Origin of the sequence: Cupriavidus sp. UBA2010 (assembly GCF_002335265.1) — a bacterium.
Taxonomy (GTDB): domain Bacteria; phylum Pseudomonadota; class Gammaproteobacteria; order Burkholderiales; family Burkholderiaceae; genus Cupriavidus; species Cupriavidus metallidurans.
On record NZ_DDCI01000032.1, the window covers coordinates 228,541 to 285,236 of the forward strand.

At 65.3% G+C, this 56,696-nt stretch carries 50 protein-coding genes and 3 pseudogenes (2 of these 53 only partly in view); 21 read left to right on the plus strand and 32 right to left on the minus strand.

Annotated features, from left to right (window positions below):
• The 3 genes from B2246_RS23470 to B2246_RS23480 all read left to right on the plus strand — a co-directional run.
• Nucleotides 1-473 carry the 3' portion of a polyphosphate kinase 2 family protein gene (locus B2246_RS23470; protein ID WP_008644210.1) on the plus strand. Its footprint begins 442 nt before the window's first position, so 473 of the gene's 915 nt are visible here — the last part of the coding sequence; its start codon lies off the left edge, out of view; the stop codon is at nt 471-473.
• Between the two features lie 91 nt (nt 474-564).
• Complete coding sequence (locus B2246_RS23475; RefSeq protein WP_286881128.1) at nt 565-3,327, plus strand: cation-translocating P-type ATPase; 2,763 nt, start codon at nt 565-567, stop codon at nt 3,325-3,327.
• Nucleotides 3,328-3,363: 36 nt separating this feature from the next.
• Nucleotides 3,364-4,971 (plus strand): alpha/beta hydrolase, encoded by a 1,608-nt coding sequence (locus B2246_RS23480; RefSeq protein WP_286881127.1) that lies wholly within the window; start codon nt 3,364-3,366, stop codon nt 4,969-4,971.
• A gap of 20 nt (nt 4,972-4,991) precedes the next feature.
• Here B2246_RS23480 and B2246_RS23485 read toward each other — a convergent pair whose 3' ends face one another.
• From B2246_RS23485 to B2246_RS23495, 3 genes are all read right to left on the minus strand, one after another.
• A complete protein-coding gene (locus B2246_RS23485; protein WP_051705278.1) occupies nt 4,992-5,567 on the minus strand; it encodes a DUF2478 domain-containing protein in 576 nt (191 codons plus the stop codon).
• Between the two features lie 226 nt (nt 5,568-5,793).
• Nucleotides 5,794-7,146 carry a sensor histidine kinase gene (locus B2246_RS23490; RefSeq protein ID WP_286881126.1) on the minus strand — a complete coding sequence of 451 codons (1,353 nt, stop codon included), beginning with the start codon at nt 7,144-7,146 and terminating at the stop codon, nt 5,794-5,796.
• Between the two features lie 2 nt (nt 7,147-7,148).
• Entirely contained in the window at nt 7,149-7,808 is a 660-nt protein-coding gene (locus B2246_RS23495; protein ID WP_286881124.1) for a response regulator, read from the minus strand.
• Nucleotides 7,809-7,957: 149 nt separating this feature from the next.
• On the opposite strand from B2246_RS23495, the gene B2246_RS23500 reads away from it, so the two are divergent.
• The 4 genes from B2246_RS23500 to B2246_RS23515 all read left to right on the plus strand — a co-directional run bounded on the left by B2246_RS23500 (nt 7,958) and on the right by B2246_RS23515 (nt 12,181).
• Complete coding sequence (locus B2246_RS23500; RefSeq protein WP_008644221.1) at nt 7,958-8,383, plus strand: PepSY domain-containing protein; 426 nt, start codon at nt 7,958-7,960, stop codon at nt 8,381-8,383.
• 113 nt (nt 8,384-8,496) lie between these two features.
• Nucleotides 8,497-8,964, plus strand: a complete 468-nt coding sequence (locus tag B2246_RS23505) for a DUF2271 domain-containing protein (RefSeq protein ID WP_008644222.1) — start codon at nt 8,497-8,499, stop codon at nt 8,962-8,964.
• A 48-nt stretch (nt 8,965-9,012) separates the two neighbouring features.
• On the plus strand, nt 9,013-11,211 hold the full coding sequence (locus B2246_RS23510) for a PepSY domain-containing protein (RefSeq protein ID WP_286881122.1): 2,199 nt from the start codon (nt 9,013-9,015) through the stop codon (nt 11,209-11,211).
• Nucleotides 11,192-12,181, plus strand: coding sequence for an FAD:protein FMN transferase (locus tag B2246_RS23515; RefSeq protein WP_035880960.1), 990 nt, complete (start codon nt 11,192-11,194; stop codon nt 12,179-12,181). Before B2246_RS23510 ends, B2246_RS23515 begins: the two co-directional genes overlap by 20 nt.
• 7 nt (nt 12,182-12,188) lie before the next feature.
• On the opposite strand, the gene B2246_RS23520 is transcribed toward B2246_RS23515, so the two are convergent.
• Nucleotides 12,189-13,520 (minus strand): HdeD family acid-resistance protein, encoded by a 1,332-nt coding sequence (locus B2246_RS23520; protein WP_286881121.1) that lies wholly within the window; start codon nt 13,518-13,520, stop codon nt 12,189-12,191.
• A 193-nt stretch (nt 13,521-13,713) separates the two neighbouring features.
• On the opposite strand from B2246_RS23520, the gene B2246_RS23525 reads away from it, so the two are divergent.
• The gene (locus B2246_RS23525) at nt 13,714-14,268 is read left to right on the plus strand and encodes a hypothetical protein (protein WP_035880967.1); all 555 of its coding nucleotides are present in this window, start codon (nt 13,714-13,716) and stop codon (nt 14,266-14,268) included.
• Between the two features lie 58 nt (nt 14,269-14,326).
• Here B2246_RS23525 and B2246_RS23530 read toward each other — a convergent pair whose 3' ends face one another.
• From B2246_RS23530 to B2246_RS23540, 3 genes are all read right to left on the minus strand, one after another.
• Nucleotides 14,327-14,896 carry an AAA family ATPase gene (locus B2246_RS23530; RefSeq protein ID WP_186426791.1) on the minus strand — a complete coding sequence of 190 codons (570 nt, stop codon included), beginning with the start codon at nt 14,894-14,896 and terminating at the stop codon, nt 14,327-14,329.
• Nucleotides 14,893-15,093, minus strand: coding sequence for a DUF2905 domain-containing protein (locus tag B2246_RS23535; RefSeq protein ID WP_186426792.1), 201 nt, complete (start codon nt 15,091-15,093; stop codon nt 14,893-14,895). Before B2246_RS23535 ends, B2246_RS23530 begins: the two co-directional genes overlap by 4 nt.
• Before the next feature lie 200 nt (nt 15,094-15,293).
• Nucleotides 15,294-16,100, minus strand: a complete 807-nt coding sequence (locus B2246_RS23540) for an IclR family transcriptional regulator (RefSeq protein ID WP_008648315.1) — start codon at nt 16,098-16,100, stop codon at nt 15,294-15,296.
• 124 nt (nt 16,101-16,224) lie between these two features.
• Here B2246_RS23540 and B2246_RS23545 point away from each other — a divergent pair, with 124 nt between their 5' ends.
• The 4 genes from B2246_RS23545 to B2246_RS23560 are packed head-to-tail and all read left to right on the plus strand — an operon-like array spanning nt 16,225 to nt 20,360.
• On the plus strand, nt 16,225-17,220 hold the full coding sequence (locus tag B2246_RS23545) for a Bug family tripartite tricarboxylate transporter substrate binding protein (RefSeq protein ID WP_008648316.1): 996 nt from the start codon (nt 16,225-16,227) through the stop codon (nt 17,218-17,220).
• A 19-nt stretch (nt 17,221-17,239) separates the two neighbouring features.
• Entirely contained in the window at nt 17,240-18,763 is a 1,524-nt protein-coding gene (locus B2246_RS23550) for a class I adenylate-forming enzyme family protein (RefSeq protein WP_008648317.1), read from the plus strand.
• A complete protein-coding gene (locus tag B2246_RS23555; RefSeq protein ID WP_008648318.1) occupies nt 18,760-19,554 on the plus strand; it encodes a citryl-CoA lyase in 795 nt (264 codons plus the stop codon). Before B2246_RS23550 ends, B2246_RS23555 begins: the two co-directional genes overlap by 4 nt.
• Nucleotides 19,551-20,360 carry an SDR family NAD(P)-dependent oxidoreductase gene (locus B2246_RS23560; RefSeq protein ID WP_286881117.1) on the plus strand — a complete coding sequence of 270 codons (810 nt, stop codon included), beginning with the start codon at nt 19,551-19,553 and terminating at the stop codon, nt 20,358-20,360. The genes B2246_RS23555 and B2246_RS23560 overlap by 4 nt, the downstream gene beginning before the upstream one ends.
• A gap of 48 nt (nt 20,361-20,408) precedes the next feature.
• Here B2246_RS23560 and B2246_RS23565 read toward each other — a convergent pair whose 3' ends face one another.
• From B2246_RS23565 to B2246_RS23595, 7 genes are all read right to left on the minus strand, one after another.
• Complete coding sequence (locus tag B2246_RS23565; RefSeq protein ID WP_008648320.1) at nt 20,409-21,194, minus strand: heme ABC transporter ATP-binding protein; 786 nt, start codon at nt 21,192-21,194, stop codon at nt 20,409-20,411.
• Nucleotides 21,195-21,222: 28 nt separating this feature from the next.
• Nucleotides 21,223-22,191, minus strand: a complete 969-nt coding sequence (locus tag B2246_RS23570; RefSeq protein WP_035880982.1) for a FecCD family ABC transporter permease — start codon at nt 22,189-22,191, stop codon at nt 21,223-21,225.
• A gap of 29 nt (nt 22,192-22,220) precedes the next feature.
• Nucleotides 22,221-23,072 carry a heme/hemin ABC transporter substrate-binding protein gene (locus tag B2246_RS23575; RefSeq protein WP_035880984.1) on the minus strand — a complete coding sequence of 284 codons (852 nt, stop codon included), beginning with the start codon at nt 23,070-23,072 and terminating at the stop codon, nt 22,221-22,223.
• 18 nt (nt 23,073-23,090) lie between these two features.
• Nucleotides 23,091-24,125 carry a hemin-degrading factor gene (locus tag B2246_RS23580; protein ID WP_035880986.1) on the minus strand — a complete coding sequence of 345 codons (1,035 nt, stop codon included), beginning with the start codon at nt 24,123-24,125 and terminating at the stop codon, nt 23,091-23,093.
• A 23-nt stretch (nt 24,126-24,148) separates the two neighbouring features.
• Nucleotides 24,149-25,495: an HmuY family protein gene (locus tag B2246_RS23585; RefSeq protein ID WP_035880988.1), complete on the minus strand. Its 1,347-nt coding sequence runs from the start codon at nt 25,493-25,495 to the stop codon at nt 24,149-24,151.
• Between the two features lie 36 nt (nt 25,496-25,531).
• The gene (locus B2246_RS23590) at nt 25,532-27,412 is read right to left on the minus strand and encodes a TonB-dependent receptor plug domain-containing protein (protein ID WP_234819133.1); all 1,881 of its coding nucleotides are present in this window, start codon (nt 27,410-27,412) and stop codon (nt 25,532-25,534) included.
• Nucleotides 27,413-27,887: 475 nt separating this feature from the next.
• The gene (locus tag B2246_RS23595) at nt 27,888-28,325 is read right to left on the minus strand and encodes an aminoacyl-tRNA deacylase (protein ID WP_008652122.1); all 438 of its coding nucleotides are present in this window, start codon (nt 28,323-28,325) and stop codon (nt 27,888-27,890) included.
• 271 nt (nt 28,326-28,596) lie between these two features.
• Here B2246_RS23595 and katG point away from each other — a divergent pair, with 271 nt between their 5' ends.
• The gene (gene katG / locus B2246_RS23600; RefSeq protein ID WP_286881114.1) at nt 28,597-30,777 is read left to right on the plus strand and encodes a catalase/peroxidase HPI; all 2,181 of its coding nucleotides are present in this window, start codon (nt 28,597-28,599) and stop codon (nt 30,775-30,777) included.
• Between the two features lie 141 nt (nt 30,778-30,918).
• A pseudogene (locus B2246_RS23605) lies at nt 30,919-31,103 on the plus strand (transposase); the annotation flags it as partial.
• 4 nt (nt 31,104-31,107) lie between these two features.
• On the opposite strand, the gene B2246_RS23610 reads toward B2246_RS23605, so the two are convergent.
• Nucleotides 31,108-31,545, minus strand: a complete 438-nt coding sequence (locus B2246_RS23610) for a PaaI family thioesterase (protein WP_286881113.1) — start codon at nt 31,543-31,545, stop codon at nt 31,108-31,110.
• 167 nt (nt 31,546-31,712) lie between these two features.
• Between B2246_RS23610 and B2246_RS23615 the strand changes: the two genes are divergently transcribed.
• Nucleotides 31,713-32,576 carry a helix-turn-helix transcriptional regulator gene (locus B2246_RS23615; RefSeq protein WP_286881257.1) on the plus strand — a complete coding sequence of 288 codons (864 nt, stop codon included), beginning with the start codon at nt 31,713-31,715 and terminating at the stop codon, nt 32,574-32,576.
• Here B2246_RS23615 and B2246_RS23620 read toward each other — a convergent pair.
• The 3 genes and pseudogenes from B2246_RS23620 to B2246_RS23630 all read right to left on the minus strand — a co-directional run.
• A pseudogene (locus B2246_RS23620) lies at nt 32,551-32,670 on the minus strand (IS5/IS1182 family transposase); the annotation flags it as partial. The gene B2246_RS23615 and the pseudogene B2246_RS23620 overlap by 26 nt on opposite strands.
• A gap of 164 nt (nt 32,671-32,834) precedes the next feature.
• Nucleotides 32,835-33,803 (minus strand): Bug family tripartite tricarboxylate transporter substrate binding protein, encoded by a 969-nt coding sequence (locus B2246_RS23625; RefSeq protein WP_286881112.1) that lies wholly within the window; start codon nt 33,801-33,803, stop codon nt 32,835-32,837.
• Between the two features lie 174 nt (nt 33,804-33,977).
• A complete protein-coding gene (locus tag B2246_RS23630; protein WP_008652125.1) occupies nt 33,978-34,889 on the minus strand; it encodes a LysR family transcriptional regulator in 912 nt (303 codons plus the stop codon).
• A 174-nt stretch (nt 34,890-35,063) separates the two neighbouring features.
• Between B2246_RS23630 and B2246_RS23635 the strand changes: the two genes are divergently transcribed.
• Together B2246_RS23635 and B2246_RS23640 are read left to right on the plus strand one after the other, a co-directional pair.
• A complete protein-coding gene (locus tag B2246_RS23635; protein ID WP_286881111.1) occupies nt 35,064-36,419 on the plus strand; it encodes an MmgE/PrpD family protein in 1,356 nt (451 codons plus the stop codon).
• Between the two features lie 36 nt (nt 36,420-36,455).
• Nucleotides 36,456-38,603, plus strand: a complete 2,148-nt coding sequence (locus tag B2246_RS23640; RefSeq protein WP_286881110.1) for an acetate--CoA ligase family protein — start codon at nt 36,456-36,458, stop codon at nt 38,601-38,603.
• A gap of 50 nt (nt 38,604-38,653) precedes the next feature.
• Here B2246_RS23640 and B2246_RS23645 read toward each other — a convergent pair whose 3' ends face one another.
• From B2246_RS23645 to B2246_RS23655, 3 genes are all read right to left on the minus strand, one after another.
• On the minus strand, nt 38,654-39,820 hold the full coding sequence (locus tag B2246_RS23645; RefSeq protein WP_286881109.1) for an MFS transporter: 1,167 nt from the start codon (nt 39,818-39,820) through the stop codon (nt 38,654-38,656).
• Nucleotides 39,817-40,011, minus strand: a complete 195-nt coding sequence (locus B2246_RS23650; protein ID WP_286881108.1) for a hypothetical protein — start codon at nt 40,009-40,011, stop codon at nt 39,817-39,819. Before B2246_RS23650 ends, B2246_RS23645 begins: the two co-directional genes overlap by 4 nt.
• A gap of 134 nt (nt 40,012-40,145) precedes the next feature.
• A complete protein-coding gene (locus tag B2246_RS23655) occupies nt 40,146-41,048 on the minus strand; it encodes a LysR family transcriptional regulator (RefSeq protein ID WP_008652132.1) in 903 nt (300 codons plus the stop codon).
• A 109-nt stretch (nt 41,049-41,157) separates the two neighbouring features.
• On the opposite strand from B2246_RS23655, the gene dkgB reads away from it, so the two are divergent.
• Together dkgB and B2246_RS23665 are read left to right on the plus strand one after the other, a co-directional pair.
• Nucleotides 41,158-41,961: a 2,5-didehydrogluconate reductase DkgB gene (gene dkgB, locus B2246_RS23660; RefSeq protein WP_286881107.1), complete on the plus strand. Its 804-nt coding sequence runs from the start codon at nt 41,158-41,160 to the stop codon at nt 41,959-41,961.
• A 7-nt stretch (nt 41,962-41,968) separates the two neighbouring features.
• On the plus strand, nt 41,969-43,090 hold the full coding sequence (locus B2246_RS23665; protein ID WP_286881105.1) for an alkene reductase: 1,122 nt from the start codon (nt 41,969-41,971) through the stop codon (nt 43,088-43,090).
• A gap of 106 nt (nt 43,091-43,196) precedes the next feature.
• Here B2246_RS23665 and B2246_RS23670 read toward each other — a convergent pair whose 3' ends face one another.
• Nucleotides 43,197-44,408 carry a CaiB/BaiF CoA transferase family protein gene (locus B2246_RS23670; protein ID WP_008652112.1) on the minus strand — a complete coding sequence of 404 codons (1,212 nt, stop codon included), beginning with the start codon at nt 44,406-44,408 and terminating at the stop codon, nt 43,197-43,199.
• A gap of 6 nt (nt 44,409-44,414) precedes the next feature.
• Nucleotides 44,415-45,248, minus strand: a complete 834-nt coding sequence (locus tag B2246_RS23675; protein ID WP_286881104.1) for an enoyl-CoA hydratase/isomerase family protein — start codon at nt 45,246-45,248, stop codon at nt 44,415-44,417.
• Nucleotides 45,249-45,351: 103 nt separating this feature from the next.
• On the opposite strand from B2246_RS23675, the gene B2246_RS23680 reads away from it, so the two are divergent.
• Nucleotides 45,352-46,347, plus strand: a complete 996-nt coding sequence (locus tag B2246_RS23680; protein WP_215242825.1) for a LysR family transcriptional regulator — start codon at nt 45,352-45,354, stop codon at nt 46,345-46,347.
• 65 nt (nt 46,348-46,412) lie between these two features.
• Here the strand turns inward: B2246_RS23680 and B2246_RS23685 are convergent, their stop codons facing one another.
• Genes B2246_RS23685 through B2246_RS23695 form a run of 3 tightly spaced genes read right to left on the minus strand, consistent with a single transcriptional unit; the run spans nt 46,413 to nt 49,569 of the window.
• The gene (locus B2246_RS23685) at nt 46,413-47,384 is read right to left on the minus strand and encodes a Bug family tripartite tricarboxylate transporter substrate binding protein (protein ID WP_286881102.1); all 972 of its coding nucleotides are present in this window, start codon (nt 47,382-47,384) and stop codon (nt 46,413-46,415) included.
• Entirely contained in the window at nt 47,381-48,421 is a 1,041-nt protein-coding gene (locus B2246_RS23690; protein WP_286881101.1) for an acyl-CoA dehydrogenase family protein, read from the minus strand. Before B2246_RS23690 ends, B2246_RS23685 begins: the two co-directional genes overlap by 4 nt.
• Nucleotides 48,418-49,569 (minus strand): acyl-CoA dehydrogenase family protein, encoded by a 1,152-nt coding sequence (locus B2246_RS23695; RefSeq protein WP_017511456.1) that lies wholly within the window; start codon nt 49,567-49,569, stop codon nt 48,418-48,420. Before B2246_RS23695 ends, B2246_RS23690 begins: the two co-directional genes overlap by 4 nt.
• A gap of 250 nt (nt 49,570-49,819) precedes the next feature.
• Between B2246_RS23695 and B2246_RS23700 the strand changes: the two genes are divergently transcribed.
• Nucleotides 49,820-50,785: a Bug family tripartite tricarboxylate transporter substrate binding protein gene (locus tag B2246_RS23700; RefSeq protein WP_286881099.1), complete on the plus strand. Its 966-nt coding sequence runs from the start codon at nt 49,820-49,822 to the stop codon at nt 50,783-50,785.
• 41 nt (nt 50,786-50,826) lie between these two features.
• Here the strand turns inward: B2246_RS23700 and B2246_RS23705 are convergent, their stop codons facing one another.
• The 6 genes and pseudogenes from B2246_RS23705 to B2246_RS23730 all read right to left on the minus strand — a co-directional run.
• Entirely contained in the window at nt 50,827-51,732 is a 906-nt protein-coding gene (locus B2246_RS23705) for a DUF2950 domain-containing protein (protein WP_286881098.1), read from the minus strand.
• 12 nt (nt 51,733-51,744) lie between these two features.
• A complete protein-coding gene (locus B2246_RS23710) occupies nt 51,745-53,076 on the minus strand; it encodes a DUF3300 domain-containing protein (protein WP_414646348.1) in 1,332 nt (443 codons plus the stop codon).
• 262 nt (nt 53,077-53,338) lie between these two features.
• Complete coding sequence (locus tag B2246_RS23715; protein WP_286881096.1) at nt 53,339-53,992, minus strand: HugZ family protein; 654 nt, start codon at nt 53,990-53,992, stop codon at nt 53,339-53,341.
• 293 nt (nt 53,993-54,285) lie between these two features.
• Nucleotides 54,286-54,579, minus strand: a complete 294-nt coding sequence (locus B2246_RS23720; protein ID WP_008646551.1) for a hypothetical protein — start codon at nt 54,577-54,579, stop codon at nt 54,286-54,288.
• A gap of 156 nt (nt 54,580-54,735) precedes the next feature.
• A complete protein-coding gene (locus B2246_RS23725) occupies nt 54,736-55,950 on the minus strand; it encodes an MFS transporter (protein ID WP_286881094.1) in 1,215 nt (404 codons plus the stop codon).
• 69 nt (nt 55,951-56,019) lie between these two features.
• Nucleotides 56,020-56,696, minus strand: a pseudogene (locus B2246_RS23730) (NAD(P)/FAD-dependent oxidoreductase); its annotated part runs 565 nt beyond the window's last position; the annotation flags it as partial.

Below are 56,696 nucleotides of genomic sequence, written 5' to 3' on the forward strand. Positions count from 1 at the left end.
GGCACCTGCTGGAGGCGCAGAAGATCCCGCCGGCACTCATTACCGACAAGATCTGGGACGAACGGCTTGCTGACATCGCCCGCTTCGAGGACTACCTCACGCGGCAGGGCGTGATCATTCTCAAGTTCTATCTGAACCTGTCGTACGAGGAACAGAAACGGCGATTCCTGAAGCGCCTTGATAAACCTAACAAGAGTTGGAAGTTCTCACCCTCCGACGTGCGCGAGCGCCGGCACTGGGACGAGTACATGCAGGCCTACGAGGCGGCGATCCGCGCGACTTCCACCGAGGCGGCCCCGTGGTATGTCGTGCCCGCCGACAAGAAATGGTTCACGCGGCTTGTCGTCGCGGCGGCCGTTGTCGAGGCCGTGGAGAAGTTGAACCTCCAGTACCCCGAGATATCGTCTGACCAGGCGAAGGCGCTGGCGAAGGCGCGTGAGGAACTCGAAGGGGAAAAGAAGGCGGCGAAGTAGGCAAGGAAGCGAAAGCAGGCGGGACATCAGGTAAAGCAGTGCGACGGCGAATGGCGCCGCATGACGGGCGCCGCAACCTGGAGGATGCAAGATGAGTGAAGCGGATACCGTGGTATCAGGCGTGGAGGAAACACCCTGGCACGCCATGACCGCCGATGAGGTCGAGCGGCGTTTCAGTGTCGATCCCTCGCAGGGCCTGGAGGCCGACGATGCCGCCGCGCGGCTGGGTACCTACGGACCCAACCGGCTGCCCCAGGGCAAGAAGCGCGGCGCCATCGCGCGCTTTGTCTCCCAGTTCAACAACATCCTGATCTATGTGCTGATCGCGTCGGCCTTCACCAAGCTGATGCTGAGCCTGTGGCTCGACGCATCGATCATCTTCGCCGTCGTCATCCTCAACTCGTTGCTGGGCTTCCTGCAGGAGGGAAAGGCCGAAGAGGCGCTGGATTCGATCCGCAACATGCTGTCCACCGAGGCACGCGTGTTGCGCGGCGGCGCGGCGCGCCTGCTTGATGCCGAGGAACTGGTGCCGGGCGATGTCGTGCTGCTGGAGTCGGGTGACAAGGTCCCCGCCGATCTGCGCCTGGTGGAAGCCAGGAACCTGCGCACAGAGGAAGCGGCGCTCACCGGCGAGTCCGTGCCCGCCGACAAGACGACGGTACCGATGCCCGCCAAGTCCACCGTGGGAGACCGCGAGAACATGGCGTTCTCCGGCACGATGGTGGTCTCCGGCCGGGCCACCGGCGTGGTTGTGGCAACGGGAAGTCAGACGGAACTCGGCCGCATCAACGAGATGCTTGGGCAGGTCAATCCGCTGGAGACGCCGCTGCTGCGGCAGATCACGAAGTTCGGTTACGTCATCACGGCGGCCATCGGTGTTCTCAGTGTCGTGCTGTTTTCCTGGGGGCACTGGCTCGGCAAGATGACTTTCGTGGAGCTGTTCCAGGCGATCGTTGGCATTGCGGTGTCGATCATCCCGGAAGGCCTGCCCGCGCTGATCACCATCACGCTCGCGATTGGCGTGAAGCGGATGGCCCAGCGCAATGCCATCATCCGTCGTTTGCCGGCGGTGGAGACGCTGGGCTCCGTCTCGCGCATCTGCTCGGACAAGACGGGCACGCTGACGATGATGGAGATGATGGTGACATCGGTCGTGACGGCCGATGCATCGTATGCAGTGACGGGCCACGGCTACGCACCGGAAGGCGCGCTCAGCACGGAGGGCAAGCCGCTGGACGCCGTGCCGTTGCCGCTGGCGCTGATCGGTCGCGTGTCGATGCTGTGCAACGACGCCGAACTCTTCGAGGACGACGGTCGATGGAAAGTGGAGGGCGACCCCACCGAAGGCGCGCTCTATCCGCTCGCCACCAAGCTCGGCATGGACCGCACCGCCGAGGGGGTGGCCGCGCCACGGATCGACGCCATTCCATTCGAGTCCGAGCACAAGTTCATGGCGACGCTGAACCGCTCGGCCGACGGCGAGATGCTGCTGGTAAAGGGGGCGCCGGAGGTGATTCTCGAACATTGCGATCACCAGCAAACCGCGAATGGCGCGGTGCCGCTCGACCGCGCGTACTTCGCGAGGGAGGGAGATCGCATGGCCGCGCAGGGCGAGCGGGTGCTGGGACTTGCCTGGCTGCCAGATCCGGGCCTGCCCCAGGGCGGCCTCGAACCGAAGGACTTGCCGAACACGCTCGTGTTCCTCGGCCTCGTCGGCCTGATGGACCCGCCGCGCAAGGAGGCGATCGACGCCGTGCGGGAATGCCATGAAGGTGGCATCCGGGTGACGATGATTACCGGCGACCACAAGGTCACGGCGGCCGCCGTGGCGGGAATGCTCGGGATCGGCGATGGCCGCACGGCCGTGGCGGGTACCGAGATCGAGGCGATGAACGATGCGGCCCTGCGCGAATGCGTGCGAGAGGTCGATGTCTTCGCCCGCGCCAGCCCCGAGCACAAGCTCAGACTCGTGAAGGCGATGCAGGCCAACCGGCAGGTGGTGGCAATGACCGGCGACGGCGTCAACGATGCACCCGCGCTCAAGAAGGCCGATATCGGCGTCGCGATGGGCATCAAGGGCACAGAGGTGACGAAGGAGGCCGCAGGGATGATCCTCGTCGACGACAACTTCGCGTCGATCTCGGCGGCCGTGAAGGAAGGTCGCACGGTCTACAACAACATCGAGAAGGCGATGCTGTTCATGCTGCCGACGAACATCGCGCAAGGCGCCGTGATCGCCATCGCGATCCTGATCGGGTTCACGCTGCCAATCACCGCGCCGCAGATCCTGTGGGTGAACACGGTTTCCTCCGTCGCGCTGGGCCTGGCCATGTCGTTCGAGCCCCACGAAGCGGACGTCATGGGCCGGCCACCACGCTCGATCGACCGGTCGATCGTTACCGGTTTCGGGGTATGGCGAATTTGCTTCGTTGGCGTGGCGCTCGTCATCTACACACTCGCGGCGTTCTTCGTGATGAAGGCGCATGGCGCGACGGATGAAATGGCGCGAACGGCGGCCGTCAACGCCATCTCGCTAGGCCAGATCTTCTACCTGATCAACAGCCGGCATCTGCTTGAATCCTCGCTATCCGTGCGCGCCCACTCGAGCAATCCGTATCTCTGGTATGGCATCGGTGGCGTTGTGGTGCTGCAGTTGTTGTTCACGTACTGGTACCCGTTCCAGCTGATCTTCGATACCCAGGCACTGACTGTGGAGCACTGGCTATGGCTGATCGCCGGAGGCGTGGTGCTGTTCTTCGTGGTGGAGTTCGAGAAGCTCGTCATTCGATCCTCCCCGCCACTCACCGCATTGGTGACATCGCAGCGGGCCGGCGCGGCCAGGCGCAAGGCCTGAACGCATGTCGCAATCAGCATGGGCCCTGTTCCACAGATGAAAGCGCGATCCCGTCTGACCAGCAAGGTGCGCATCGCCGCGATCGTGCTGGTCGTGCTTGGCGTGGCGCTACTGGCGCTGCGCGCCTATGACGCGACACGGGGGCCGGAGCTGCAGCTCTGGCACACCTATGTGCCCGACGAACTCGGTGCCGAGCAGATCGACCGGTCCGACTGGAGCCGCTATCTGAGGCAGGAAGACGCCCTGTTCGAGCAGGTCAGACGGCACGTCAGTGACCGTCTGCCGCCCGCGGCGCGAATCCCTTCGAACCGCTATTTCGAGGGCAGCCCGATTTACCCGGGGCGCTTCGAGCACGACTGGAACCGTTCGTACGAGATGCGTCCGGCCGGAAAGCCCGTGGGCGCGGTCGTCCTGCTGCATGGCCTGACCGATTCGCCGTACAGCCTGCGGCATATCGCCCAACGGTATGTGGAGGACGGCTTCGTTGCGATCGGCATTCGCCTTCCCGGCCATGGCACGGTACCGGCCGGGCTCTCTGATGTTGAATGGGAGCGCTGGATGGCGGCGACGCGGCTTGCCGTGCGCGAGGCGCGGCTTCAGGCCGGTGCGGATCGTCCGATCCATCTGGTTGGCTTCTCCAATGGCGGCGCGCTGGCGATGAAGTACGCGCTCGATAGCCTTGAAGACCCCAGGCTGGAGCGACCGGCCCGGATTATCCTGATCTCGCCGATGATCGGCGTGACCCGCTATGCGCGGTTCGCCGGGCTGGCCGCGCTGCCAGCATTGCTGCCGCCCTTCGAGAAGGCTGCGTGGCTCGGAATCGTGCCCGAGTTCAATCCATTCAAGTACAACTCGTTTCCCGTCAATGGGGCGCGGCAATCCCATCGGCTGACCGTCGCGTTGCAAGACCAGATTGCGCGCGTCGCGCGCGAGCGCGGGCTGCAGGACCTGCCTCCCGTGCTGACTTTTCAGTCGGTGATCGACTTCACGGTGAGCACCCCGGCAATCGTCCGACGGCTCTACGCGAGCCTGCCGGACAACGGCAGTGAACTGGTGCTGTTCGACGTCAACCGGCGTGCCAAGCTTGGGCCTCTGATTGATCCGGCGTCAACGCAGGCGCTTGCCCGGCTCTTGCCCGCGCTGCCGGTGAGCTACAGGCTGACGATGATCGGCAATGAAGCGGAGGGGGCGGACGGCGTGACAGCGCGCGTGGTGGACGCAGGCGCCACGGAGGAGACGAAGCGGCCGGTCGCGATGACTTACCCGGCGCAGGTATTTTCGCTGTCGCACGTAGCGATCCCGTTCCCGATGGACGACGAGCTATACGGGATACAACCGATGGATGCAGGCAATCCGCGCTTCGGCGTTTCGCTCGGCGCGATCGCACCGCGTGGTGAGCGCGGCGCGTTGATGGTCAGCCTCGATTCGATGTTCCGGATCTCTTCCAATCCGTTCTTCCCGTACCTGCTTGCGCGCATCGACGAGGTGATCGCCGAACCCGCCCGCGCGTCGGGTGCCCGGCCCGCTGGTGCTCGCCGCGCGGGGCCTGCGGCGCAAGCGAGTTTTCCGGATACCGACCCCGAATTCGATGAGATGCTGCGCAAGGCGCAGGACGTGGAGCTCGATTCGGTGGTGATGCCGTAGCGACGGGCCGATCGCCTGCTTCATGCACGTGCGTGGCGTGCGCGGAGGCCAGCGAACCACAGGTACATGGCCTCGATCGACGGCTGCAGCTCTGTGCCCGAATCGCCCGTGAAGGCGCGCCAGGCCCGAAGATAGTCGTTCGAGACGATGGTCAGCAGCGGAATGCCGGCGGCGGCCACATTCAGCATCTCGGCAGCGAGTCCACCGCCCTGAGCTTCGAGCCCACCGAAACGGTTGGCCACGCAAAGGTCAGGTCGCGCCTCGACGGCGCGGCGCATGGCGACGCTCGCCGCGGCAATGCTGCCTGCATCGACGCAACACGATGTCGAGCCCGAGCCGAGGTTCTGGAACAGGGGGTAGCGTTGGCCACTGTGCTGGTCCACAAGCATCGTGGATGTCTTCTCGGCATTCTCCGCGCGTTCCTGCACTAGCCCGTGAATCCGCAGTCCGGCATGGCGCAGGCCGTCGACGAATCTGGCGAGCAGGCGGTCCGTGCCGGCGTGGTCCGCATGAACGATTGCAGCAATCGGCAAGACGTGTGCCGCGCTATCGCCAGCGTGTCCTGGCTTGGATCCGCTATGGGAATCTTGTGACATTTGTCGTTTCCTATGGCGTTCAGAACGGATAGCGAAAATGGTCGTTGCGGCCGGTCGGGGGAGTGAATCCCGCCACGCAACGGACGCGCTTTGTCAATCGCAATATAGTGAGCTATATGACGCTATCATGCAGAAGCTGGCGAGCAGTTGATAGTGGTTAAACGGAATGAGATTCGCCGGCTGCGGATCTGCTGCCAGACGCCACGGATTCCCGTGGTTGGAGGGATCACCGAGGCGTCATCGAGGCAAGCGGCAAGCCGTCGATCGTGATCCATAAACCATCCGGCCACCCCGGTGCCGGTGAACGCGCGGTAAGCGTGGCGCCAGCCCCGCGAGCAATTGCCTCGACGATGGCCAGCCCGAGACCGCTGCCCCTGGCTGTTGTCGCGCCACGCTCGAATGGCTTCATCAGGCGTGCCAGGTCGTTCTCGGCCAACACAGGCCCGCGATTTGCCACGGTGAATGCCCCCGCCTCCGACAGCGACACCCGCACGGGTTCTCCACGTGCGCCGTGCTTCTGCGCGTTGTCGACCAGATTGCGCACCACGATCGCGAAGGCGTCGGGATCGATCCAGGATTCGACCGGCTTATCGGGCAGGTCGAGCGTGATCGGGTTTGGCGTATGCGCGATGCGCCGGAAGTCCTCGATCACGAGTTCAATCACCGGACGCAAATCCTGCGGCGCGTCACCGAGCACACGCCCGTTCTCGGCCTTCGCGAGCTGCATCAGGCTTTCGCTGAGCCGCGCCAGCGTGCGCAATGACTGTTCGACGTTCTGCACGCGCTCCCGCATGTCGTCGGTCGGCATGTCGGCCTTGAGACGCTGCGTCTGCGCGAGCGCCGCCGCAATCGGCGTGCGCAGTTCGTGCGCGCTATTTGCGGTGAAGCTGCGCTCGGCAGCCAGCGCGCGATCGAGGCGCGCCATCAGGCCGTTGACCGCATCAGCCACCGGCGCGATCTCCGTGGGCAGTCCGCTCTTTTCAAGCGATGTCAGATCGCTCTGGCCGCGCGCGGCGATGCTGCCGCAGAACCGGCGGATGGGCTGAAGTCCCGTCCGGACGATCAGCCAGATGCCGATCAGGCCGACGGGAAGAAACAGGATCAGAACCCTGACGACCGAGAGTGCGGCCGCGACTTTTGCCTGCCGCCGCGCGGCAAGTGGTTCGGCGATCGTCAGGGCAACCGTTCCCTGCAATCCGGGTTCGGTGTAGATCCGATGTGAAAGGGTGGACGAGAATCCCGGCTTCAGGCCGGCCGGAAAGACACTGAGATCGGCGTCATGCGACTGCAGCAGCAGACTGCCCTTGTCGTCGCGGACCACGTAGGTCAGCAATTCGTCGTGGGGCCGCACGGCGGTGACGCGGCTGCTGTCGTCCTCATCGTCATCGGCCTCGCGACGCATGATGTCGGTGAGCGCCAGTGGCAGCAGGCGCTGCGCGGCTTCCTGCAACGCGCTGTCCGACATACGATCGACTTCCTGGCGCAGCACGTGGATCGATGCTGCCGCCGCCGCGCACGCCAGCACGACCAGCCCCGCCACCAGCGCCGCCGAGAGTCTGCCCTGCAGGCTGCGCAGCATCGTCAGTCCCGCCTGAGTCGATAGCCGAGCCCGCGCAAGGTCTCGATGACATCCGCGCCAAGTTTCTTGCGCAGCCGGCTCATATGGACCTCGATGGTGTTGCTGCCGACTTCCTCGTTGAAGGAGTAAAGCCGTTCCTCGAGCCTTGCCCGCGACACGATCATGCCCGGATGCTGGATCAGTGCCTCAAGCAGCGCCCATTCGCTGGCCGTCAGGCCGACGCGGGTTTCGCCGCGCATCACGCTATGCCCGGCCGTGTCGATGCGCAGGTCGCCAAGATTCACCAATGGATTCGGATTACCCGCGTACCGACGCGCCACCGCGCTGACGCGCGCGGACAGTTCGGACAGATCGAAGGGCTTGACCAGGTAGTCATCCGCGCCGGCATTCAGACCGGCAATGCGATTCGACACTTGATCGAGCGCGGTCAGGATGATGACGGGCACGTTCGATCCGCTCGCGCGCAGTTCACGCAGGAAATCAAGGCCGCGGCCATCGGGCAGCAGCAGGTCTAGCAGGATCAGGTCGTAGGTTGCGGCCGAAAGATGTCGGCGCGCATCGGCGAGATTGGCCACGAAGTCGGTCGGATGCCCGTCCTTTTCGATCTGGTCGCGGACGGCCTGCCCAAGCCACGGTTCATCCTCGATGAGAAGAACTCTCATTACGGCTTCCCTGAAGCATGTATCACATGATATTGCCACGCGAACCTGTCGCGAACATGAAGAAAATTCTCTGCCATCGCAAGGTTCGCTTCAGGTTCGCGGCGCATTGTGGCGTCCAAGGAAGCCACACGTAACAAGGAGATGCCGCAATGAAACGCCTTCGGATTGGTATGGGAAAGACCGTCGTGCTCGCGATGCTTGCGCTCGGTGGTGCCACGGTGGGTATTCACACGGTGCAGGCGCACGACCGCGATGACTGCGAGGCGCCGATCAACGACTGGAAGCCGCGCGATGCGGTCCGGGCCATGGCGCAACAGAAAGGCTGGCAGGTCGACAAGCTCAAGATCGACGACGGTTGCTATGAAATCAAGGGCCGCGATAAGGACGGTCAGCGCTTCAAGGCCAAGATTGATCCCGTCACGCTCGACGTCGTGCGCATGAAGCGGGAAGGGGATCACGGCGATCGCGGCGCGGGCAGGACACCGGCGAATGCAGTGGTGAATACAGCGCCCGCGAATGCGGCCACCGACAGTTCGTCGACGCCGGCTACCAAGCCCCAGGTCGAGATCCGCTGAAGCCAACTGCGGATCCACACCGCGTACTCCTCGCCAGCGGCACCGCTCACGCAGCGTGTGTGCCGACTGGCCAGGAACGACGACCCCGCTTTGCACAAATCAGGAGCATTCAGATGAAAGCCGCACTTCCTGTCGCCATGCTTGTGGGCGCGCTCGCCGTGCCGTCACTCGCTTCCGCGCGTCAGGTCTCGTTCGAGACGCAGATGTCCAACTATGGCGGAGACGGTGCCTACGTCGCTCTCTATTTGACCGATAACGCCGGACGCTATCAGCGCACGTTGTGGGTGGCCGGGCCCAAGGCCAAGTATCACAAGAACCTGCGCGACTGGTATCGCGCCGCAGGGGGCGCCGCGAAAGTGGATGGCATCTCCGGCGCCAGTGTTGGCGCCGGGAAGACGTTGCGCGTGACGCTGGATCTGGCGGACACGCTGATCGATGCCGGATATCAGGTGCATATCGATACCGCTGTGGAGGATATGAAGGCGTACCCGTCTGAGGTCGTCGTGCCGCTGACCACATCCGGCGCGAACAAGCCGGTGAACGGCAATGGCTACGTGAAGTCGTTCCGCTATGCCTTGTAAGCAGGGCAGCCACAACAACACGCGATAAAGAAAAAAGGAGGTCCACCGATGCTACGCAAGCTCCATCTGGTTCCAGGACTCGTCGCCGCGTTGCTGATGACGATCCTCGCACTATCGGGCGCGGTGTTGTCGGTGAATCCGGCGTTTGAACGTGTGGATGCCGTTCGCGCGGGCCAGGCTTCGGTTAGCGTGGCCACGCTCGCGAGCCGCGTACAGACGGAAATCCCGGGCGTCGAAGCGCTTGCGCGGCGGCCGTCAGGGACGTTCATCGCGTATCACGAGGTCGACGGTCAGCAGCGCGCCTCGATCATCGACCCTGCCAGCGGCAAGGCGACGGGAGACTATGTCACCTCGCTGGTTTGGCGATGGATGAAGAACCTGCATCGCAAGCTGTTTCTCGGCGACGCAGGCCGGATCGCGGCCGGCGTGACGGCCGCATTCATGCTCCTCGTCACGATTTCCGGGCTGGCGTTGCTCGCGCGGCGCATGGGCGGGTGGAAGCACCTGCTCGGCCCGATCCGCGGCAACGGACTCCAGCGCGTGCACAACGAGACCGCGCGCGTGGCGCTGCTAGGGCTGACGCTGTCGGCGGTGACCGGGCTTGTCATGTCGATGACGACATTCGGGCTGATACCGGAAGGCGGCGGCCAGGACCCTGTGCTCAGTGTGCATGCGGCGGCGGCCCCGGCAATGCCGCTGGAGCGGATGCCCGCGCTGGGTATCGACAGCGCAGACCTGCACCAACTGACATTCGCCCATGCCGATGCCCAGGGCGACGTCATCGAACTGGATACGACCGACGGCGGCGGGTATATCGATCCGGTGACGGGGAAGATGCTCGCCTTCCAGCCCACCGACGGCTGGCAGCGCGCGCAGGCGGCTGTCCGCATGTTGCATACGGGCCAGGGGATGTGGTGGCTCGGGTTGATGCTTGGTGCGTCGTCGCTGTCGGTGCCGGTGCTGGCAGTGACGGGCCTGCTGCTCTGGCTGCGTCGCCGGGGAACCGTGCCGACCTTGGCCGGCAATGTGCCGGCACGCGACGCGGATACGGTGCTGCTGGTGGGCTCCGAGGGCAACACCACATGGGGCTTTGCTTCCGCGCTGCATGCCGCGTTGACCGAGGCAGGCCTGCGCGTGCATACCGCGCCGATGAATGAGCTGGCGGACAGCTATCGTGGGAAAAAGCGGCTGCTGGTCCTGACCGCCACGTATGGCGATGGCGATGCACCCGCGAGCGCAAGTCATTTCCTGTCGAAGCTCAATCGCCTGACGGTCCCAGCCGATACCGACTTTGCGGTGCTGGGATTCGGTGATCGCCAGTTCCCGGCGTTCTGCGGCTATGCGAGCGCGGTGCACGATGCGCTGCTGGGCAAGGGACTGCGGGCCCTTGCCGATCCGGGCACGGTGGACCGGCAGTCGGAGCCGGAATTCCGGCAATGGTGCGACTGCCTGGCCACGACGCTCGGGGTGTCGCTTGATACTCGCTACACGCCGATGCTGCCACCCAGCGTGCCGCTCAAGCTTCTCTCGCGTGAGGACTACGGCGTCGGCGCTGAGGCGATGACCTCGGTCCTGCGCTTCGTCCCGGAGCAGCGTGCCACGCTGTTCCGGCCAGGGCTGCCCACGTTCGAGACCGGGGATCTGCTCGGCATCGTGCCGCCCGGCGCTACGTCGCCCCGGTACTACTCGCTTGCGAGTGGCGCGGCGGATGGTGTGGTGGAGATCTGTGTGCGGCGGCTGCCTGAAGGCGTGTGTTCGACGTACCTCACGGACCTGCGCCCCGGCGACACCATCGACGCATTTATCCGGCCGCACACGCGCTTCCGGCCCGAACCAGGGAATACACCCGTGATCATGATCGGGGCCGGCACCGGGATCGGCCCGTTGATTGGCTTTATCCGGCACAACGCGGCACGCCGGCCCATGCACCTGTACTTCGGGGCGCGCAATGCCGAGGACAGCTACCTGTATCGCGACGAGCTGAAGGGCCTGGTGGCCGACCTGCGGCTGCACGCGCTCACGACCGCGTTCTCACGTTCGGGCAACCGGACCTATGTGCAGGAAAGACTGGTCGCCGATGCGCAGAGCCTGCGCGGGCTGATGGCCCACGGTGCGCAGATCATGGTGTGCGGCGGTCGCAAGATGGCCGAGGGTGTGGCACAGGCGTGGGAGCGAATCCTGACGGACACCGGCTTGACCGTCGCGCAACTCAAAGCGGAGGGACGCTATGTCGAGGACGTCTACTAATCGGTCAGACACGGCGCTCGAGCTCTGTCGCGTCAGCGGCGCGACCATGGGCACCCGCTACACGGCGGCATACTACGCGCCGCCGGGCATGGATGAAGCGGTGCTGGCGGAACGACTCGCCGTGGCGGTTGGCGCCGTGGATGCGCAGATGTCGAACTGGAAGGCAGACTCGGATCTGTCCCGACTGAACCGTGCTGCGCGGGGCGGTTGGGTGCCGGTCTCCAGGAACCTCGCGACCCTGCTTGCGCGGGCGCTGAAGATCGGCAGTGATACGCACAACGCGTTCAACATCGGCGTCGGCGATCTGGTCGACCGTTGGGGGTTCGGACCGTCCGGGATGCCACACGCTTCGCACCCGGATCTCGGTGAGGCGGCCGGCGCAAGTCCCCGCCAGCCAGCAGGAGAACTGCTCGAGGTGGATGTGCGGCTGTGCCGCGTGCGCAAGCTCGGCCCGGTCGCGCTCGATCTGTGTGGCATCGCCAAGGGGTTTGGCGTCGATGAACTCGGGCGTGTGCTGAGCGAGCACGGCATCGAATCCTGGCTGGTCGGCATCGACGGCGAGATGCGCGCGCGTGGGAACAAGCCAGAAGGCACGCCGTGGGCGATCGCCCTCGAGGCCCCGGACTATGAGCGCCGCGCGGCGATGGGCGTGATCGAACTGGCAGATGCCGCCATTGCCACGTCCGGCGATTACCGGCGCTGGGCCGATGTCGACGGCGCGCGCATTTCGCACACGATGGACCCACGTACCGGTGCGCCGCTGGCGGGTGGGATGGCATCGGTCACGGTGGTGGCGAAGACCTGCGCGGATGCCGATGCCTATGCGACGGCGCTGATGGTGCTCGGCGCGCAGGCCGGGCCGGACTACGCGCGGCGGCGCGGCCTCGACGCCCTCTTTATCGTGCGCGATGGCGGGGCGCTGCGCCCGATCGGAACTGGATGCTTTTCCGACGAGGCGCCGTCAAGCTGACGTAGCACTAGCGCGATTCGCGCCCCGAGCGCCCCGAGCGCCGCGCCGCCAGCCCGCTCCACACGGTCGCCCACGCAAAGGGGCGCGGGTCGGCCAACATGCTCATGGCACGCGCGTAGTCGAGCGTCAGGCCCGGCGTCCACGCCATGGTGGCGGCACGCTTGCGCAGATGGGCGGCTACCCACAGCTCCGGTGTCAGCAATAGCCGGAACAGTGGCCACCAGCCGCCGAGCCGCGTCCAGGCGCGTGTGGCGGCGCCCTCCAGCGCGGCATCGAGCGCGCGTGCCACCGTGCTCGAACAGTTCCGGTGCGTCAGGTTGTAAGTCGTGTTCTGCCGATAGTCGTGCCAGAAGTTCCGCAGGCGCTCGGCATCGTAGTTGCGAATGCGAACCTGAACGGTCGACGGGCACCATGCCTTGGATTCTGTCGGGTAGTCAGGCTGGAACCGTCCAGGTACGTTGTTCTCCTGCGTGGCCCGCAGCAGCCGCGTGAAATCGTCTGGCGAACGGTCGATCTCGACGGCCGGGTAGAGGCTGATGTAGATGCCTTCGGGGGATTCCAGCGCGGCGTGCCCCGTCGAGATGACGCCGTCGCGGTCGACGGCGGCGATGTAGCGGTCGATGATCGGCTGATGCTGTGCCTTGGACTTCGCGGAACCTACGGGCGTCCAGACGTGGACGGTCAACGCGCGTTCGTCCGACGCGGGCGGTCCGCTCCACGTCGTCAGGCGCCGCTTGTTCGATTCGGCGCTGGCGGACTCCGGATCCTTGCGCAGGCCGGGGTTGCCGGCAAGCCGGCGCGCGCGCGATGCCAGCAGCAACATGTTCCAGCCGCCGAAGATCAACCCGAGCGCCACGCAGTACGGCACGGTGCCGACATAGTGCGTCGGGTAGGGCTGGATGAAGAAGATGGCCAGGGCGATCTCGATCACGCCCCCCGCCATTGCCAGCCGCCACGTGCGAAAGCGCACCACATGCGCGGAGGCCACCTGCAGCAGGCCATCGGCCAGAAACAGCGCGCCGAAGATGACCGACAGGATCATGTGGCCATGGTGGCGCTCGGCCAGCACGAGGATGGCAGCCACGCTGAAGGCGATGCCCTTGGCGTAGCGCAGCGTACGCTGGCCACCAATGCCGGTCGAGGCCACGGCCAGCGTGGCCAGCCCTTCGAGAAGCAGCAGCCAGGCGAACGGCTGGATCGGGAAATCAAGCTTGCCGTCGAGCGCATCGATGAACAGCACGGCACCGACCGCGATGCTGAGGGCGCCGGCCCAGGCCAGCGCTTTCCAGCGTGTACGCAGGTAATCCACTCCCAACAGCAGCATCAGCAGGCGAACCATTGGCGTCTCCGGCGCGGTGGTACGAATTGTTCGCGGATTCTACCGTCTCTTTCAATGCCCGAACCAGCGTGACGGCAGGGTGGCCGGCGCTGTCACCCCCCCCAAGGTGGGATTTGGTTCTTGCGGAATTCTTCCGTAGTCCGTTGAGGGCACGGATATCAGCAGAGCCCATACAACCCACTGGAAGAGAATCATGAAGCAAAGCAAGTTTGCCCTCGTTGCCGCCATCTGCGCGGCGGGCGTTCTTTTGACCGGATGCGAGACCACGAACTCGATCCCGTACAAGGCATCCGCCTCGAACGTTATCGCCATCCAGCAGAGCCTGCAGTCGAATAAAGTCAGCGTCAGCGATGTCGGCATGGCGCAGGGCGTCGACGAGAGCCCGCTGTGCCGTCTGATGGGTCCGGTCAAGGTGGCGCCGGGCAAGACGCTGTCGCAGTACATCAAGGACGCCTTCCAGGAAGAACTCCTGATGGCGCAAGCCTACGATGTGAAGGGTGCCCCGATTCAGGGCCGTATCGAGGAACTGAGCTTCAGCTCGGTGTCCCCGGCGTACTGGCAGATCACGATGGCCGTGCAATCGCCGGCGGACAAGGGCTACAAGGTCTCGGTCAAGTACCCGTTCGACACGAGCTTCACGGCCATGGGCGCGTGCAAGAACGTGGCGGATGCCTTCGGCCCGGCCGTGCAGGAACTGCTCAAGCAAGTCGTGACGAACCCGCAGTTCCCGAAGCTGTCCGGCAAGTAAGCCATCGAAGCAAGCCGTCCGGGGCACGCTCCCTTCCGCTCCTCACGGAGGGTGGCGTCTAGCCCTGGAGGGTATTCAGGACGAAATCGGCACGCTCGGCAATGCTGGCCCTGGGGATGATGCGAACGTCATACCCGAGCGCTGGATAGGCTTCGAGCAGCCGCGTGTACTCCGCGGTGGCGGCGTCGAGGTCATGGCGGCGCTCGGCGTCCTGAACGTAGATTTCCGGCCAGGGTGGCGTCAGGAATACGACCCGATGGTACGGCCGGATCTGATGCACGAGCGGCGCGAGTTGTGGCTTGCCACTGACGTGCTGAAGCGCGACGAACGCGTCGACCAGCCCCCGATCGAAGAAGATCCATTTCCCTGGCTCACCCGGCTCACTGAGCCCAACCCGGCCAGCCGACTGTTCCAGCGCGAGCAGGTCGGCACGCGCCATGGCGAACACGCGGCGCAGAAAGGCAGGCATGTCGACCCATGGCAGCGCGTTGCCATGGCGGGCCGTTTCTTCCATGACGACGCGCCGCCCTGGTTCTTCCACCACGGGATAGCCACGCGCTCCGAGTTCGCTCAGCAGCGACGATTTCCCGCCACCCGAGCAACCTGAGATCACGACGCACTGGCTCATCGCCGTAGCAGCCAGAGCACCAGCGACAGCAGCAGCGAGATCAGGATGCAGGTGGTGATGGGGAAGTAGAAACTGAAACCGTCGCGGACGATCCGGATGTCACCGGGCAGCCGCCCGAGCGGCAGCCGCGACAGCCAGGGCCACGCGATTGCTGCGACGAGGAACAGGCAGCCAAGAATCAGAAGCAGACGTTGCATGACGGAGACGGTTGGGCGCAGGGCCGAAAGCGGTGGGGAAGGGAATGCGGCCTGGCGGGATTGCCGGCGGGCGGCGCTTCCCTGGTTCGACCGGCTGTGTGGAAGAGGATTCCCGAATGGAACGGGCAGGCCAATGATCATGCCCGTAAAGCGGCGGAGTGTCGACCTGGCGTTCCGCCAGGTGAGTTGCTACGGCCCGGCTACAGGCCACGCGGCAGCAACGCCGCCACCGCTTCGCGCATCACCCGGGCCAGCAACTGCTGCCGCTCGCGCGGCATTCGCGCTAGCGTGGTGGCCACGCTGATGCCAGCCACGGGCTCGCCATCGCGATCGTGCACGGCCATGCCCACGGCCAGTGCGCCGCGCGTGGCGTGATTGCCGATCACCGAGTAGCCGCGTTCGCGCGTGGCGCGGATCAGGATGCGCATCCGGTCGGGCGTCATGCCGCCGTACTGGTCCAGCACACCAGCATTGGCGGCGATCACCTCGTCGACGGTGGCATCGGGCAGCGCTGCCAGCAACGCCAGCCCTGCGGCGCCAACGCCCAGCGGTTGCCGGGTGCCCACCTGGATGACCAGCACCTGCACGGGATGGGTGCCCACGTGCCGCGCGATGCAGCGCGACAACGCGCCATCGCGAACCACGCCGAAGGCGGCATCGCCGCACGCCTGGCTCACCCGCGTGAGCACCGGGCCCAGCTTTCCAGAAAGGTCCGTCGATTCCCCACGCTGCGGCATTGCCGCCAGACGCGGACCGCGCACATAGCGAAATCGTCCGTGCTGGACCACATATCCGCAGTCGATCAGCGTCGCCAGCAAGCGGTAGACCGTGGGCCGCTCCAGGCCGGCCGCGCGGCACATGTCGATCACCCGGAGACCATCCTTGCCGGCTGCCAGGATGGCGTCGAGCAGCGTCAGGCCGCGTCGTAAGGCACGGGTGCCTTCCTCGGAGGTCGAAGATGAAACGTCCGCCTGCCGGACGTTTCGATTCGCAGTGCGAGATGTCATGGGAAAGAATTTGCGGGCCGGAAAGCAGTCCGCAGTATGCCGCAGCCGCGCCGCAAGGTGCGGTGGGCAAATCGAGCAGACGGGCGCGTTCCGGGCACGACCATCCAACAAGGAGACAGCACTCATGACTTTCTGGAACGCGGCGCGCAGGCGCCTGTTGAGCCACGCCCTGATCAGTGCCGCGCTTGCGTGCGGCGTTCCCGCCGCCCAGGCGGCCGATTCCAGCTTTCCCACGCGCCCCGTGCGGCTCGTGGTGGGCTATGCCGCCGGAGGCGCCACCGACGTGCTGGCCCGCCTGGTAGCGCAGAAGATGGGCGAGGCGCTGGGCCAGCCGATCGTGGTGGAAAACCGCGCCGGCGCCAATAGCAACGTGGGCGCCGAAGTCGTGGCCAAGGCGACGCCGGACGGCTACACGCTCTACGTCTTCACGATCGCGAACACGATCAATGCCACGCTCTACGACAAGCTCGGCTACGACCCCGTACGCGACTTCGAGCCCGTCGGCATGATTGCCAAGATCCCGAACGTGCTGGTGGTCAACCCGAAGTTGCCGGTCAAGACCGTTGCCGACTATGTGCGGTTGGCCAAGGAGTCGCCCGACGGTATGACGTTCGCGTCGTCGGGCAGCGGATCGTCCATTCACCTGTCCGGAGAGATGTTCCGCAGCCGCAGTGGCGCCAACATGCTGCACGTGCCTTACAAGGGGAGCGCGCCGGCCGTTACCGATCTGCTGGGCGGGCAGGTGCAGTCGATGTTCGACAACGCGCCGTCCGCGCTGCCGCACGTGAAGTCCGGCAAGTTGCGCGCCATCGCGGTCACCAGCGCCCAGCGCATGCCGCAACTGCCTGACGTGCCCACGGTGGCGGAATCCGGACTCCCGGGCTTCGATGTGCAGTCCTGGTTCGCCATCGCCGCGCCGACGGGGACGCCCAAGCCGGTGATCGACAAGCTCAACACGGCACTGAACAAGGCGCTCAACGCATCCGAGGTACGCGAGCGTATGCGCGACCTGGCAGCCACGCCCGAGCCGGGTACCCCCGAGCAACTCCGTACCTTCACGATGTCCGAGATCAAGCGCTGGCACGACGTGGTCAAGCAATCAGGCGCGCGTGTCAACTGAGGATTCCCAAGGACCCCCCATGCTTCCGATCGAACTGTTCTGGCGGGCCGCCGACCGCTGGCCCGACAACGTCGCCATTGACGCCCCCGGCGGCAGCCTGCGCTATCGCGAACTGGCCGGCCAGGTGGCGGCGCTGGCCACGCATTTCATGACGCTCGATCCCGCGCCGCAGAGTCGCGTGGGTATCTGCGCCGGCAACTCGGCCGAGCACATCGTGGCGCTGCTGGCGGTGCTGGCCAGCGGCAAGATCTGGGTACCGCTGAACCCGAAGAGCACCCAGCCCGAGTTGCGCCGCATCATCGACGCCACGACGCCGAGCATCGTGGTACTCGATGCCGCCTGCGAAGCGCTGCTGGGCGACGCACCGGGCACGCGGCTCTACACGGGTCATGCGTCAGATAGCGCAGACGTGCTGAGCGCCGTTGTTCTCCGGTATCCCGATGCCACGCGCCCGGCGCTCGACCTGAACCGGGACGCCACGCAGGCCATCAAGTTCACAGGCGGGACCACGGGCGCGCCCAAGGGCGTCATGCAGCCGTATCGCGCCTGGATGACCAATATCGTCAACCAGATCCACGCCTGGGGTTTCACCGAGGCGGATCGCTATGTGATGGCCGCGCCGATCACGCACGGCACGTCCACCTACGTCATGCCGATCCTGGCGCAGGGCGGTTGTCACGTGATCATGGAAGGCAGCGGGGCAGAAGCGGTGCGCGCCACGTTCCGTGACCGCGCCGGCACGGTCTGCTTTATGCCGCCCACGCTGATCTACATGCTGATGGCGCTGCCCGGCACATCGCGCGTCGACTACCCGGCACTGCGTCGCCTGATTTACGGCGGCGCGCCGATGCCGCCGCAGAAGATCCAGCAGGCGCGCGAATTCTTCGGGTCGGTGGTGGCCACCACATATGGCCAGACCGAGGCGCCGCAACTGCTGACGGTGATCGGCCCCGACGATCTGGCTGACGAGCGCCGCATGGCATCGGTGGGGCGCGCCACGTGGTTCAGCGAGGTGGCGATCATGTCCCCGGACGGGCGTCTGCTGCCCCGTGGCGAGGTGGGCGAAGTGGTGGCACGCGGCGACCTGGTCATGACCGGCTACTGGAACCGTCCGGACCTGACCGCCGCGACCATTGTCGACGGCTGGTTGCATACCGGGGATCGCGGCATGTTGGACGCGCAGGGTTTCCTGTACCTGAAGGACCGCCTGCGCGAAGTGGTGATCACTGGCGGCTTCAACGTCTACCCGATCGACGTGGAGAACGCGCTGGGCCAGCACCCGGCCGTGCATGAATGCGCGGTGTTCGGCGTGCCCGACGACAAATGGGGCGAAGCGGTCCATGCGGCCGTGCAATTGCGCGAAGGATGCGCGGTGCAGGCCATCGAGCTGATCGCGTTCGTGCGCGAGCGGCTCGGTCCGGTGCAGACGCCAAAGCAGATTCATTTCCACACCAGCCTGCCGCGCTCCACCGTCGGCAAGGTACTCAAGAACACCGTGCGCGACCAGGCGCTGACGGCATTGCAAACCGGAGACCAAGCATGAGCCAACAAGACAAGCCGGTGACCCGGCTGTGCACCCACACGCTGACCAGCCTGCACTATCGCGACGCGAATCTCGTGGACGACCTGCTGGGAAAGAAGACCTTCACCGAAGTCATGCTGATGCAGATCCTCGGCCGCACCCCGCGCCCGGTGGACATGCGTATCGCCGACATGGTGCTGGTGGTGCTGATGGAGCACGGCCTGACGCCAAGCGCCATCGCCACGCGCCTGATCTACATGAGCGCGCCGGAGAACCTGCAAGGCGCCGTGTCGGCGGGCCTGCTGGCGGTTGGCAGTTCGTTCGTCGGCACGATGGAGAACTGCTCGACGTTGCTGGACCGCATTCTGGCGGCGCGGGACCCCGATGCCGAAGCACTGGCCATCGCCCGCCACTACAAGGAAATGCGGGCGGCCGTGCCGGGCTTCGGCCATCACCTTCACAAGCCGGTGGACCCGCGCGCGTACAAGCTGCTGGAACTCGGCGATGCGGAGCCGGATCTGGCCGGCGCGCATATCGGTGCCCTGAGGCGCCTGTCGGCGGCGGTTGATGAAGTGGCGGGGCGCCCGATCACGATCAATGCCACGGGGTCGGTGGCCGCGTTGCTCGGCGAGATTGGCGTGCCGACGGCGGTGATGCGGGGGTTCGCGGTGATCTCTCGCGCGGCTGGGCTCGTGGCCCATATCGTCGAGGAGCAGCAGAGCCCGTCGGGACGCTATATCTGGGACGTGGTCGAGGAGGCCATCCCCTACGTCGGCAATGTCGGCAACGCGCCGCACGGAGACCACGCATGAACGCGCTGCCGCTCAGTCTGGCGGATTGCACCGTGTTTGTGGCGGGCGGTGGATCGGCGGGCCCCGGCTGGAGCATCGGGCGCGCCGCCAGCGTGACCTATGCCCGGCTTGGCGCCCGCGTCTGCGTGGTGGACCGCGACGCCGCCTCGGCCGCGGAGACGACGGCGCTGATTCGGGCCGAGGGTGGCGCGGCGGAGACTTTCGTCGGCGACGTGGCGGAAGAGGCGGAGATCGCGCGCCTGTTCGCGGAGGCGCGCGAACACTTCGGCCCCATCGATGTGCTGCATCACAACGTTGGTATTGGCAAGACCGGCGGGCTTCTGGATACCGATGTGCGGGATTTCGATGCGGCCCACAACGTGAACGTGCGAAGCCTGCTGCTGGCGTCGCAGCAGGTGCTGCCGTCGATGGTCGAGCGGGGCCGGGGTGCCGTCGTCACGGTTTCCTCGGTGGCGGGGTTGCGCTATATCGGCTATCCGCACCTGTCGTATAGCGTCAGCAAGGCCGCGCTGATCCAGTTCACGCGGATGATCGCGCAGCAGTACGCGGGCAGCGGCATCCGTGCGAATTGCGTGGTGCCGGGTTTGATCGACACGCCGCGCATCGCCCATACCGTGGCGAAGCAGTTCTCGGCGGACAGTCTCGACGACGCCCGCGCGGCGCGTGCAAGACAGGTGCCGATGCAGCGGATGGGCACCGCGTGGGACGTGGCACACGCCTGTGCGTTCCTGGCATCGGATGCGGCGGCCTACATTACCGGCACCGAGCTGGTGGTCGATGGAGGGATAACCGGGAAGTACGCATAGGTGCCTCCCCCATGGGCGCCGCTCAGCCGCTCAGCCGAATCAGTCGAATCAGCCAAACACCACCATCGGCACGCCCCGGTGAACTGGCGATTCCATGACGGTGGCCGGAATGCCGTACACCGTGGCGAGGTTCGGCGGGGTCAGCACGTCGGCGGGGGTGCCGCTGGCCACGGTACGGCCGTCGGCCAGCAGCACGAGCCTGTCGCACCAGCGGGCGGCCAGATTGACGTCGTGGAGCACGACCAGCACCGCCAGGGCGTCGGTACGGCACAGGTTGCGCGCCGTGCCGAGCAGCAGCAACTGGTGCCGGGGGTCGAGACTCGAAATCGGTTCATCGAGCAGTAGCGCGCGGTAGCTGTCGGCCGTGCGGCAGGCCAGCACCTGCACCAGCGCGCGGGCGAACTGCACGCGCTGCTGTTCGCCGCCGGATAGGCTCTGGTACGAACGCGTGGCCAGATGCCCGACATCGGCCAGCGTCAGCGCGCGGTCCAGCAGGGTATCGAGCGCGTGCTTGCCCATCTCTGGAAACGGATAGCCGCCCATCGCCACCACCTCCGTCACGCCCAGGTCGAAGCCCAGACCGGGCGATTGCGGCAGCACCGCACGGCTACGGGCCAGTTCGTCCACAGGCCAGTCCGTCAATGCCCGGTTGCCGAGCGACACCGCCGCGTCGTCGCCGGGCAGTTCACCTGCCAGCGTGCCGAGCAGCGTGCTCTTGCCGGCGCCGTTGGCCCCGAGCACGCCGACCATCTCGCCGGCCGGCAGGTTCAGGTCGATACCGGACAGGATCTGCCGCCGTCCGCGGCTGCATGAAAGATTGCGGGCAATCAGCATGTCAGGTTCGTCAGGTTCATTAAGCTCGTCAGGTTCTTTTGCGTGTCAGCATCCAGAGCAGGAAAGGCCCGCCCACCAGGCTCGTGACGATGCCGATCGGCAGTTCCGCCGGAACCACCACCGTGCGTGCCATCCAGTCACCCAGCGTCAAGGCGATGGCGCCGCCCGCCAGTGTGTTCGGCAGCAGCCAGCGATGGTCGGCGCCCAATGCCAGACGGATCAGATGCGGCACGACCAGTCCCACGAAGGAAATCGTCCCCGTGACGGCCACGATGGGCCCTACCAGCAGCGCGGTAAGCACGATCAGCCGGCGGCGGAGCTGCTTCAGGTCGAAACCGATGTGCTGGGCTTCCCGTTCGCCGAGCAGCAGCGCGTTCATCGCGCGCCAGTCACGCATGAGCAGCGCGCAGAGCACGGCTACCAGCGGCACCAGCCACGCCAGGATTGACCACGTCGCGCCAGCAAGGCTGCCCATGTTCCAGAACGTCAGGTTGCGCAGTTGCACGTCGCTGGCCTGATAGGTGAAGAACCCAACGACGGCCGCGCAGATCGCATTGATGGCCACGCCGGCGAGCAGCAGGTTGGCCGCGCCCGGGCGCCGTGTGCCAAGCACGTAGGCGAAGGCGGTGGCAATCAGGCTGCCTGCGAATGCGGCGGGCGCGACGCTGCCGAGCCCTTCGGCGCCCAGCACGATCGCGGCCACGGCACCCGCGGCACCGCCCAGCGAGATCCCGATCAGTCCTGGCTCGGCCAGCGGATTGCGGAAGAGCGCCTGCATCACCGCGCCGGACAGCGCCAGCGCCGCGCCGGCGGTGATGGCCAGCACGATGCGCGGCAGCCGCACCTCGATCAGCACATTGCGCCAGATGGCATCGTCTCCTTCGGCGGCAGGTGACCAGAGCAAGGGCACGAGCTTGCCGTGCGGAATCGACAATGCCCCGCTGGCGGCTGCCCAGAGCGCGGTGATCACGAGCATGACGCACAGGGCGGCCAACATGCCCGGCCTTCGGCCACATTGGCCACGCATCATCGTGCCGCCACCTGCCGACTGGCAAGACCGTTGCGCAGCAGGCGCAGCGCCTCGGGAAGGCGCGGACCGATACTGAGCATCAGCAGATCGTCCATCACGACGATGCGCTTGTCGCGGGCCGCTGGCGTGGCACTCAGGCCCGGCTGCGCCAGGAACGCGTCGACGCTGCCGACAGCGTCGATCGACATCGATGTCGTGACGATAACGTCCGGCCTGAGCGCCGCCGCCGCCTCCGCCGAGAACGGCTTGAAGCCACGCTGGCCGGCCAGCACGTTGGTCGCGCCCAGGAGCTTCAGCATGGCGTCGCCGGCGGTGTTCTCACCCACGGCCTGCATCCGGCCAGTGTGGCTGCTGACCATCAGCACCCGCAGCCCTTCCGCAGACGGCTTGATGTCACGGAGTTCGGTGTGCAGTTTGTCGACCAGCGCCTGACCTTGCTTGGGTACATCGAGCGCCGCCGCCACGCCGAGGATGCGCTGGTCCAGCGCGGCCAGCGTCGGCTCGGACGGCACCACCACTACCTTGCTGCCCAGCTTGCGCAATTGCTCCAGCGCCTGCGGTGGGCCGGCATGGTCCAGCGCCAGCACCAGATCCGGCTTCAGGCTGACCACGCCTTCCACAGAGAACGCGCGATAGTAGCCAACCTTCGGCAGCTTCTGCGCGGCGGGTGGATAGATGCTTGAGGAATCGACGCCGACCATGCTCTTGCCGCCATCGAGCGCATAGACGATCTCGGTGGCCGGGCCGCCGAGCCCGACCACGCGGGCCGGCGGCCCGGCGTTGGCAATGCCGGCTGCGCATAGCAGCGGTATAAGCGCAGTAATGAGTGCGGACTGCAGGATTTTCATGCCAAGCCTCCTGGACAATCAGGCCGCGAGTGCCTGCGGGCACAGCGACTCGAGCAGATGGCGCCATTCCGGCAGTTCAGGCTGCCCGGGTTTGCGCTCGCCGAAGAACTGGACAATCATCCCGCCATCCTCACCGTACAGTTCGAGCGACGTCACCCAGCCGTCCACCGTGGGTTTGTTGACCACCCAGCTCGACGCCACTGCCTCGGTGTTCAGGTGCAGGTTGAAGGTGTCATCGAGCACGTTGAACCATGGCCCCGTCCGCAGCAGCTTCTTCACGGCGCCGGTGTGGATCTGCACGATGCCGCGATTGGCGACGAAGCACATGATCGACAGGCCCGTGGCGGCGGAATGTTCCAGAACGGTCTCCACGGCACGCTTGTCCACCGGTTGTGCCAGATCCGGGCCGACCGCGCGCAGCGCGCCCAGCCGCGATACCTTGAACTGGCGAAGCATCGCAAAGAAGTCGTGCGTGTCCTTGAGCGCGCACCAGTGCGCGCGCAGGGCCTCGCCGTCGGCGGGAGCGTCCGCTTCGTCGATCCGGTCAAAGCCCTCGACCCGCACCGGCGCGGTCTCCTGCGCGGCGTGGCGGTCGATGTAGGCCGACCACGCGGTGGCATCGGTCTGGTCGGTGCGGTAGATCTTGTGTACCGCCTCGCCCGCCTTGTCGAAGAACTGGATGCTGTCGCGGCCGTTTTCGGTTACGGCGTAGAAGTGCTTCCAGCCACCGAAGAACATGCGCAGGTCGATGTCCGGCCCCAGCACGATGCCGACCGGGCCATTCGCCTCGATGCTCTGATATTGGCCGTGACGCTCGTGCACGGCATGGTCGTTGCGCGAGAGCGCCATGACCGACCCCAGCGTGCCGAGATCGCGGAACAGCGCCTGCGCGGTTCCGCCCAGTTGACGTGATGCGACGCCACAGCCTGCCGCCACCAGTTCTGCTTCGGTCACGCCGAGGCGCTGCGCGCGTTCGCGGATCCGCAGCTTTGGATGTTCTTCGACCAGGGCGCCGTGGCGTTGGCGCAGGCTGTCGATGTTTTGCTGTTCCATGTTCGTGTCTTCGGAAGGGCTGATCAGGGCTGGACGTCGAAATTGATCGTCCAGGTCTGGGTGCTGCTGTTCACGTTCGGGTCCGCGTAGGCGATCTTCGTCAGGTGGAAGCGCGCGTACGTGGTGCCCTCGCCACCACGGATCAGGCCGCCGGCATCGCTGTTGGCGCTGATCAGGTGGGCGACGGAAGGCAAGCCGTTGGCGGCGGCAGCAGCGGCAGTGGGGTAGTACGTGTACCAGCCGAAGCTCATCGGATTCGGATAGCTACCGGTATAGGCGGGGTTCAGCACCGATGCGGTGGCGTCCTTCTTCCACGCGCTGGCCGAGGCCGGCAGCGCGAGGTCGGCAGCCGTCAGATCGGCCAGGGTGCTGGCGGCGTTGCCGGTGTTCGTGAACATCGACGCCACCGGCTTGTTCGACGTGTCATAGAAACCGGCCGGCGTCTTGGCCAGGAAGCCCGCCACGGTGCCGGTGCCCGACTCTCCGCCATTGAGCTTGATGCTGTAGCGGTTGAAGGCGATATGCCATGTGCCACTGGCGGTGCTGACTGCGTTCGCCGCGAGGTCGTAGTAGACCCAGTCATTGCCCGACGCATTGATCGTGGCCGTCCGCACGTTGCCGGGGGCGCTGCGGTCGATGTAGCGGATCGACGGATAGCCCGAGGTCGTGCCACCGGCGCCGCCGTAGTAGCCCGTGACCTGCAGCGCGAACACCGGCGACGCTACCGTGCCAGTGGTATCGGCCGACGCGCTGTTGGCTGTGATCAGGAATGTGCGGAAGGTGGGGTAGAGCGAGTGGTCGGTTGCGGCGCCGGTCACGCCGTACTCGAACACCGCGGAGGCGATGTCGTTGGTGCCGGAGAACACGCCGCTGGCGGAGTCCTTCAGGAAGACGGTGGCAGGCAGCGCGCCGCTTACAGGGTCGGTGGTGGCGTTCTTCCATGCGGACAACGCGGTCCAGGTATGGTCGAACGGGCCGCCGAACGCGCCACCGTTGCCGGTGCCGCTGGTGCCGCTGTTGGTCCAGAGCGAGGCGCTCATGCCGTTCGTGCTGCTCTTGACCTTCAGGTCCCACGCAGTGCCCGTGCAGTCGACTTGTGCCTTGGCGTTGAAGTCGTAGCAGACCGATGCGTTGGCGGCCGGCAGCTTGAACGTCCATTCCGCGGTTTGGGTGAAGGCTGACGTGGTGGCCGGCGGCGTGGTCGTGCCTCCGGTGCCGCCGGTAGTGCCGCCTGTCGATCCACCCGTGGAGCCGCCGGTGGATGTGCTGCTGTCATCGCCACCGCCGCCGCAGGCGGCCAGGGCCATCGTCAGCGCGGCAGCGCCGAGCAGGCGCAGCGTGGTGTGATGCGATGCGAGTCTGGCTTTCATTGTTGATTTCCCCGTTTGTCTCTGGTTTGTTTCTGATTAGCGGGCGACGTCCACGTTGAAGCGTGCGCCCAGATAGATGAAGCGGCCCGCCACGGGCCCGAAGTCACTGGCATTTGCGAAATCGCGTTGGCGGTTGAACAGGTTGTTCACGCCGACGAAAGCGGTCACGTTGCGGCCGAGCTTCTGGTTCAGCACCAGATCCAGCGTGCCCCAGCCGGGCGAGCGCGCGCCGGTGGCCGAGTCGGTCAGCTCGCTGCTCTGGAAGCGCGCCCGCGCGGATAGCTCGGTGGCGGGCAGTACGCGCCAGTCCGCGCCGACGCGGCCCATATGCCGCGGCCGGCGGGTCAGTTCGCTGCCTGTGTTCAGATCCTCGGTCGACGTGTAGGTGTAGGCGGCTGTCAGGTTCAACTGGTTGGTCGCGCGCCAGCGCAGCGCCGTCTCAGCGCCCTGGGTGCGGGCGCGCGCCACGTTGCGGTAGGTGTAGACCGCGATGCCGTTGACCATCGTGAAGTTGGTCATGTCGGTCTGGATCAGGTCCGTCACGTGGTTGTAGAACAGGTTGGCATCGAGCGTGACGCGGTCTCGCCACGTGAGTTGTCCACCGAGCTGGAAGCTGTTCGACGATTCCGGCTTGAGGTTCGGGTTGCCCAGGACGATGTAGCCAAGCGAGCTGTGATCGAACAGGTAGTGCCGCTCCTTCAGGTTCGGCACGCGGTAGCCCTGCCCGTAGTTGGCGCGCAGCACGCCCTTCCAGGTGTCGTTGGACAGCAGGTTCGCGCGTACGCCCACCTTGGGCGCGAAGTGCGCGCCGAAGTCCGAGTCATGCTGGCCGCGCAGGCCGACAACCATTTCCCACGTCTCGTTGAAAAGGATGTCGTTCTGCAGGTAGAGCTCGCCGGCCTGCCGTTCGGCGCTGCCCTTGCCGGCCAGTTCGGACGTGCCGTTGACGTTCTGGTCGAGCGTTTCGCGGTGGAAGTCGCCGCCGAACTGCCAGAGCTGTCGATACCAGGCTGGCATGTCGAACTGCGCGGAGACATGGTCGGTCTGCTGCGCGGCATTGCGCGTCGCGGTCTGGAAGCCGTTCGAATACTCGCGCGAGGTGCTGTCGTAGGTCTCGTGCACCCCGGCCAGGCGGGCGCGCACGCCATTGTCGAAGCGCCATTGGCCGCCATATGTGTAGCGGTTGCGATCGATGTCTTCGGTCTTGCGCTGCGGGACGTAGTTGGGCGGCGCGTAGTACTGGTAGCGTTGTTCGTCGGTCTCGCGATAGGCGCTGGCATCGAACCAGAAGCTGCCGGCGGTGCTGGGCAGCCATTCGAGGCGGCCGGCATACTGCTCGCGGCGAATCTTGTCGCCGTGCCGTGTCCAGCCGTCGGGCTCCACGGCATAGCCCTTGTTGTCGAGCGCGTCGGCGGTGACGCGTGCGCGGAACTGTTCGTTGCCGCCTTCGAGCCGGATGTTGCCATGCAGGGAACCGGGCGAGCCGTCGGCGTTCTGGCTGCCATAGGTGCCTGCATCGGCCGTTGCGGCAGCCGAGAATCCGCGCGAGATGGGCCGCGTGATGACGTTGATCACCCCGCCCATGGCCGAGCTGCCGTACTGCGCGGAACTGGCGCCCTTGACCACCTCGACGTGGTCGACTTCGGCCAGCAGGTACTGGGAAACGTCAACGGTCGACCCGGTGCTGGCCGTGATCGGCAGGCCGTCGATCAGGATCAGCACCTGGTCGCTGGTCATCCCTTGCAGGGTCACCTCATAGCCGGACTTGCCGTGGATCTCGCGCAGCTGCAGGCCGGGCACGTTCTCCAGCGCGTCCTTCAGCGTGCGTGCGTGCGTGCGTTCGATCTCCTGACGGTCGACGACCTCCGTGCGGATCGGCGTTTCATCGAGTGTTTTCTCGGAACGGGTGCCTGTCACGACGACTGTAGGCAGTGGGTCCGCTGTGCCAACCGTTTGCGCCCGGAGGTGGGGCGTGGACGAGAGCAGGGTGCCGGCGACGACGGCGAGGCATTTCAAACGCATATCGGAGGGGGCGGCTCACTGCCAGATCAAATACAAATAGAAGTACGAATGATAACGATTCGTATTTAAATTGTAAATTTACTTACATGTTGTGTCAGGTAGACACGGACGCAGCAAAAAGTGACTGATGCGTTCCGTATAGCTCGCGGTCAGACGATTTGGGGAGAGATACGGATGCGTGAAGGTCGCATCGTGAAGGCTGGGAATGCGCCAGCAGGCACACCAGCGTCAGGGGATTTGCGGCGCCCGGTCCTCAGGCGCGTGGGGTTTCGCAGGCAGGCGGGCAAAGGGTCGCCACCCGGTGGTACCGGCAATTTATGCCGATGGCACCGGGGGATTGCAGGCAATTCGTCCGCGCTTCGGGCCTGCCCTACATATCCCGGTGCGAGAAGTGCCCGCGTTGCGCGTCAGCCATGAGGTCGACGAACTGGTCGGTACTCATGTGCACCAATGCCCGGTGGTCGCCCGCTTCGAAGTAGACATCCGGATGCGAGAGCAGGCTGTCGTCCAGCCAGGTCTGCGTACCATAGGCCATCGCGACAGGCGGAATCGCGCCACGGCTGCAGTCCCTGAACACCTCGCGCACGCCGCAATCGCGGGCAAGCGATAGTTGGCGGCCGGTCTGCGCGCGGATCTCCGACAGTTTCAGGTGGTGCGTCGAGGGAATCACTGCCGCGACGTAGCCGCGCTGATCTTCCAGCAGGACCGTCTTGGCCAGCCGATCCCCGGTGCTACAGGGGCGATCCACGGTGTCGAACCGGCTCTGCCGGTTGTGAAGGCACCTAGCCAGCGTGCTAGCCATGGCCATGATTGCATCCTCCGACGCGCCTATCGCGACTGTTGTTCTGGTACTCCCCACTATAGAAGTCCTGCTGCCAGGCAGGGACATCCGCCCGCCGCCGGTACGCCTGGATTGTTTTAATTTCTTCGGTACGCTGGCATCGCGTTCTAGGATGGTAGGGCAGCTGTGATGTCCGATACAGCCCGGTATCCGTGGCGGTCCTTCAGGGGGCTCCGGATGCGGGCGAGTGGCTGAGGCATGGTGTTACGTTGAGTACGGTCGATCAAAGGAGACTCGCATGACAACTGAAGCAAAGTGCCCATTTCTACATCCCGCCGGCGCCGGCCGGGCGCTCCAGGAATGGTGGCCCGAGCGCCTGAATCTGCATATCCTGCGCCAGAACGCTCCGTTGTCCGATCCGATGGGAGAGGCCTTCGATTATGCGAAGGCGTTCAACAGTCTCGACCTCGCGGCGGTCAAGAAGGATCTGGAAGCGCTGATGACCGATTCGCAGTCCTGGTGGCCGGCGGATTTCGGGCACTACGGCCCGTTGTTCGTCCGGATGGCCTGGCACGCGGCAGGTACCTACCGCATCGGCGATGGGCGTGGCGGTGCCGGCGCTGGCCAGCAGCGTTTCGCGCCCACCAACAGCTGGCCGGACAACGTCAGTCTGGACAAGGCACGCAGGCTTATCTGGCCGATCAAGCAGAAGTACGGCCGCAAGATCTCGTGGGCCGACCTGATCGTTCTGACCGGCAATGTGGCCTTGGAGTCGATGGGGTTCAAGACCTTCGGATTCGGCGGCGGACGCGAGGATGTCTATGAGCCGGACGAGTCCGTCTACTGGGGCAATGAAGCCGAGTGGCTGGCGGACAAGCGTTACAGCGGTAAGCGGAACCTCGAGAATCCGCTGGCCGCGGTGCAGATGGGCCTGATCTATGTAAATCCGGAAGGCCCCAATGGCAACCCGGACCCGGTTGCCGCAGCCATCGACATCCGCGAGACGTTCCGCCGCATGGCCATGAACGACGAGGAAACCGTCGCACTGATCGCGGGCGGTCATGCCTTCGGCAAGACCCATGGCGCCGGCCCGGCGTCGCACGTGGGGCCAGAGCCCGAAGCCGCGGGCCTCGAGGAACAGGGCCTTGGCTGGCGCAGCAGCTTTGGCACCGGCAAGGGCGGTGATGCCATCGGCAGCGGCCTGGAGGTCATCTGGACCACTACGCCGACGAAGTGGAGCAACGACTTCTTCAAGCACCTGTTCGAGTACGAATGGGAACTGACGAAGAGCCCCGCGGGCGCGCATCAATGGAAGCCCAAGGGCGATGCCGGCGCCGGCACCGTGCCCGACCCTGCCGACCCGTCGAAGCGCCGTTCGCCCTCAATGCTGACGACCGATCTGTCGCTGCGCTTCGATCCGATCTACGGCAAGATTTCGCGCCGGTACTACGATCATCCCGATGAACTGGCCGACGCATTCGCACGGGCGTGGTTCAAGCTGACCCATCGCGACATGGGGCCGCGCGCGCGCTACCTTGGCCCGGAAGTTCCGAAGGAGGAGCTCCTGTGGCAAGACCCCATCCCGCCGGTCGATCATCCGCTGATCGACGCAAAGGATGTCGCCGCGCTCAAGGCCAAGGTGCAGGCCTCGGGGCTGACGGTACCGCAACTGGTTTCGACGGCGTGGGCGTCGGCTTCGACGTTCCGTGGCTCGGACAAGCGTGGTGGCGCCAACGGCGCGCGCATCCGCCTGGCCCCGCAGAAGGACTGGGACGTCAATCAGCCTGCCGAACTGGCGAAGGTGCTGGCCAAGCTGGAGAGCATCCAGAGCGAATTCAACAAATCGCAGAGCGGTGGCAAGAAGGTCTCGATGGCTGACCTGATCGTGCTGGCCGGATGCGCGGGCGTCGAGCAGGCGGCAAAGAGCGCCGGGCAGGATGTGACAGTGCCGTTCTCGCCGGGACGCATGGACACTACGCAGGAGAAAACGGACCTGGATGCGATGGTGGTGCTGGAACCCATCGCAGATGGCTTCCGCAACTACCTGCAGGGCAAGTTCTCGGTCCGGGCCGAGGCTTTGCTGGTGGACAAGGCGCAACTGCTGAAGCTGACCGTGCCGGAGATGACGGCGCTTGTCGGTGGACTGCGGGTGCTGGGCGCCAATTTCGGCAACTCGCAGCACGGCGTCTTCACGAAACGCCCTGGCACGCTGACCAACGACTTCTTCGTGAACCTGCTCGACATGGGCACGGAGTGGAAGCCAGTGTCGGAGGAAAGAGAGGTGTTCGAGGGCAGCGACCGGGCGACGGGCACGCCAAGATGGACCGGCACGCGCGTCGATCTGGTCTTCGGCTCGAATTCCGAGCTGCGGGCGGTTGCCGAAGTCTATGGTGCCGCGGACGCGCAGGAGAAATTCGTGCAGGACTTCGTGGCGGCGTGGAGCAAGGTGATGAACCTGGACCGCTTCGATCTCAAGTGACAGCCGCCGTGGGGTAGGTGCACAAGGGAATCGCTGATCAATGAGGTTCGCGCTTGATGTTGCACAAGCCTAGGACTTCAGGATTCGCAATGCGGGAGAGATGGGCCGATTCGGATCGTCTCTCTCGCGTTGCGCACCTTTCGCCATGAGGAGCGGGTCGGTTTTTTGCTGTGCTGTCCAGGCGCTGGGAAGTTGAGCGAACCTTTGGCTGGATGATCCGTTGGCGTTGGCTGGTCAGGGATTACGAGCGGCGAACCGACGTATCGGAAGCTATGGTCTATATCGCGATGGGCGGCTTGCAGCTACGCAGAATCGCCCATACTTGAATTTTCAAACGGACGTCTTAGACGTCCGAACCAGTAATGTTGTGTTACCTTTAGCAATCAACTTGCCTTCCTGAAGCAGGTCCGCTTCAACGAACGCGACGCGGTCACCCAATGCAATCAGACGACCTTCGGCACGGATGGCGCCTTCCCGCGCCGCAGCGATAAACTGGACTTTCATCTCCATGGTCAGTGCGTGCTCTCCTTGATCAAGCGACGTGAGTGTGGCAATGCTCATTGCCTCATCCAGCATTGCAGACAGCATGCCGCCTTGCACCTTTCCCGCTGGATTCAAGAATGCCTTGTCAGCGTTGAACGAAAGACTCACCGTCCCGCGCGTCGCGCCAACAACCTCAAGACCAAGCAATCTCGCCGCGGGCGGGATGGGCAGCCTCCCGTTCGCGATCATCGCAAAGAGACTCTTCTCGGAAATAGGTTCCTGCATATCAAGTCCTTTTACTAAGCAAGTTGGTGGGAGGATGGAATCGGGTAATACCGATACTAGCGACGGAGTTTGTGGTGCCCAATAGGCTTCGTTGTACTATTACTTCCAGTACCACGTCACGCAATGTGTCTTCCAAGCAACCTTGAGTAAGGAGCAACTTCGTGGAGATGCAGGAGGACCAGAGATCGGCGAAGCCGAGGGCGGATCTGAGCGAGTTCCTCAGAGCAAAGCGCGCGGAGCTCAGCCGGGATGACTTTGGAATCTGCCATACGGGCAGGATGCGCTCGAAAGGGCTGCGCCGAGAAGACATTGCGTATTTGACGCACGTGAGCCTGACTTGGTACACGTGGCTGGAACAAGGGCGTGACATCAGCGTCTCGCCAAGACTGCTATCAAGGTTAGCGAGCACATTGCGGCTCAACGAGGCCGAGCGCCGCTATCTGTTTCGACTCTGCGGATTGCAGCCAAGTACTGGTCGTAATCTACTTAAGAGACAGGATGTCAGCCAGGGGTTAGTTCGCCTATTGCACGCGATTCGCGGCGCCGCATTTGTGATCAACATGCGCTGGGACATTCTTGCCGCAAATCACTATGCGGAGGCTCTTTTCGGAATTAATCTCTCGTCACTAGATCATGCCCCAAATGTACTCTCGTTGATTTTTCTCGATGAACGACATAAAGGCTTGATGCAACATTGGGAGCGAGACGCCAGAAAAGCCGTCGCAAAGTTCCGACTCGATCTGATCGAAGCAGATATTCCGGAGATGGAAGAGCTAGTTGCTGACCTGAAAATGAAGAGTGCTTCGTTCGATCTGTTTTGGCGCGATGCAGAAGTGGCTTCTCGTTTGGAAGAAGATCGAGTTTTCGTGCACCCTCGTGTTGGAGAACTGAAGCTGGGATACACACTGTTCGATGTCGGGGATCGACAGGATCTGCGTTTGAACGTGTATGTACCGACCGATCCACTCAGTGAGCTGCGGCTTGATCAGCTACTGAGAGACGGATTCAAAAACACGGATCTATTCGTCTGAAGATGTTCCAGCAGATGATCGAGCAATCGAGTGTGAGAAATGCTTCGTGAATGTCGGCCAGACGCTCGAAGCGAATGCGAAGACCCCGGTTGTTCAGATCGTCAAGGCTAACAGTTTGTCGAAAAGGTTAGCAGTCCCGAACGCGGTCTTCTTGAGTCCTTCTCATTACGATAGCCGCAAGGTTGCAGAAACAGCAGGGCCGGTCGATGAGACCGGCCCTTTTTCTTGCGGGAAGGGTGCCGCGCCCAGATGGTCGACTCAGTCGATGCGGGCGCCAGAACTGATCACCACCGGCTTCCACGTCAGGTACTCGGCCGCCACGAACTTGCCGAACGCATCGGCCGTCATGTTCATCGACTCTGCGCCCTGCTGCGCGAACTTGCCACGCGTCTCGGGTTGGCTCAGCGCATCGGTCACGATCTTGTTCAACCTGGCGACGATTTCCGGCGGCGTGCCCTTGGGTGCGAACAGCCCGAACCATGCGCCTGTGACAAGGTTCGGCACACCGGCTTCCGCCATGGTGGGCACATCGGGCAGCGCCGACGAACGCTTGCGTGAGGTGACGGCGATGGCGCGAAGCTGACCGCCACGGATATGGGAAATCACCGACGGAATCGTCGCGAACATGAACTGCACACGTCCGGCCAACAGGTCGTTCAGTGCATCGGCGCCCTTGTATGGCACGTGTGTGGTCTTCGCGCCGGTACGCTCGTTGAACAGCACGCCCGACAGATGCGCGGCGGTGCCCACGCCGGTGGAGCCGAAGTTGAGGCCGTTCGGGTGCGCCTTCGCATAGGCGACGAGATCCTGCACGGACTTCACCGGCAGGCCGGGGTACACCACCAGCACGTTCGGCACATCGGCGATCGGGGCCACCGCTTGCAGGTCGGTTTGCGGATTGACCTTGAGCTTGCGATACAGCGTCGGGTTGATGGCCACAGGGCCCACCGACGTGGCCAGCAGCGTGTAGCCGTCCGCGTCGCTGCGGCCGACGAAGTCCGTGCCGATGTTGCCGCCCGCGCCGGGACGGTTCTCCACCACCACGCTCTCTCCAAGCGCCTTGCTCATCTGCTGCGCGACTTCACGCGCGAGGATGTCTGTGGTGCCGCCGGCGGTGAACGCCACGACGACGCGGATCGGCTTGGAGGGATACGGCTGCTGGGCGTGGCCGGTCGCGGCGCAGGCGAGCATCAGCCCGACGGCGGCGTGCCGCAGGAAATTCTTCATTGCTGTCTCCGATGAATCTTGTAATCAGCGCCCCCCTTTCAAGGCAGGGTGGGTGGCTGTTTTTCATCTTAGAGAGCTGACGTACCCGAGCTTTGACGATATGGAAACGCAGACTTCATTGCGGCTGTCATGCGCGATCGCGGCATCATGGGTACTCGTGGCGGCAGTGCGGTCTCAGCGCGGCTTCAGGAAATGCTGCTCCATCGCCTCGCAGCGGCTCAGGTATTCGAGCAGCCGCGCCACGCCGGACGGCAGGCTTTCCTTGTCGCGCACGCAGACGTAGAACTCTCGCTCGGCCCATGCGTCGCGCAGAGTCAGCAGTGACAGCCCCATCATCTGCAGGTAGTTCCTGGCGATGCCCTCCGGCACCACGGCAAGGCCCAGGCCTTCGCGCACCATGCGGCAGCGGGCCTCGAAGTTCGAGACCTGTGTCTTCACGGTCAGCGGGCGCGAGATCGTGCCTGACACTAGGGTGAGGAAGGCGTCGAACGTATGGCGCGGAAAGTAGCCAAGGAAGTCGTAGTCCAGTGCTTCCTCGAGCCGCAGCGACCCTTTCGCCTCCAGCGGGTGGCCGCGCGGCACGACCAGTCCGACACGGTCCTTGCGGTAGGGCAGGGAGTACACGCCCGGGCTCGGGCTGCGCGCGTGATAGATGCCGATGTCCGCATCGCCGTTGGCCACCATGCGCGGAATGTCGAAGCTGAATGCCTCGATCAGGTCGATGCGGGCATCGGGGTCGTGCTTGAGAAAGCCGCTGATATCGGTCGGCAGGAATTGCAGGATCGTCGACCGGTTCGATGCCAGGCGAATCTTGGCGATGCCGTCCATCGAGTAGGAGGCCAGTGCGTCCTGCGCCAGTTGCACGCTGCGCACGATGGCCTTGGCACGCTGATACAGCATGGCGCCCGCCGGTGTCGGCTCCACGCCCCGTCCATGGCGACGCAGCAGCGCCGTGCCCGCGCGGCGTTCCAGTTCGGCAATCCGCTTGCTGGCCGCGGAGGTGACGAGATTCTCTCGCTCGGCCGCGCGTGAAAGACTCTTCTCCTCGATAGCGGCGATCAGGATGGCAAGCGAGGCGATGTCCATGGGTGTGCGTGCTCGATTTGGAAAAGCTGGCGCGATGGTCGTGCCAGCCGGAGTATGCACCAGCCGCTTGCGCGCCGCATACACGTTCTGGCGCGGGAGCTTTCTCGAATCGTCAAAGCTGGGGCGGCTGCCGTTCGTACCATGGGAGGCATTCCTGCTCAGGAGACACATGGAATGCTGATCGACGATTTTGCCGAGTACGTCGGCGACCAGGCCCGCGCGACGCTGGCGGACGACGTCATGCACCACGCGCGACGCGCTGTGATCGACTGGTTTGCCGCCCTGATGGCCGGCGTGCCGATGGCGCCCGGACGCCAGCTTGTTGCGGCGCACCAGACGGAGACCGGCGTCGGGCGCAGCACGCTGGTCGGGCATGCCACCACGGCTTTTCCGGGGTTGGCGGCCTGGATCAACGGCAGCGCCTCGCACGCGGCCGAGTTCGACGACATCTTCCGCGATGCCATCTACCACCCGGGGTGTCCGACGATTGCCGCCGCCCTTGCGCTGGCGGAGCATCGGGACGCGAGCGGCACCGACTTCCTGCGTGCCGTGATTGCCGGCTACGAGGTCAGCACACGCATCGGGGCGGCCATCCAGCCGGCGCACTATCGCTACTTCCACACGACCGGCACCGTGGGCTGCATCGGCGCCGCGGCCGCTGGCAGCGTTCTGACGGCGCCCGGCAATGCACGTGCCGCCGCCGATGCCATGGCCACGGCCACGACATTCGCCTCTGGCCTGCAGCAGGCATTCCGGTCCGACGCGATGACCAAGGCGTTGCATGCCGGACATGCGGCACAGGTTGGCGTTCAGGCTGCGCAGGGCGCCGCGCATGGCGTGACGGGCGTGCACGACATTCTCGAAGGCGATGCTGGCTTCGGGGCGGCGATGTGCGGTAGCCCGGACTGGAGCGGTGTCACCAACGGCCTGGGCACTGACTTCAACATCACACGCATCACGCAGAAGAACCATGGCTGTTGCGGCCATACGTTCGCATCGATTGATGCCGCCATGCGCATCATGCGTGACAACGCGCTGGCGCCAGCGCGTATCGCGGCGGTCAACGTGCGCACCTATCAGGTGGCACTGGATGTGACCGGCAACTTCGACCCGAAAACGCCTTTTGAAGCCCGCTTCAGCCTGCCCTATGTGGTGGCGCACGGCATTCTGCATGGCGCGGTTCGGCTTGACGCGTTTGAACCGGCCAGGCTGGCTGACGCATCCATCCGCGCATTGATGAGCAAGATCCGGCTGACGGCCGATCCCGAACTGACTGCCGCCTTCCCGAAGCAGCGCGCGGCGCGGGTGGAAATCGAGATGACCGATGGCAGCCGTCACGCGCACTTCGCGCCATATCGCCTTGGTGACCCGGAAGCCCCGCTTGACGACGCGACGCTTGGCGACAAGTTCATGGAACTGAGCGCCCCCGCGCTCGGCTCCGTGCACGCCGCCCGTTTGCTCGACGCGCTCTGGCGCCTGGACGACCGGCCCTTGCGCTCGCTGGCCCTGGACAAGCTCCAGGTGGGCTGATCATTTCCCGACATCCAATCTTCTTCACGAAACACCATGACTAGCGTCGATCACGACACGAAGCGATCCACCGAACGGATCACGCGCGAACAACTGGCTCGGGCACTGTTCACCCCCGATGCTGTCGCGCTCGTAGGCGCCTCGGCCGACGAAAAGAAGAATACGGCCCGACCGCTGCGCTTCATGCGCAAGCATGGTTTCCAGGGGCGCGTGTTCCCGGTCAACGCCGGGCGTAGCGAGGTGATGGGCCTTCAGGCGTATCCAAGCGTCGCGGCGCTGCCAGCGGCGATCGACCACGCGTTTGTGATGGTGCCGGGCGCGCAGGTGGCCGAGGCACTTGAACAATCCGCCGCGCGTGGCGCGCGCGTGGTGACGGTCTTCTCCGACGGCTTCGCCGAGGTGGGCGAGGCTGGCATGGCCGCCCAGCAGGCGCTGGCGGCGCGAGCGCGTGAACTGGGCGTGCGGCTGCTGGGGCCGAACAGCATCGGCGTGGTCGACGTGCACAGCGGCGCCGTGCTTTCCGTCAACGCCGTGCTGGAAATGGATACGCTCCATCGCGGTCCTGTCAGCGTGATCTCCCAAAGCGGCTCCATGCTGGGCGCGCTGTTGTCGCGCGGCGCGGCGCGTGGGCTCGGGTTTGCCAAGCTGGTTTCGGTCGGCAACGAAAGCGACATCGGCGTGGGTGAACTGGTGGACCTGCTCGTCGACGACGCGGCTACCGAAGTCATCCTGCTGTTCCTCGAAACGATTCGCGATGCGGCGGTGCTGGGCCCCGCGCTCCGGCGCGCGCGTGCTGCGGGCAAGCCGGTGCTGGTCTACAAGCTAGGTCGCTCCGAGCAGGGCGAGGCGCTTGCGCAATCGCACACGGGGGCACTGGCCGGTAACGATGCGGCGGTCGATGCCTTCCTGCGCAAGCATGGCGCGATGCGCGTGGAATTGCTTGAAACGCTGTTCGAAGCCGCACCGCTGGCGTTGCGCTACGCAAGCCATGTGCCGGCGCTGACCCGTGCGCCGCGCGTGGCCGTGGTGACCACCACGGGCGGTGGCGCAGCGACCGTGGTGGACCGCCTGGGCCTGGCGGACGTGGAAGCGGTGCCGCCACCCGCATCGTTCGTCGCGCATATGGCTGAGCGCGGCGTGAAGATTCGCCAGACACCGATCATCGACCTGACGCTGGCGGCTACAAGTGCCCAGTACCGGGATCTGGTCGAGCAGATGCGGCTGAGTGACTGGTGTGACGCCGTGCTGTGCGTGGTGGGCTCGTCAGCGCAGTTTCATCCGCAGCTTGCCGTCAAGCCGATCGTCGAGGCTGCAGGCGTCGGCAGCAAACCGCTGCTGTCGTTCCTGGCTCCGGAAGCTCCGGAGTCCCTGCAATTGCTGCAGGCGGCGGGGGTGCCGGCATTCCGCACGCCGGAGAGCTGTGCCGATGCGCTGGCGTGCCTGTTCCGAGGCGCGCATGTCGGCGAAGACGCGTCCGAATCCTGTCTGCCCGTGCAGTGGCCGGCTGGCTTGCCGACGCTGGGTGATCTCTCTGAGCTTGAGGCAGCGACGGTGTTTGGTGCGCTGGGCGTGCCGATCGCGACGGCGGAACTGGTGACCGAAGGGGCGCTGCAGCACGCCGTGCCGTACCCGGTAGTGGCCAAGATCTGCTCGCGCGACATCCTGCACAAGACCGAGATCGGTGGTGTGCAAGTTGGCCTGCGCGACAACGCGGAACTGGCCGCCGCCGCCGAACGCCTGATGGACAATGCGCGCCGCGGCGCGCCCGCCGCGCGCATCGACGGCATTCTGGTCCAGCGCATGGAAGATCGTTTGCTGGAGTTGATGCTGGGCTTCCGCGACGACCCGCTGGTGGGGCCGATGGTCATGCTCAGCGCCGGCGGTATCACCGCCGAACTTCACCGCGATGTCAGTCTTCGCCCCGCGCCGGTGACGCCGGCAGAGGCCATGCAGATGATCGAGGAGGTACGCACGACGCGCCTGATTCGTGGCTTCCGTGGGCTGCCCCGGGGCGACGTAGATGCGCTGGCTGACGCGATCGTCCGATTCTCGCGTCTGGCCGCTGTGCAGGGCGTCACGGTTGCCGAGGCTGAAATCAACCCGTTGTTCGTGCGCGCCAATGGCGTGGTCGGCGTCGACTGCGTGCTGCGGCTCGCGCCTGCCACGGACACGGCAGGCGCATAGCGCGGACAACTGTAGCCTGTGGCGCTGTCCAAGCTCGTGCCAGCGGCGCGTTATGCCTTCACAGGCTGCGCGGCGCGCTTGCTGGCACGGCCGAGCCACACGAGCAGCACGCCCGATGCCGCCAGCAGGCCACCTGCTACCGGTACGACGGCGTAGCCGAGTCCGAGGCTGATGACACCGCCGCCGAGCGCGGCGCCCACCGCATTGCCGAGATTGAAGGCGCCGACGTTGATCGACGACGCGAGTCCGGGCGCTTCCGCAGCGGCTTCCATCACGCGCATCTGCAGCGGCGGCACCACGGCGAAGGCTGCCGCGCCCCAGACCAGCAGACCGATGGCCGCTCCGACATGGCTTTGCAGCGCGAACGGCAGTACCAGCATGATGACGGCGAGTGCGGCAAGGAAGGCCGTCGTCGCGCCGTCCAGCGAGCGGTCGGCAAGCTTGCCGCCAAGGTGATTGCCGATCGTGAAGCCCACGCCGATCAGTACCAGACCCAATGCAACGAAGTTGTCGGATGCGCCAGTCAGCCTGGCGAGCATCGGCGCCACATAGGTGTAGAGCGTGAACATCGCGCCCGCGCCGAGCACTGTCGTCGCCATGGCCAGCAGCACAGTCGGGTGGGTGAGCACGGTCAGCTCGCGTCGCACGTTCGGCCGTGTACCGCGCTCGCCCTTGGGCAAGGCGAGCCAGAGCGCGGCGATCGCAACCAGCCCGAGCGCGGCCGTGCCAGCGAACGCCAGGCGCCAGCCAACCTGCTGACCGATCCACGTGGCGGCTGGCACACCGCCGATATTGGCGATGGTCAGGCCCATGAACATCGTTGCCACGGCGCTGGCCTGCTTCTCCTTCGGCACCACGCTTGCGGCCACGACCGAGCCCAGGCCGAAGAATGCGCCGTGGTTGAGGCTGGTCACCAGGCGGGACGCGAGCAGCGTGCCGTATCCCGGTGCCAGTGCCGACAGCAGGTTGCCAACGGTGAAGATTGCCATCAGCGCCATCAGCGCGGTGCGCTTGCCGAATCGGCTGAACAGCAGCGTCATTACGGGCGCGCCGACCATCACGCCAATGGCGTAGGCGGTGATCAGCATCCCCGCGGTGGGAATGCTGACGTTGACGCCCTCGGCAATAACCGGGAGCAAGCCCATCGGCGTGAACTCGGTGGTGCCGATGCCGAATGCGCCGATGGCGAGGGCGAGCAGTGCGGTGTTCGATTTCATCGCGGCAGGCCCTTCAGAACGTCACGGATGGCGCCCGGTTCGATGCTGCGCGTCCAGTTGTGCGCCAGGCGGGCTACCGGATCGGGGTTGGCGACAAACGGCTCTGCGTGGGAGCGTGTCAGCGGCGCCACGGCGATGCGGCTGGAGAGCGTGCGCTCGCCCATGGCGAAGGGCTTGGACAGTTGGGACATTTGGCTGCGATCCACGATGGATTTTCGATGGATCGCAGTCTGCCCGGTTTATCTTTGCAGATTAAGACCGGTATTGGTCAAATACTTTTGATTCTGCATCAAGTATGGAGCGTGCCCACACGGGACGGATTTGCCTACCGTTCGAACGGCTGCTTGCCCAGTGTTTTGACCACATGGTCGAGAAAGCAGGTGATCCGTGACGCCAGCGCGGTGTTGCGATAGTAGACCGCGTTGATCGGCTGGCGCGCGTCCAGGGTTTGCTTCGCAAACAGCTGCACCAGCCGCCCGCTCTGCCGGTCCTCGAGCGTCATGAAGTCCGACAGGCAGACGATTCCCTGGCCCGCCAGCGCCAGGCTCCTGAGCGTTTCGCCGCTCGACGATGCAATCGTCGGCTTGATGTGCACGACGCCACCGGCGTCGTCGCGCAGCGGCCAGTCGTTCAGTGATTCAGGCTGGGTAAAGCCCAGCAGCGCATGTTGCGCGAGTTGCGCCGGCTTGGTGGGCGTGCCGTGGCGTTTCAGATACTCCGGGCTGGCCAGCACGCGGATCTGACTGATACCGATCGGTCGCGCATGCAGCGTCGAGTCCTTCAACTGGCCGATGCGGAACGCCACGTCGGTTCGTTTCTCGATCAGGTCGATGAAGCCTTCGTTCGAGTTCAGTTCCAGTTCCACCTCGGGGTAGCTGGCGCGGAATCCCGCCACCAGCGGCACGATCACGTGCAGCATGAACGGCGTGGCCGCGTCCACCCGCAAGCGCCCGACGGGTCGCATCTGCCGTGCGGCCATCTGTTCTTCCGCTTCGTCGACCATCGCCAGGATCGCGCGCGCGTGCTCCAGGAAGGCGGCGCCTTCCTCGGTCAGTTCCAGCCGCCGCGTGGTTCGTCGCAGCAGCGTGGTCTTCAGCTTCTCCTCCAGACGGCTCAAGGTCCGGCTGGTGGCCGAGATCGTCAGCCCCAGTTGTTCAGCCGCCGCCGTGATCGAGCCGGTGTCCACTACCGCGGCAAAGGCCAGCAGTTCGTCGATGGTGGTTTTCATTGTTGATCAAAATTCAAATGAATTTCATTTATACACGGCTTTATCCGCAAAGATAAGGGCGGCAAACTTCGTCCATCGAGATTGCATGAACCTTCACAGGAGTTACACCATGAGCATTCCTTCGTTTGGCGTTGGTACCTTCCGCCTGACTGGCCAGGTCGTTGTGGACTCGGTGCGCAATGCGCTGGACGTTGGCTACCGCGCCATCGACACCGCGCAGATCTACGGCAACGAGGCCGATGTCGGCCAGGCCATTGCGGATAGCGGTGTGAAGCGCGATGAACTGTTCGTGACCACCAAGATCTGGACGGCGAACTACGCCGCCGACAAGCTGGTGCCGAGCCTGCGCGAAAGCCTGGACAAGCTGCGCACTGACTACGTCGACCTGACGCTGATTCACTGGCCGGCGCCGGGCAACGGCGTGGCGCTGTCGGAGTACATGGCCGCGCTTGCCCAAGCCAAGGCGCTCGGGCTGACGCGCCAGATCGGTGTGTCCAACTTCAATATCGAACTGACCCGCCAGGCGATCGAGGCCGTTGGCAAGGGCGAGATCGCCACCAACCAGATCGAACTGAGCCCCTATCTGCAGAGCCGCAAGCTCACCGCGTTCCTGAAGGAACAGGGTATCGCCGTCACGTCGTACATGACGCTGGCCTACGGCAAGGTGCTGAAGGACCCGGTGCTGGCGCAGATTGCCGCGAAGCACCACGCCACCGTGGCGCAGGTGGCGTTGGCATGGGCGCTGCAACTCGGCTACGCGGTGATTCCGTCGTCGACCAGGCGCGAGAACCTGGCCAGCAACCTGCTGGCGCGCGACCTGAAGCTCGACGCCGACGACATGGCGCTGGTCGCCTCGCTGGAACGCAACGGCCGTGAAGTCAGCCCCGAAGGTCTGGCTCCGGTTTGGGATTAAGGAGATCATGATGACCCACGCCAGCAATCCGCTGTTCCAGCCGTATTCGTTCGGCTCCTTCACGCTGCCCAACCGCATCGTGATGCCACCGATGACGCGCTCGCGCGCCAGCCAGCCCGGTGATGTACCCAATGCGCTGATGGCCGAGTATTACGTGCAACGCGCCAGCGCCGGCCTGATCGTCAGCGAAGGCACGTGGATCTCGCCGCTCGGCAAGGGGTATGCGTGGACCCCCGGCATTCACACGCCGGAGCAGGTCGCCGGCTGGCGCAAAGTCACCACTGCCGTCCATCAGGCCGGCGGGCGCATCTTCGCGCAGCTTTGGCACGTTGGCCGCCTGAGCCATATCAGCCTGCTCGATGGCCATGCGCCGGTATCGTCGTCAGCCATCCAGGCGCAGGGCGTGAACGTGTTCGTCGCGCAAAGCGATGGCAACCCCGGCTTCGCCCAGGCGTCGCAGCCACGCGCGCTATCGGTGGCGGAAATCCACGCCATCGTCGACGACTTTCGCCAGGCCGCGCGCAATGCCATGGCGGCGGGCTTCGACGGTGTGGAGCTGCACGCAGCCAATGGCTATCTGGTCAACCAGTTCATCGACTCCGGCGCCAACGATCGCACCGACGAATACGGCGGTTCACTGGAAAACCGGCTGCGTTTCCTGGGCGAGGTGGCACGGGCGCTGATCGACGGCACGGGTGGTAAAGACCGCGTCGGCGTCCGTCTGGCGCCGCTGACCACGCTGAATGGTTGCGTCGATGCCGATCCCGAGACTACCTATACCGCTGCGGCCAGGTTGCTCGGCGAGATCGGCGTGGGCTACATCCATATCGCGGAAGCCGACTGGGAAGATGCCCCGCATATGCCGACGGCCTTCAAGCAGCAACTGCGCAAGGTCTATCCGGGCACGCTGATCTACGCCGGCAAGTACACGGCGGCGCGCGCCCAGGCCGCATTGAACGAAGGGTGGGCCGACCTGATCGCGTTTGGCCGCCCGTTCGTGGCCAACCCCGATCTGCCGGAGCGCCTGCGCACCGGCGCCACCCTCAACGCCCACGATCGCGACACGCTGTTCGGCGGCGACGCGCGTGGCCTGACCGACTATCCGCCACTTGTTGCCAAGGCGGCCTGAGCGTCGGTCAGGAGATGGAAGATGAAGGCGCTGGCAAGGATCGTGCTGGCCGCGATGCTGCCGTCGTTGACCTGAAGGGAGGTCGACGACGCGCGGCACCCACCGCTCAGCTTCCGCCAAGCGCCTTGATTTCGCTTTCCTCGAACCCGGCTTCACGCAGTACCTCGGCAGTGTCACGCCCCAGCGTCGGGGCGGGGCGGCGGATCGAGGTCGGCGTGCCCGCGAAGCGCGCTGTCGGCCGGATTTCCCGGATGGTGCCGACGACGGGATGCTTCGATTCCTGGAACAGGCCGACGGCCTTCAGGTGCGGATGCTCGGGCAGCGCTTCGAGCGAGTAGATCGGCGTGGCGGGGATGTCGAGTTGCTCGCAGAGCTTCATCCACTGCGCCGTCGTGCGAAGTGGCGCCAACTCCCGCAGGTGGCTGTACAACGTCTTGATGTGCGCATTGCGGTCGGCGCGGCTGGCGATGTTGTAGCGTTCGCCCAGATCGTCGCGGTCCACCTCGTGGAAGAAGGCCTTCCAGTGCTTGTCCGTGTATGGCAGCAGGCTCATCCACCCATCCTTGGTGCGCACGGGCTTGCGGCCGCCTTCGAGCAGGCGCGCGTAGCCGGCCTTGGTCTTGGAGCCCGGATAGGTCAGGCCACCCATATGCTCGGTGAGCACGAACGCGGCCATCGTTTCCAGCATCGGCACCTCGACGTACTGGCCACGGCCATGCCGCTCGCGATGGAACAGCGCGCCCAGTACCGCATTGGCGACGGCCAGGCCGGTGGTCTTGTCGGCGATCAGGCTCGGCAGATAGTCGGGCTCGTCGGTGTTGATCGACGCGGCGCCGACGAATCCGCAGGCGGCCTGGATGATGTCGTCGAACGCGGGCTTCTCGCGATCCGGGCCATCCTGGCCGAAACCGGTGGCGGCGCAGTAGACGATCTCGGGATTCAGTGCGCGCACGGCGTCATAGCCGAAACCCAGCCGCTCGATCGCCGAGACGCGCATGTTATGCACCAGCACGTCGACGGTTGGAATCAGGCGGCGCAATGCGGCGCGGCCGGCCTCGGTCTTCAGGTCCAGCACGACCGAACGCTTGTTGCGGTTCAGCGCCAGGAAGATCGAGCTCATGCCCGGCACCTCGACCACGCCGTTGGCGCGCATCAGGTCGCCTTCGGGCGATTCGATCTTGATGACGTCCGCACCCATGTCGGCCAACACCTGGGTGCCCATCGGGCCCAGCACCACAGCGGACAGATCGAGCACGCGCACGCCGGACAGTGGTCCGGCATCTGTTTTGGTTGAAACGGTCACGTAGATTCGCTCCATTGAGTATCAGCGACGACGGAAGTTCGGCGGACGGCGTTCGGCCATGGCTGCCACGCCTTCGCGAAAATCCTCGGTCGGGAATTGGGTGAGCTGGATGGCCAGCTCCTTCTGGTTGGCGGCGTAGATCGCATCTGCCAGCCCCTCGCGCAGCGCGGCGCGCGTGCTTTCCACGGCGAGCGGGGCCGAGATTGCGATCTCGGTGGCCAGCGCATGGGCGCGGGCCAGAACCTGGTCGGCCGGCACGAGTTCGTCGGCCAGTCCGATGCGCGTGGCGGTCTCGCCATCAATGCGGCGTCCCGTGTATAGCAGCAGCGAAGCCTGCTGGACTCCGATCAGGCGGGGCAGGGTCAGGCTCAGGCCGAAGCCGGGATGAAAACCCAGCCGGTTGAAGTTGACGCTGAACCGTGCCTCGGGGCAGGTGACGCGGAAGTCCGCCACGAGCGACAACCCTACGCCGGCGCCCACGGCCGCGCCGTGTACCGCGGCGACGATCGGCTTGCGCGTGCGGAAGAGTCGCATGGCCTGCTTGTAGAACGGGCTCGGGTCGCGGCTGACCGATGATGATGCTTGCTGGCCGGAGAAGTCCGCGCCGGCGCAGAAGGACTTGCCTTCGGCCGCCAGCACGATGGCGCGGCATTCGTCGTCGCCATCGAGTTGTTCGAGCGTGTCCGCCAGCAGGCCGACGAATGCCGGGTCGAGGTGGTTATGGGGCGGCCTGCGAATCAGGAGCTGGACGACATGTCCGTCGCGCGTGACCTGAAGGGAATCCTGGCCGCTGGTAGAGGGAACGGTAGAGGAAGCAGTAGAGGAAGCGGTAGACGAAGCGTTAGGGGGCGTCATGTCGATGGGCTTGGTTCAGTGGAAAGGTTTCCCCGCCGGGCGGGGTTGAAATGCTGCATACTGCGTTATGCCTTATTCAATATGGATTTGAAGCGCAATAGCGATGAACGAATCTCGTTTCAGCGACACCCCAGGCACGGACGGCACGGAGACGCCGGAAGGCCGCGACAGCAGACGACCGGCGCTTGCCGAACTGCGCAAGAAGGATCTGAACCTGCTGGTGGTGCTGGCCGCCATGCTCGAGAGCAACAGCGTCAGCGAGGCCGCCAGGCGGCTGGACAGCACCCAGCCCTCGATGAGCCGGATGCTCGACCGGCTGCGCGACGATCTCGGCGATCCGCTGCTGATCAAGAGCGCGCACAAGATGCTGCCGACGCGCCGCGCCCAGGACATCCGCGGCGCGCTCGATGACGTGTTGCGTGCCATCGAAGGCGTCTACCAGCAGGGCAGCGACTACAACCCGGCGATGGAGACCGGCACGTACGTGATCGGTATCAACGATTCCCTGCAGGCGTTGATTGCCCCGGCGTTCCTGGCCAGCCTGCGCCAGGTGGCGCCGCGCGCGCGGGTCCGGATGCAGCCCGTGCCACAGCAGGGCGGCATTTCTGCGATGACCAGCGGGGCGATCGACCTGATGGTGGCGTTCTATCCGGTGGATATGGAATCGCTGCGCTCCGAACTGTTGCTGACGACGCGCTTCGGCTGCCTGTCGGCCAGATCCAATCCGCATATCGGCGCGATCACCTCGGCGCGTGAACTGGCATCGCTCGACTGCCTCGACATCTCGCAGTTCGGCCTGATCACGCGGTTGCTCGACCGCTACTTCCAGTCGCACGGCCTGCATCGGCGGATCGTCGGCACACTGACCAGCTACCTGGCCGTGGCCGACGCGATTCACGACACCGAGATTTACGCGATGATTCCGGACTACCTCGCCAGGCCGCTGTGCCGGCATCCCGGCATGCGCTTCTCGCCGATGGAGGACGAAGGCATGGCCGTGCCGATTCATCTGTGCTGGCACAACAACGTCCACTCGCACCCGTTCGTCACGGTGCTGCGGTCGCTGCTGGCATCCGCCGCGCGTCACGTCGCCGCCTAGGCAGTCGTCGGGTTCACGCATCGCTCGCGCATCGCTCACACGTCGTTTACGCGTCCGCTCGCCCATTACTCGGGCTTGATGCCGGCCGCTGCGGCAACCTTGCGGAACCGGGCCATCTCGCGTTCCTGGAACTGGCGCATTTCCTTCGGCGGGTAAGGCATGGGATCGCCGCCCTTGGTGGCCAGGAATGCGTCGGACTCCGGTGACTTGAGGGCCGACTGCACGGCGGTGGCCAGCTTGTCAGTGATGTCGTCGGGCGTTCCCGCGCGGACGTAGAACGACACCCAGCTGTACTGCGCGTAGTCCGGGTAGCCGCTTTCCTTAATCGTCGGCACGTTCGGGAAGTCGCGATGCCGCGTCTCGCCGGTGACAGCCACCGCGCGGATCTTGCCTTCCTTGAGTAGCGTGATGGCGCCGCCCAGATCGACCACGGCCATATCGAGCTGCCCGCCGATGACATCGGTCATGATCTGGGCCTGCCCCTTGTACGGCACGTTGACGAACTGGACGCCGGCGAGGTTGGCGAACCACGCCGCCGCCAACTGGTAGCCCGCCGAGTACGTGCCGACTGCCAGCGGCTTGCCACGGTCTTTCGCGTGGGCAACCAGGTCGGCCACGGTCTTGATCGGCGACTTCTCCGGCACCAGGAACACATTCATGTTCCTGCTCAACCCCGACACCGGCTTGAGATCCTTCAGCGGGTCATAGGGCAGGCTCTTCATCACGATTGGATTGACCGACATTGGCGAGTTGCTGGCCAGCAGCACCGTGTAGCCATCCGCCGGCGCGTTCTTGAGCGCCTGGATGCCGATCAGGCCGTTAGCGCCGGGCCGGTTCTCGACGACCACGGGCTGCCCCAGCGTGCGACCCATCTGCTCGCCGTAGTAGCGTGCCGACGTATCGGAGCCGCTGCCAGACGTGAATGGCACGATCACGCGAATCGGCCGCGTTGGGAATTCCTTGGCCGTTTCCGCATGGACTGACGCTGACAGCGTCAGCAGGCCAATCATCGCGAGAAGGGCTCGACGTGTATTCATGCGGCCTCCGTCAGTCTTTCCCACAGCGTGTCGCCGCCGTGTTCGATTGCCATCTTGCCGAGCTTCGCGGCCCATTGCGCCTCGCTGCCGTACTCGGCGCGCCAGGACCACAGGCGCCGCGTGGCGTAGTGCAGCGAGTGCTCGCGCGTGAAGCCGATGGCGCCATGCACCTGGTGCGCGATCGCGGGTGCGCGGCCGGCGGCCAGACCACAGATGATCTTGGCGATCATGGCCTGCTGTGCCCAGTCCTTGCCCGGCAACGCCGCGCAGGCGCTGGCCACGGCCATGCGCGAGGCGACCACTTCGTTGGCCAGTACCGCAAGCTGTTGCTGGATCGCCTGGAATTTGCCGATGGGCCGGCCAAACTGGATGCGTTCGGTGGCGTATTGCACGGTCTGGTTCAGCACGCGTTCGAGCACGCCGGTGATCTGGATGGCGCGCATCAATGCGCCGAGCGCCGCCGGATCATCGCATCCCTCCAGCGGCTGCTGCGTCGACGCGGCTGTTGCCACGGCGTCGACGAACGTGAGCCTGTCACGCGGTTCGCCAGCGATGTTGGCATCCTCGCGTACTGAAGCGTGCTTGGTCGACAGCAACAGCCAGGCGTTGGCGGCGCGCACCAGCACGTGTTGCGCGTGTCGGCCCCAGGGGACTTCCACTTCCGCGCTCAGCCGCCAGGTGTCGCCATCCTGGCTCGCGGTCGGGGCCGTGGACAGATCGGCAAGGACCAGCAGGCCCTGCGGCGCTTCGATGCCAAGACGGCTCAGCAGCCACGTGGCCGTTGCGGCATCGACGAACGGCAGCGGCGTGACCGTGCGGCCGGCGGCCAGCATCACCGGCAGCGCTTCCGTCCAGCTCGCGTTGGCGCCACCGGCTTCCTCGCTGGCAAGCACGTGCACCAGACCGCTCTTGTCCACGGCATTCCAGAGTGATTGCGGAAACTCGCCGCGCTCCATCGCTTCGGACTGTTCGAGCGTGACCTCGTTGCCGAACAGGCGCTCCGCGCTGTCGGTCAGCATTTGTTCGAGTTCGTTCATCGGATTCCCAGCCCTCGCGCAATGATTCCCCGCAGAATTTCACGCGTGCCGCCCCGCAGGGAGAACGAGGGCACACTCTGGGTCAGGTAGGCTTGCGTCGCGACGAACGGGGAGCCGGTGCGGCGCAGTTCATTGCCGAACAACGCGTGGGCCACCTCAGGGATACGCTGTTCGAACAGCGCGCCCATGTCCTTGACGTTGGCAGCGGCCAGTTGCGGGTTCTCGCCACGATTGAGCATGGCCGCGATGCCGCGAGACATCTGGCGCAGATTGCTCAGCTCCGCGACGAGGTAGCCGATTTCCACCGCCTGGCGCGAGTCGGTTGCGTCCGCCGCATCCACCATCTCGGCCAGCAGCGCGTAGCTGCTCAGATAGCGTTCGGGGCCACTGCGCTCGAATGTGAGCTCGGCCGTGACCTGGGCCCAGCCATCGCCCTCGGTGCCGATCAGCATCCGGTCCGGCACGAAGACGTTGTCGAACACGACCTCGTTGAAGCCCTCGTGACCCGCGAGGTTCTTGATCGGGCGCACCTGCAGGCCGCTCGACGTCATGTCGACCAGGAACTGCGACAGGCCCTTGTGCTTGTCGTCCGCGCCACGGTCGGTGCGCACCAGCGCGATCATGTATTGCGAATGATGCGCGTTGGAGGTCCAGAGCTTGGTGCCGTTGATGACCCATCCGCCATCCACGCGATCGCCACGTGTGCGGATCGACGCCAGGTCGGAACCGGAGTCCGGCTCGCTCATGCCGATGCAGAAGCGCACCTCGCCGCGCGTGATGCGCGGCACGATGTCCGCCGCCACGCTCTTGTCCGCGTAACGCATCAGCAGCGGGCCGCTCTGGCGCTCGGCAACCCAGTGGCCGCCAACGGGCGCGCCTGCCGCGAGCAGTTCCTCGAGCACCACGTAGCGCTCTAGCATCGAGCGTTCACCGCCGCCGTAGGACTTGGGCCACGTCATGCCGATCCAGCCACGCGCACCCAGCGCGCGGCTGAATTCGGGATCGTAGCCAGACCAGCTCTTGGCGCGCAGTTGGGGGGGCCGGTTGCCGAGGGTCTCCGCCAGGAATGCGCGGACTTCCTGGCGCAGCGGCGTCAGTGCGTCGTCGGGATCGGCTGGCCGTATCACGACCTTGCTGGCTATCTCCAACTCTGTCTCCTTGCGATTTTTGAGAGTGAGCCGAGGTTAGCAGTGGCCTTCCAGACGCGCCTATCGCAGCCGTGAGATAACGGAAATTCACCGCGCATGCGGCAGTGCAGCGTAACGGTGTGCCATGCCGACGTGCGCATAACGAATATGCCTCCGTGTGCATTGCGACATGCCGCACGCTTCCCTTACGCTTCTTCTTTCATGATGAAAGCGGGTGGCACGTATCACCCCGAAGAAGGAGACTGTAGATATGCGGCGTTTGCTTCTCGCCTGTCTGATTGCCACGCTCGGGGTCTCCGGGCTGGCACACGCCAACGCGAATAATTACCCCAGAAAGCCCGTCAAGATCGTGGTGTCGTTCCCGCCTGGCACGGGCTCGGACAGCAGCGCGCGGTTCCTGGCCCAGAAACTCGAGGCGCGTTTCGGCCAGCCTTTCGTGGTGGAAAATCGCCCGGGTGCCAACAGCTTCATCGCCGCGCAGGCGGTGGCGAAGGCGGACCCGGATGGCTACACGTTGTTTGTGGCGAGCAATTCGCCGATGGCGACCAACGTGGTCCAGTTCAAGACGCTGCCCTATGACCCGGTACGCGATTTCGCGCCCGTGGCGCGGCTTTACTACGGGGCGATGATCCTGTCGGTGCGCGCCGATTCGCCCTACAAGACCGTGGCCGATCTGGTGGCCGCCGCCAAGGCGAAGCCAGGCAAGCTCAGCTATGGCTCGGGTTCCGCGTCGTACCAGATCGCCACCGAGCTGTTCATGAAGCAGGCCGGTATCACTGCCGTGGCCATTCCGTACAAGGGCGCTGCCCCGGCTGTCGCGGATCTCGCCGGTGGCCAGGTGGACTTCGCGATGTCGGACTACCTTGCCGCTTCCGCACTGTCGCAGGCCGGCAAGACGCGCATCATTGCCGTGGGCGGCGACAAGCGGCTGCCGTTGGAGCCTAATGTGCCGACGCTGCAGGAACTCGGCTACAAGGACTACTACATGGTGAGCTGGGTGGCGCTGTTCGCGCCGGCGAAGACGCCGCCGGCGATCGTCAAGAAACTCAGCGATGCCACGGTCGAGATCATCAGCAGCAAGGAAGCGGCCGAGTTCGTGGGCCGTACCAACGGCCAGATCTTCGCGGGTGGGTCGGAGGTGCTGCGGAAATACCAGCTCGACGAAATCCAGCGCTGGACGAAGGCCGCGGAAATCGCGGGTATTCCGAAGGAGTGATTCAGAGAAGCGGAAGGTGACGCTGCGACCCTACTACCCTGCTACGGCGCCACCTTCCGCCATCCCGCCCCCGGATCGAAGGTCCGGATCTCCTTGGCCTTGACCGCGCTGTCGGCGCCAAGGTCACGCTCGTAGACCTGGCCATCGTGGCTGACCATGAAGCTCATGACGCCGGTGTCCTGATAACGCGCCGGCCATGCCAGCACGGCAAAACCGCCGAACAGCTTGCCATTGACCACATAGCTGTAGGCCCCGCCCGGGGCGTTGGGGCCTTGCGCGTCCAGCAGCTTGTAGTGATATCCGTAATAGCCATCCTTGCTGGCATGGCTCGTTCCCGCGCCGCGAAACGCTGCGCCTAGCGGGCTCTGTGGCTCGCCGGGCGCGGAGGCCCAGTAGAGGCCGTCCTGCTTGCCGGGCGTGCTCGACAGCTTCGATGCGTACACCAGCGTCTTGCTGCCGTCGTGCAGCGTCAGCGCGTATTCGGCCTGTGCGTCGGTGATCGCCAGCATGGTCTGGATGACGGCCAGCTCGTTGCGGCCCACCCTGCGCACCCGCATTTCCTCCACGCCGGCCAGCGTGTCGAACTGCCAGCCCTTGCTGCCCTTCACCAGCGGAATGGGGAAGGTCCAGCCGTCGTCTCCCACGTCGATATAGGCGCGATTCTCTTTCTGATCGACAGCGTGGGACTTGCCCCAGGCTGTCAGGAACTTGCTGCGGACCTCGGCGCCCACCGGCGGAATGATGTCGCGGAACTTGCCGCCGAACAGTTTCTGCAGCGTCGGCTCGTCGTCGTTGATGACGGCGTTGCCGAAGGTGGTCATCGCGGCCTCGGGCGTGGCAAAGACCTCGTTGGCGTGCGCCGCGGGCGTCAGGCTCGCGGCTGCACCCAGCAGCAGCGTGCACAGGGTGCGGCGAAGTGTTGCGCGGATTGGCGTCGTCAGTGTCATGGTTGCCTCCGCTTATCGACGTCCACCGCCGCCGCGGCCGCCACCGAAACCGCCGCCACCGCCGCGCGCGCCGCCCGAATATCCGCCGCCGCGATTGAAGCCCGAGGACTGCATGCTGGAACTGCCGCGATTGGTGTTGTTCTGCGTGCCGGCGCCATTGCCGACGCCCTGGAAGCCGTTGTCCCGCCCGCCGAATCCCGCGCTGTAGCGGTCGGCGGCTTGTGCGCGGTCGGCGGTGCCGGCCCGGTTGCCTGCCGCCGCGCGATCCGCCGTCGCGGGTCGGTCGGACGTGCCCGCGCGGTTGCCGCCGTTCATGCGGTCCGAGGCTGATGGGTTGCCGCCGGCCATGCGGTCGGAAACCCCGGCGCGATTGCCGGCGCCCGGATCGCGGCCACGGTAGTTGGCGCGCCGGTCGGCGGCGCCAGCCTGCTCGCGGCCGAAGCGTTCGCGCGTGGCGTTATCGCGATAGGCAACGCCCTTGCGATGATCGACGCTGTGCTCCCATCGACTGCTGCCCTGGCCACCTTGCCCACCATTGCGATCGAAATTGCGGTCGATGTTGGTGGCCTTGTGGTGGTCGACGTAGACGTCGCCCCCGCCCCAGTTGCAGTCACCGAAGATGGCTGCCGCGGCGGCGAGACCGAACCCGAATGCCAGGCCGCTGCCGAACGCGTAGCCCGGGTAGTACGCCCGGTAGGGTGGCCAGTAGTAATAGGGGTAGGCGGGATAGGCCCAGCCGCCATAGACCACCGCCGGGTCATAGGCGGGCACGTAGATCACCTCCGGGTTGGCCGGCTCGATCCGCACGATAGTCTGCGACACCGCGCCCGGCGTGGTCGCCGGCTCGACGATCACGCGTTGCTGCTCGTTCGATTGCAGATTGCCGGCATCGCGGGCACGCGCGCGCAGTCGCTGTACCGCTGCGAGCACATCCTTCTCCTGGGCCAGGAATGCGTCACCGAGCTTCTGGGTCCAGTCGAGCTTGTCGTACATCGGTTCGAGGATCTGCGGGAATGCCACCAGCGACTTGACGCTGACGTCCCACGATTCGTTCTGCACGGCCTTGACCGCGGCATCGCCTTTCTCGCCGGGGTGCGACTTCACCCAGCGGGCGGCATAGACGATCTCCAGCGGATAGGTCGACGCCATCAGCACCTGCGACAGCACGGTATCGGGATAGAGCGCGATCGGCGCGACCAGTGCCTCGATCTCCTCGGCCTTGAACGGCGCGGGGGCAGGAGCGGGCTTTTCCTGGGCCATGACGCTGGTTGCCACGAGGGCCATGCCGGCGAGCAGGGCGGCGCCGATGGTGGGCGCCAAGCGTTGCATCCAATGGTGGATCATGGTCTGGCCGCAGTAGTTGTCAGCGTACCTGTACGACTATGGGATGAGATCCGGATGCCTGCAATTTCCCCAAAGGGTAAGGTCGGGTGCGCCGCGCGGGGAATGCTGCTCTGCACGATGGTCGCTTCGGTCCCCATCACTGGTATGTGATAGGGCACCGCACGCGAAAAGTCCAAGCCAGCGACCGGCGGGTGCGTGCTGCTGCATATCGCGCGTCAGCGCTTCAGCACGTTTGCGCGGGCAGTGCCGGCCGGTCAAGCCATCATTGCCGCGCCGCCGTGATCGCCGTGATCGCGTGAGTGGCGGCCTGGATGGCTTCGTCGATCGGCGCCGTGCCGGCAAGACGATGTCGGTGGCGGCGCCCATTGATCTCGACGTCGACGCCGAGCGGATCGATGCCGAGCACGCGCACGCTTTCGGGAACCAGGCGGGACATTCTGCTCACGAGATCGGCTTCTTCTTGCGCGGGGAGCGTGGGCACAGCGTCCAGATCGGCTTGTTCCACCCAACCCATCCTGCCGACGCCGGCGATGAACCGTACCTTGAGCGGCTTCAGCCGGAAGAACGCGAAATCGAGCGCCAGCAGACGTTCGGCGCCGGGCTCATAGCGCAGGTAGCGGTCGCGCAGGGCAGTAGCAGGCTCGAAGCGTTCCGCGTCTCCAACGATCGTCAGCCGGCTGGCGGCCTGCACATCCGTGGCGTCCGGCTGCAGCACCGACAGGCTCATCCGCGTATCCGCGAGCAGGTTCTTCGTGTGTTCGGCCAGGGCGCTGATGCAGATGACCGGTTGATGCGCGTGGTCCGTGACGTAGGGCACCACGGTGGCGTAGGGATAGCCGGCCAGGACGGACGATTGCGTGGCAAGCGTGCCGAAGGCGGCTTCGTGCAGCAGATGGATGGCGTGTACGGTGAGCATGCTGATCCCGGGGCTAAGAAGTCATTTCAAAAAGATTCTGGCGTCGTTGCGGGGCCTTGCCGTACTACTTGCACTGTCTGCGGCCCCGCGTCTAGCCAGAACCGCTTCGCTTCATTAAGTCGTGGAGACATGCCGTCATGGTCGCACAGATGATCGGATGACAAAGCGGAGAGGCAAGCGCGGAGACCTTCCTCTCGCTTGCGCTCTCCGCAAGAGCCCGTGGTTCGAGCGTCGCCGCCACGGCATTCGCCTTGACCGTGGCGGTGAACCCCCCGATAACTCGACGCCGGGGCTTACTGCTTCTTGGAGTTGTCCGGAGCAGCGGTCTTGGCAGCGCCGGCCGTCGCGCCGGTGGTGTCAGTGGACTTCGCCATGTCGGTCGTGGCCTTGGCCTTGTGATGCGTGCCCTTGGCGGTGGACTTGTGCGTGCCGGTATGAACGTCGGCCTTGTCCTTGTGGGCGCTGGCCTGAGCCTGCGCCGGTTCCGACTTCGACGGGGTGGCCGAGGCGGCAGCCGGTGCGCCGGTCTGCGCGAAAACGGTACCGACGAAAGCGACGGATGCGAGAGCAGCGAACAGCTTCTTCATGATGTCAACTCCTGGGAGATTGTTAGCTCGACAATGCGTCGTGCTTACCGGAAAAAACGGCACGCGAGCGGTCGCCGTTGACGCCGGAGTCGTGACAATCCGTAAGTTGTGCAACACGAACAGGAAGGTTGCCTTCGCAAGGCGCTCAGCTGAATCTCAGCGGGTGGCCGCCCCGGAGGCGGGGCGGTTGCGAAACCGGTGGATCAGCAGTGCGATGGTCAGCACGCAGAAGCCCGCGCCGGCGTGGAACGTGGCGGCGGCGCCGTGCCGGTCCCACAGCCAGCCGGCCATGACACTGGCTACCAGCAACGCCAGCCCGCTGGCCAGATTGAAAACGCCGAATGCAGTGCCACGCAGATCCGCAGGTGCTGCATCGGCGACCATCGTGGCCAGCAATCCCTGGGTCATGCCCATATGCAGGCCCCACAGCGCGACACCGGCCAGTGCGATGCTCCAGTGCGAGCCGAGTGCGAGCACCGTATCCGCGGCGATCAGTACGGCCAGGCCAGCCACCAGGAGCTTGTCATGGCTGCAGTTGTCCGCGAGCTTGCCGAACGGATAGGCCGTGACCGCGAAGACTGCGTTCATCGTTACCAGCACCAGCGGCGCCATGAACAGCGGCAGCCCTTCCTGCTGGACGCGCAGGATCAGGAATGCCTCGCTGAATCGGGCCAGCGCGAAGGCGGTGCCCACGGCAACCACGCCCCAGTAGGCCGGGCCGAGCCGCGCGAGGTTGGCGCGCCGGATCGGATTCACACGCTTGTCCCCGGTCTGGGTTTGCGGTTCCTTCACGCCGAATGCGAGCAAGGCAACGGACAGCACGCCGGGCACCACCGCCACCCAGAAGATGGCGCGGAAGTCGTTCGCCCAGAGCATCATCAGCCCGATCGCGATCAAAGGGCCGAGGAATGCGCCAACCGTGTCGAGTGCCTGCCGCAGCCCGAACGCCGCGCCGCGCAGATGAGCGGGCGCGATATCGGCCACCAGCGCATCGCGCGGCGCGCCGCGAATGCCCTTGCCGATGCGGTCGGACAGGCGTGCCGCCAGTATCGTGCCGACGCCGGGCGCCACCGCGAAGAGCGGCTTGGACAGCGCGCCGAGCCCATAACCGAGCACGGCCAGCGTCTTCCGCTTGCCGAGGTAATCACTGAGGACGCCCGAGAAGACCTTGACGATCAGGGCGGTGGCTTCGGCCGCGCCTTCGATCAGCCCCACGGCCAGCGCACTGGCGCCGAGCGTGGTGACCATGAAGACGGGCAGCAGGCTGTGGATGATCTCCGAGGAGATATCCATCAGCAGGCTGACGCATCCAAGCATCCAGATGCCGGACGGGATCTGTCGCAGGGTGCTGGCGGGAGCGCGCGTTGCCATGGCATTGGTCGATGGCGTGCGCGTTCGCGCACGATCCCGCCTTTTTACTACAGGATGGCCGTGGCTGGCTTAGCGGCCCTGAAGTTCGGGATTCGCGAGCCATTCGCGGCCCTTGAGCATCCCGCGCCAGTAAAGCGGCGGCAGAATCCGCTCCTTGAGCCACCATGCCATGCGCGAGGGCCGTTTGCCTTCGATGAACCAGCTCGGGAATGTCGGCGCGACCTTGCCGCCGTACGTGAACTCGGCCAGCACGATCTTGCCGCGTTCGACAGTGAGCGGACACGAGCCGTAGCCGTCATAGCGCGCTTCGCCCCGCGCCGCGCCGCGCTCGGCCAGCAGGTTGTGCGCCACCACCGGCGCCTGCTTGCGGGCGGCGGCAGCCGTCTTCGCATTGGTCGTGTTGCCGGCGTCGCCGAGACCGAAGATGTTGGCGAAGCGCGTATGACGCAGCGTGGCGGGGTCCACGTCGATCCAGCCGGCGGCGTCGGCCAGCGGGCTCGAACGGATGAAGTCGGGCGCCTTCTGCGGCGGTACGGCGTGCAGCATGTCGAACTCGCGCGTCACCAGTGCCGTCGTGCCATCGGCGTTGGCGCGGCGGAATGTGGCGCAACGTGCCGGGCCGTCGACGGCAACCAGCGTTTCGCCGAAGTTCAGGTCAATGGCATAGCGTTCGACGTACTCCATCAGCGCAGGCACGTAGTCCGCCACGCCGAACAGCACATTGCCCGCGTTGCAGAACTGGATGT

Coding starts and splice junctions, on each gene's coding strand:
- B2246_RS23510 (WP_286881122.1), top strand. CDS start 9,013: ATGCTACGCAAGCTCCATCTGGTTCCAGGACTCGTCGCCGCGTTGCTG.
- B2246_RS23560 (WP_286881117.1), top strand. CDS start 19,551: ATGAACGCGCTGCCGCTCAGTCTGGCGGATTGCACCGTGTTTGTGGCG.
- B2246_RS23615 (WP_286881257.1), top strand. CDS start 31,713: ATGCAGGAGGACCAGAGATCGGCGAAGCCGAGGGCGGATCTGAGCGAG.
- B2246_RS23480 (WP_286881127.1), top strand. CDS start 3,364: ATGAAAGCGCGATCCCGTCTGACCAGCAAGGTGCGCATCGCCGCGATC.
- B2246_RS23485 (WP_051705278.1), bottom strand. CDS start 5,567: ATGTCACAAGATTCCCATAGCGGATCCAAGCCAGGACACGCTGGCGAT.
- B2246_RS23700 (WP_286881099.1), top strand. CDS start 49,820: ATGCGGCGTTTGCTTCTCGCCTGTCTGATTGCCACGCTCGGGGTCTCC.
- B2246_RS23540 (WP_008648315.1), bottom strand. CDS start 16,100: ATGACATCTCGCACTGCGAATCGAAACGTCCGGCAGGCGGACGTTTCA.
- B2246_RS23535 (WP_186426792.1), bottom strand. CDS start 15,093: ATGCAACGTCTGCTTCTGATTCTTGGCTGCCTGTTCCTCGTCGCAGCA.
- B2246_RS23595 (WP_008652122.1), bottom strand. CDS start 28,325: ATGGCCATGGCTAGCACGCTGGCTAGGTGCCTTCACAACCGGCAGAGC.
- B2246_RS23575 (WP_035880984.1), bottom strand. CDS start 23,072: ATGAAAATCCTGCAGTCCGCACTCATTACTGCGCTTATACCGCTGCTA.
- B2246_RS23640 (WP_286881110.1), top strand. CDS start 36,456: ATGACTAGCGTCGATCACGACACGAAGCGATCCACCGAACGGATCACG.
- B2246_RS23570 (WP_035880982.1), bottom strand. CDS start 22,191: ATGTTGGCCGCCCTGTGCGTCATGCTCGTGATCACCGCGCTCTGGGCA.
- B2246_RS23655 (WP_008652132.1), bottom strand. CDS start 41,048: ATGAAAACCACCATCGACGAACTGCTGGCCTTTGCCGCGGTAGTGGAC.
- B2246_RS23520 (WP_286881121.1), bottom strand. CDS start 13,520: ATGGTTCGCCTGCTGATGCTGCTGTTGGGAGTGGATTACCTGCGTACA.
- B2246_RS23545 (WP_008648316.1), top strand. CDS start 16,225: ATGACTTTCTGGAACGCGGCGCGCAGGCGCCTGTTGAGCCACGCCCTG.
- B2246_RS23690 (WP_286881101.1), bottom strand. CDS start 48,421: ATGAACGAACTCGAACAAATGCTGACCGACAGCGCGGAGCGCCTGTTC.
- B2246_RS23725 (WP_286881094.1), bottom strand. CDS start 55,950: ATGGCAACGCGCGCTCCCGCCAGCACCCTGCGACAGATCCCGTCCGGC.
- B2246_RS23705 (WP_286881098.1), bottom strand. CDS start 51,732: ATGACACTGACGACGCCAATCCGCGCAACACTTCGCCGCACCCTGTGC.
- B2246_RS23475 (WP_286881128.1), top strand. CDS start 565: ATGAGTGAAGCGGATACCGTGGTATCAGGCGTGGAGGAAACACCCTGG.
- B2246_RS23500 (WP_008644221.1), top strand. CDS start 7,958: ATGAAACGCCTTCGGATTGGTATGGGAAAGACCGTCGTGCTCGCGATG.
- B2246_RS23670 (WP_008652112.1), bottom strand. CDS start 44,408: ATGGAGCGAATCTACGTGACCGTTTCAACCAAAACAGATGCCGGACCA.
- B2246_RS23610 (WP_286881113.1), bottom strand. CDS start 31,545: ATGCAGGAACCTATTTCCGAGAAGAGTCTCTTTGCGATGATCGCGAAC.
- B2246_RS23580 (WP_035880986.1), bottom strand. CDS start 24,125: ATGGAACAGCAAAACATCGACAGCCTGCGCCAACGCCACGGCGCCCTG.
- B2246_RS23645 (WP_286881109.1), bottom strand. CDS start 39,820: ATGAAATCGAACACCGCACTGCTCGCCCTCGCCATCGGCGCATTCGGC.
- B2246_RS23550 (WP_008648317.1), top strand. CDS start 17,240: ATGCTTCCGATCGAACTGTTCTGGCGGGCCGCCGACCGCTGGCCCGAC.
- B2246_RS23495 (WP_286881124.1), bottom strand. CDS start 7,808: ATGAGAGTTCTTCTCATCGAGGATGAACCGTGGCTTGGGCAGGCCGTC.
- B2246_RS23715 (WP_286881096.1), bottom strand. CDS start 53,992: ATGCTCACCGTACACGCCATCCATCTGCTGCACGAAGCCGCCTTCGGC.
- B2246_RS23625 (WP_286881112.1), bottom strand. CDS start 33,803: ATGAAGAATTTCCTGCGGCACGCCGCCGTCGGGCTGATGCTCGCCTGC.
- B2246_RS23565 (WP_008648320.1), bottom strand. CDS start 21,194: ATGCTGATTGCCCGCAATCTTTCATGCAGCCGCGGACGGCGGCAGATC.
- B2246_RS23650 (WP_286881108.1), bottom strand. CDS start 40,011: ATGTCCCAACTGTCCAAGCCCTTCGCCATGGGCGAGCGCACGCTCTCC.
- B2246_RS23555 (WP_008648318.1), top strand. CDS start 18,760: ATGAGCCAACAAGACAAGCCGGTGACCCGGCTGTGCACCCACACGCTG.
- B2246_RS23675 (WP_286881104.1), bottom strand. CDS start 45,248: ATGACGCCCCCTAACGCTTCGTCTACCGCTTCCTCTACTGCTTCCTCT.
- B2246_RS23585 (WP_035880988.1), bottom strand. CDS start 25,495: ATGAAAGCCAGACTCGCATCGCATCACACCACGCTGCGCCTGCTCGGC.
- B2246_RS23665 (WP_286881105.1), top strand. CDS start 41,969: ATGATGACCCACGCCAGCAATCCGCTGTTCCAGCCGTATTCGTTCGGC.
- B2246_RS23515 (WP_035880960.1), top strand. CDS start 11,192: ATGTCGAGGACGTCTACTAATCGGTCAGACACGGCGCTCGAGCTCTGT.
- B2246_RS23635 (WP_286881111.1), top strand. CDS start 35,064: ATGCTGATCGACGATTTTGCCGAGTACGTCGGCGACCAGGCCCGCGCG.
- dkgB (WP_286881107.1), top strand. CDS start 41,158: ATGAGCATTCCTTCGTTTGGCGTTGGTACCTTCCGCCTGACTGGCCAG.
- B2246_RS23505 (WP_008644222.1), top strand. CDS start 8,497: ATGAAAGCCGCACTTCCTGTCGCCATGCTTGTGGGCGCGCTCGCCGTG.
- B2246_RS23710 (WP_414646348.1), bottom strand. CDS start 53,076: ATGATCCACCATTGGATGCAACGCTTGGCGCCCACCATCGGCGCCGCC.
- B2246_RS23720 (WP_008646551.1), bottom strand. CDS start 54,579: ATGAAGAAGCTGTTCGCTGCTCTCGCATCCGTCGCTTTCGTCGGTACC.
- katG (WP_286881114.1), top strand. CDS start 28,597: ATGACAACTGAAGCAAAGTGCCCATTTCTACATCCCGCCGGCGCCGGC.
- B2246_RS23530 (WP_186426791.1), bottom strand. CDS start 14,896: ATGAGCCAGTGCGTCGTGATCTCAGGTTGCTCGGGTGGCGGGAAATCG.
- B2246_RS23630 (WP_008652125.1), bottom strand. CDS start 34,889: ATGGACATCGCCTCGCTTGCCATCCTGATCGCCGCTATCGAGGAGAAG.
- B2246_RS23680 (WP_215242825.1), top strand. CDS start 45,352: ATGAACGAATCTCGTTTCAGCGACACCCCAGGCACGGACGGCACGGAG.
- B2246_RS23490 (WP_286881126.1), bottom strand. CDS start 7,146: ATGCTGCGCAGCCTGCAGGGCAGACTCTCGGCGGCGCTGGTGGCGGGG.
- B2246_RS23685 (WP_286881102.1), bottom strand. CDS start 47,384: ATGAATACACGTCGAGCCCTTCTCGCGATGATTGGCCTGCTGACGCTG.
- B2246_RS23525 (WP_035880967.1), top strand. CDS start 13,714: ATGAAGCAAAGCAAGTTTGCCCTCGTTGCCGCCATCTGCGCGGCGGGC.